This window comes from Gilliamella apis, assembly GCF_002142155.1.
Classification (GTDB): domain Bacteria; phylum Pseudomonadota; class Gammaproteobacteria; order Enterobacterales; family Orbaceae; genus Gilliamella; species Gilliamella apis.
In genome coordinates, this window is sequence record NZ_NASD01000015.1 from 1 (window position 1) to 57,671 (window position 57,671).

Annotated in this window: 49 protein-coding genes and 2 pseudogenes (1 of these 51 running past the window's edge); 29 read left to right on the top strand and 22 right to left on the bottom strand. The window is 36.5% G+C overall.

Features of this window, described 5'->3' with window-relative positions; all coding sequences use genetic code 11:
- The 3 genes from B6C84_RS07830 to nusG all read left to right on the top strand — a co-directional run.
- Positions 1-140 (top strand): EF-Tu C-terminal domain-related protein (locus tag B6C84_RS07830; protein WP_086320474.1); only part of this gene is annotated, 140 nt, incomplete at its 5' end.
- Between the two features lie 134 nt (positions 141-274).
- Complete coding sequence (gene secE, locus B6C84_RS07835; RefSeq protein ID WP_065577660.1) at positions 275-676, top strand: preprotein translocase subunit SecE; 402 nt, start codon at positions 275-277, stop codon at positions 674-676.
- Between the two features lies 1 nt (position 677).
- Positions 678-1,223 (top strand): transcription termination/antitermination protein NusG, encoded by a 546-nt coding sequence (gene nusG, locus B6C84_RS07840; RefSeq protein ID WP_034900847.1) that lies wholly within the window; start codon positions 678-680, stop codon positions 1,221-1,223.
- Between the two features lie 84 nt (positions 1,224-1,307).
- Here nusG and B6C84_RS07845 read toward each other — a convergent pair whose 3' ends face one another.
- Positions 1,308-3,230, bottom strand: coding sequence for an ABC transporter ATP-binding protein (locus B6C84_RS07845; protein WP_086320473.1), 1,923 nt, complete (start codon positions 3,228-3,230; stop codon positions 1,308-1,310).
- A gap of 90 nt (positions 3,231-3,320) precedes the next feature.
- Here B6C84_RS07845 and B6C84_RS07850 point away from each other — a divergent pair, with 90 nt between their 5' ends.
- Positions 3,321-4,481: a sugar diacid recognition domain-containing protein gene (locus B6C84_RS07850; protein WP_034900912.1), complete on the top strand. Its 1,161-nt coding sequence runs from the start codon at positions 3,321-3,323 to the stop codon at positions 4,479-4,481.
- Positions 4,482-4,567: 86 nt separating this feature from the next.
- Here B6C84_RS07850 and garD read toward each other — a convergent pair whose 3' ends face one another.
- Entirely contained in the window at positions 4,568-6,106 is a 1,539-nt protein-coding gene (gene garD, locus B6C84_RS07855; protein ID WP_086320477.1) for a galactarate dehydratase, read from the bottom strand.
- Between the two features lie 456 nt (positions 6,107-6,562).
- Here garD and B6C84_RS07860 point away from each other — a divergent pair, with 456 nt between their 5' ends.
- The 6 genes from B6C84_RS07860 to B6C84_RS07885 all read left to right on the top strand — a co-directional run bounded on the left by B6C84_RS07860 (position 6,563) and on the right by B6C84_RS07885 (position 13,595).
- Entirely contained in the window at positions 6,563-7,894 is a 1,332-nt protein-coding gene (locus B6C84_RS07860; protein ID WP_034900846.1) for an MFS transporter, read from the top strand.
- 39 nt (positions 7,895-7,933) lie between these two features.
- Positions 7,934-9,271 (top strand): enolase C-terminal domain-like protein, encoded by a 1,338-nt coding sequence (locus tag B6C84_RS07865; protein WP_065577657.1) that lies wholly within the window; start codon positions 7,934-7,936, stop codon positions 9,269-9,271.
- A 42-nt stretch (positions 9,272-9,313) separates the two neighbouring features.
- Positions 9,314-10,648: a glucarate dehydratase gene (gene gudD, locus B6C84_RS07870; RefSeq protein WP_034900842.1), complete on the top strand. Its 1,335-nt coding sequence runs from the start codon at positions 9,314-9,316 to the stop codon at positions 10,646-10,648.
- Between the two features lie 47 nt (positions 10,649-10,695).
- Positions 10,696-11,466, top strand: coding sequence for a 2-dehydro-3-deoxyglucarate aldolase (gene garL / locus B6C84_RS07875; protein ID WP_034900840.1), 771 nt, complete (start codon positions 10,696-10,698; stop codon positions 11,464-11,466).
- A 36-nt stretch (positions 11,467-11,502) separates the two neighbouring features.
- Entirely contained in the window at positions 11,503-12,384 is an 882-nt protein-coding gene (garR, locus tag B6C84_RS07880) for a 2-hydroxy-3-oxopropionate reductase (protein ID WP_034900830.1), read from the top strand.
- Positions 12,385-12,446: 62 nt separating this feature from the next.
- Complete coding sequence (locus B6C84_RS07885) at positions 12,447-13,595, top strand: glycerate kinase (RefSeq protein ID WP_086320471.1); 1,149 nt, start codon at positions 12,447-12,449, stop codon at positions 13,593-13,595.
- A 48-nt stretch (positions 13,596-13,643) separates the two neighbouring features.
- Here the strand turns inward: B6C84_RS07885 and B6C84_RS07890 are convergent, their stop codons facing one another.
- A complete protein-coding gene (locus tag B6C84_RS07890) occupies positions 13,644-15,647 on the bottom strand; it encodes an OPT family oligopeptide transporter (protein ID WP_086320470.1) in 2,004 nt (667 codons plus the stop codon).
- A gap of 226 nt (positions 15,648-15,873) precedes the next feature.
- On the opposite strand from B6C84_RS07890, the gene mazG reads away from it, so the two are divergent.
- Both mazG and B6C84_RS07900 read left to right on the top strand, forming a co-directional pair.
- On the top strand, positions 15,874-16,671 hold the full coding sequence (gene mazG, locus B6C84_RS07895) for a nucleoside triphosphate pyrophosphohydrolase (RefSeq protein ID WP_086320469.1): 798 nt from the start codon (positions 15,874-15,876) through the stop codon (positions 16,669-16,671).
- Positions 16,664-17,104 carry a hypothetical protein gene (locus B6C84_RS07900; protein ID WP_034900816.1) on the top strand — a complete coding sequence of 147 codons (441 nt, stop codon included), beginning with the start codon at positions 16,664-16,666 and terminating at the stop codon, positions 17,102-17,104. Before mazG ends, B6C84_RS07900 begins: the two co-directional genes overlap by 8 nt.
- Before the next feature lie 79 nt (positions 17,105-17,183).
- Here the strand turns inward: B6C84_RS07900 and B6C84_RS07905 are convergent, their stop codons facing one another.
- Together B6C84_RS07905 and gltB are read right to left on the bottom strand one after the other, a co-directional pair.
- Complete coding sequence (locus B6C84_RS07905; RefSeq protein WP_086320468.1) at positions 17,184-18,596, bottom strand: FAD-dependent oxidoreductase; 1,413 nt, start codon at positions 18,594-18,596, stop codon at positions 17,184-17,186.
- 14 nt (positions 18,597-18,610) lie between these two features.
- A complete protein-coding gene (gene gltB, locus B6C84_RS07910) occupies positions 18,611-23,068 on the bottom strand; it encodes a glutamate synthase large subunit (RefSeq protein ID WP_086320467.1) in 4,458 nt (1,485 codons plus the stop codon).
- 395 nt (positions 23,069-23,463) lie between these two features.
- Between gltB and B6C84_RS07915 the strand changes: the two genes are divergently transcribed.
- Positions 23,464-24,651, top strand: coding sequence for a BaiN/RdsA family NAD(P)/FAD-dependent oxidoreductase (locus B6C84_RS07915; RefSeq protein WP_086353788.1), 1,188 nt, complete (start codon positions 23,464-23,466; stop codon positions 24,649-24,651).
- Here the strand turns inward: B6C84_RS07915 and B6C84_RS07920 are convergent, their stop codons facing one another.
- Positions 24,652-26,073, bottom strand: coding sequence for a sigma-54 interaction domain-containing protein (locus tag B6C84_RS07920; protein ID WP_165755131.1), 1,422 nt, complete (start codon positions 26,071-26,073; stop codon positions 24,652-24,654).
- A gap of 258 nt (positions 26,074-26,331) precedes the next feature.
- On the opposite strand from B6C84_RS07920, the gene dokD reads away from it, so the two are divergent.
- The 4 genes from dokD to B6C84_RS07940 are packed head-to-tail and all read left to right on the top strand — an operon-like array spanning position 26,332 to position 31,780.
- Positions 26,332-27,729 (top strand): ornithine/lysine decarboxylase DokD, encoded by a 1,398-nt coding sequence (gene dokD / locus B6C84_RS07925; RefSeq protein ID WP_034900801.1) that lies wholly within the window; start codon positions 26,332-26,334, stop codon positions 27,727-27,729.
- 55 nt (positions 27,730-27,784) lie between these two features.
- Positions 27,785-29,197, top strand: coding sequence for an APC family permease (locus tag B6C84_RS07930; RefSeq protein WP_086353790.1), 1,413 nt, complete (start codon positions 27,785-27,787; stop codon positions 29,195-29,197).
- Positions 29,198-29,215: 18 nt separating this feature from the next.
- Complete coding sequence (locus tag B6C84_RS07935; protein WP_065651534.1) at positions 29,216-30,322, top strand: alanine/ornithine racemase family PLP-dependent enzyme; 1,107 nt, start codon at positions 29,216-29,218, stop codon at positions 30,320-30,322.
- A gap of 54 nt (positions 30,323-30,376) precedes the next feature.
- The gene (locus tag B6C84_RS07940; protein WP_217332094.1) at positions 30,377-31,780 is read left to right on the top strand and encodes an amino acid permease; all 1,404 of its coding nucleotides are present in this window, start codon (positions 30,377-30,379) and stop codon (positions 31,778-31,780) included.
- A gap of 116 nt (positions 31,781-31,896) precedes the next feature.
- On the opposite strand, the gene B6C84_RS07945 is transcribed toward B6C84_RS07940, so the two are convergent.
- The 13 genes and pseudogenes from B6C84_RS07945 to aas form a co-directional block, all read right to left on the bottom strand.
- On the bottom strand, positions 31,897-32,502 hold the full coding sequence (locus B6C84_RS07945; protein ID WP_086320475.1) for a MarC family protein: 606 nt from the start codon (positions 32,500-32,502) through the stop codon (positions 31,897-31,899).
- A gap of 154 nt (positions 32,503-32,656) precedes the next feature.
- Positions 32,657-33,007: a 50S ribosomal protein L19 gene (gene rplS, locus B6C84_RS07950; RefSeq protein WP_034900792.1), complete on the bottom strand. Its 351-nt coding sequence runs from the start codon at positions 33,005-33,007 to the stop codon at positions 32,657-32,659.
- A 31-nt stretch (positions 33,008-33,038) separates the two neighbouring features.
- Positions 33,039-33,791 carry a tRNA (guanosine(37)-N1)-methyltransferase TrmD gene (trmD, locus tag B6C84_RS07955; RefSeq protein ID WP_065577644.1) on the bottom strand — a complete coding sequence of 251 codons (753 nt, stop codon included), beginning with the start codon at positions 33,789-33,791 and terminating at the stop codon, positions 33,039-33,041.
- A 16-nt stretch (positions 33,792-33,807) separates the two neighbouring features.
- Positions 33,808-34,335: a ribosome maturation factor RimM gene (gene rimM / locus B6C84_RS07960; protein WP_244893521.1), complete on the bottom strand. Its 528-nt coding sequence runs from the start codon at positions 34,333-34,335 to the stop codon at positions 33,808-33,810.
- A 22-nt stretch (positions 34,336-34,357) separates the two neighbouring features.
- The gene (rpsP, locus tag B6C84_RS07965) at positions 34,358-34,606 is read right to left on the bottom strand and encodes a 30S ribosomal protein S16 (RefSeq protein WP_034900786.1); all 249 of its coding nucleotides are present in this window, start codon (positions 34,604-34,606) and stop codon (positions 34,358-34,360) included.
- Positions 34,607-34,880: 274 nt separating this feature from the next.
- Positions 34,881-35,249 carry a DUF956 family protein gene (locus B6C84_RS07970; RefSeq protein ID WP_065651529.1) on the bottom strand — a complete coding sequence of 123 codons (369 nt, stop codon included), beginning with the start codon at positions 35,247-35,249 and terminating at the stop codon, positions 34,881-34,883.
- Between the two features lie 149 nt (positions 35,250-35,398).
- Positions 35,399-36,310: a PTS system mannose/fructose/sorbose family transporter subunit IID gene (locus tag B6C84_RS07975; RefSeq protein ID WP_065651528.1), complete on the bottom strand. Its 912-nt coding sequence runs from the start codon at positions 36,308-36,310 to the stop codon at positions 35,399-35,401.
- A 16-nt stretch (positions 36,311-36,326) separates the two neighbouring features.
- Positions 36,327-37,127: a PTS mannose/fructose/sorbose transporter subunit IIC gene (locus B6C84_RS07980; RefSeq protein ID WP_065577640.1), complete on the bottom strand. Its 801-nt coding sequence runs from the start codon at positions 37,125-37,127 to the stop codon at positions 36,327-36,329.
- A gap of 21 nt (positions 37,128-37,148) precedes the next feature.
- Positions 37,149-37,688: pseudogene (locus B6C84_RS11825) on the bottom strand (PTS sugar transporter subunit IIB); the annotation flags it as partial.
- Positions 37,689-37,756: 68 nt separating this feature from the next.
- Positions 37,757-38,120: pseudogene (locus B6C84_RS11830) on the bottom strand (PTS sugar transporter subunit IIA); the annotation flags it as partial.
- A gap of 223 nt (positions 38,121-38,343) precedes the next feature.
- Positions 38,344-39,243 (bottom strand): N-acetylmuramic acid 6-phosphate etherase, encoded by a 900-nt coding sequence (murQ, locus tag B6C84_RS07990; protein ID WP_086320461.1) that lies wholly within the window; start codon positions 39,241-39,243, stop codon positions 38,344-38,346.
- Positions 39,230-40,417, bottom strand: a complete 1,188-nt coding sequence (gene lplT / locus B6C84_RS07995; protein WP_086353791.1) for a lysophospholipid transporter LplT — start codon at positions 40,415-40,417, stop codon at positions 39,230-39,232. The genes murQ and lplT overlap by 14 nt, the downstream gene beginning before the upstream one ends.
- A 15-nt stretch (positions 40,418-40,432) precedes the next feature.
- Complete coding sequence (gene aas / locus B6C84_RS08000; RefSeq protein ID WP_065577636.1) at positions 40,433-42,580, bottom strand: bifunctional acyl-ACP--phospholipid O-acyltransferase/long-chain-fatty-acid--ACP ligase; 2,148 nt, start codon at positions 42,578-42,580, stop codon at positions 40,433-40,435.
- Positions 42,581-42,780: 200 nt separating this feature from the next.
- On the opposite strand from aas, the gene B6C84_RS08005 reads away from it, so the two are divergent.
- Complete coding sequence (locus tag B6C84_RS08005; RefSeq protein WP_086353792.1) at positions 42,781-43,755, top strand: ornithine cyclodeaminase family protein; 975 nt, start codon at positions 42,781-42,783, stop codon at positions 43,753-43,755.
- Positions 43,756-44,005: 250 nt separating this feature from the next.
- Here the strand turns inward: B6C84_RS08005 and gpsA are convergent, their stop codons facing one another.
- The 3 genes from gpsA to B6C84_RS08020 are packed head-to-tail and all read right to left on the bottom strand — an operon-like array spanning position 44,006 to position 46,010.
- Positions 44,006-45,019 carry an NAD(P)H-dependent glycerol-3-phosphate dehydrogenase gene (gpsA, locus tag B6C84_RS08010; RefSeq protein ID WP_034900767.1) on the bottom strand — a complete coding sequence of 338 codons (1,014 nt, stop codon included), beginning with the start codon at positions 45,017-45,019 and terminating at the stop codon, positions 44,006-44,008.
- Positions 45,020-45,061: 42 nt separating this feature from the next.
- Positions 45,062-45,544, bottom strand: a complete 483-nt coding sequence (secB, locus tag B6C84_RS08015; protein ID WP_086320457.1) for a protein-export chaperone SecB — start codon at positions 45,542-45,544, stop codon at positions 45,062-45,064.
- 25 nt (positions 45,545-45,569) lie between these two features.
- Positions 45,570-46,010 (bottom strand): rhodanese-like domain-containing protein, encoded by a 441-nt coding sequence (locus B6C84_RS08020; protein ID WP_065651523.1) that lies wholly within the window; start codon positions 46,008-46,010, stop codon positions 45,570-45,572.
- Positions 46,011-46,140: 130 nt separating this feature from the next.
- Here B6C84_RS08020 and B6C84_RS11575 point away from each other — a divergent pair, with 130 nt between their 5' ends.
- From B6C84_RS11575 to fruK, 11 genes are all read left to right on the top strand, one after another.
- Positions 46,141-46,317 carry a hypothetical protein gene (locus tag B6C84_RS11575; protein ID WP_165601679.1) on the top strand — a complete coding sequence of 59 codons (177 nt, stop codon included), beginning with the start codon at positions 46,141-46,143 and terminating at the stop codon, positions 46,315-46,317.
- A gap of 588 nt (positions 46,318-46,905) precedes the next feature.
- Positions 46,906-48,315 (top strand): glutamate--ammonia ligase, encoded by a 1,410-nt coding sequence (gene glnA / locus B6C84_RS08025; protein WP_086353793.1) that lies wholly within the window; start codon positions 46,906-46,908, stop codon positions 48,313-48,315.
- 74 nt (positions 48,316-48,389) lie between these two features.
- Entirely contained in the window at positions 48,390-49,439 is a 1,050-nt protein-coding gene (gene glnL, locus B6C84_RS08030; protein ID WP_086353794.1) for a nitrogen regulation protein NR(II), read from the top strand.
- A gap of 5 nt (positions 49,440-49,444) precedes the next feature.
- Positions 49,445-50,890 carry a nitrogen regulation protein NR(I) gene (gene glnG / locus B6C84_RS08035; protein WP_086353795.1) on the top strand — a complete coding sequence of 482 codons (1,446 nt, stop codon included), beginning with the start codon at positions 49,445-49,447 and terminating at the stop codon, positions 50,888-50,890.
- A 201-nt stretch (positions 50,891-51,091) separates the two neighbouring features.
- Positions 51,092-52,048, top strand: a complete 957-nt coding sequence (locus B6C84_RS08040) for a siderophore ABC transporter substrate-binding protein (protein WP_217331984.1) — start codon at positions 51,092-51,094, stop codon at positions 52,046-52,048.
- Between the two features lie 9 nt (positions 52,049-52,057).
- Entirely contained in the window at positions 52,058-53,017 is a 960-nt protein-coding gene (locus tag B6C84_RS08045; protein ID WP_086353796.1) for an ABC transporter permease, read from the top strand.
- The gene (locus B6C84_RS08050; protein WP_034900751.1) at positions 53,007-53,978 is read left to right on the top strand and encodes an iron chelate uptake ABC transporter family permease subunit; all 972 of its coding nucleotides are present in this window, start codon (positions 53,007-53,009) and stop codon (positions 53,976-53,978) included. Before B6C84_RS08045 ends, B6C84_RS08050 begins: the two co-directional genes overlap by 11 nt.
- Positions 53,975-54,730, top strand: a complete 756-nt coding sequence (locus B6C84_RS08055) for an iron ABC transporter ATP-binding protein (protein ID WP_086353797.1) — start codon at positions 53,975-53,977, stop codon at positions 54,728-54,730. The genes B6C84_RS08050 and B6C84_RS08055 overlap by 4 nt, the downstream gene beginning before the upstream one ends.
- A 158-nt stretch (positions 54,731-54,888) precedes the next feature.
- On the top strand, positions 54,889-55,917 hold the full coding sequence (gene cra, locus B6C84_RS08060; protein WP_034900747.1) for a catabolite repressor/activator: 1,029 nt from the start codon (positions 54,889-54,891) through the stop codon (positions 55,915-55,917).
- 200 nt (positions 55,918-56,117) lie between these two features.
- Positions 56,118-57,320 carry a fused PTS fructose transporter subunit IIA/HPr protein gene (gene fruB / locus B6C84_RS08065; RefSeq protein ID WP_086353798.1) on the top strand — a complete coding sequence of 401 codons (1,203 nt, stop codon included), beginning with the start codon at positions 56,118-56,120 and terminating at the stop codon, positions 57,318-57,320.
- A 2-nt stretch (positions 57,321-57,322) separates the two neighbouring features.
- A protein-coding gene (gene fruK / locus B6C84_RS08070; protein WP_086353799.1) for a 1-phosphofructokinase crosses the window boundary here: on the top strand, positions 57,323-57,671 show its 5' portion. 587 nt of this gene lie beyond the right edge of the window; 349 of the gene's 936 nt are visible here — the first part of the coding sequence; the start codon lies at positions 57,323-57,325; the stop codon falls past the right edge of the window.

Genomic DNA, 57,671 nt, shown 5'->3' on the forward strand with positions numbered 1-57,671 from the left:
AAATGGTAATGCCAGGTGATAACATCAAAATGACAGTATCATTAATTCACCCAATCGCAATGGCAGACGGTTTACGTTTCGCTATCCGTGAAGGTGGTCGTACTGTTGGTGCTGGTGTTGTTGCTAAGGTTATTAAATAATTTCAGTAATCGCGATCATAGAAAGGGTATCTTTTGATACCCTTTCTTACCTAGTCTGTTTAGCAAAATGTTTTTAGAGAAAGAGCATTTTGGAAAATGGATAATATTATAAATAACATAATCATAGGTTTTATATGCTAGTAAGTAACGAGAGTCAAGATACAAGCACTGTTCTAGACAAATTTAAATGGGTTTTGGTTCTAGTATTAATTGCGTTAATTGTTTGGGGAAATTCTTATTTCTCTGTACCTAATGATATATATCAACCAAATGCGATCGTTCGAATTATTGCAGTTGTTGTGGTTTCGCTTTTAACCTTATTTATTGCATTTACAACCACTAAAGGAAAATCGTTTATAACATTTCTGCAAGAATCACGAAAAGAACTAAGAAAAGTTGTATGGCCTACTCGTAAAGAAACTGTACAAACAACCTTATTAATCGCTGTTATTACCGTTATTGTTGGTACTGCGCTTTGGGGAATGGATTCTTTGTTCCGTTCAATCATCTTTTATCTAACTTCAATAGGGCGTTAATATGAGTGAAACACAACAAAAACGCTGGTATGTGATCCAAGCTTATTCTGGCTATGAAGCACGTGTTGCACAATCATTACGTGAATATATTAAATTACATAATATGGAAGATTCTTTTGGCGAAGTTTTAGTACCAACCGAAGAAGTTGTAGAAATGAAAAGTGGACAGCGCCGTAAAAGCGAACGTAAATTTTTCCCAGGTTATGTTTTAGTTGAAATGACGATGAACGATGCAACTTGGCATTTAGTTAAAAGTGTACCAAGAACAATGGGATTCATTGGTGGGACATCAGATAGACCAGCGCCAATTAGCCAACGTGAAGTTGATGCAATTATGAATCGTCTTCAACAAGTTGGTGATAAACCACGTCCGAAAACCTTATTTGAACCAGGTGAACTTGTTCGGGTTAACGAAGGTCCATTTGCTGACTTTAATGGTGTAGTTGAAGAAGTGGATTATGAAAAAAGCCGCTTAAAAGTATCGGTTTCTATTTTTGGTCGTTCTACTCCAGTTGAACTTGATTTTAGCCAAGTAGAAAAAAGTTAATCTATTTGTCATCTAATTAAAAAAATCACAGCTATATGCTGTGATTTTTTGTTTTTAGGTATTTAAATTTTATTAAATTGATGGTTAACTTCTCTCGAACTCTTCCAATTGCTGTTGTAGCTCTAACCATTTTGATTCTGATTCATCTAATTCAGCCTTTAAATTACTTTGATTAAGTAATAATTGCGTTAATTCTGATTTTTTATCAGTTTCATAAATTGATGAATCAGCTAATTGCTCTTCAATGACTTTTAACTGATCATTTAAACGAGCAATAGTTTGTTCTTCTTTATGTAACTGTTTTTTCAATGGTTGTATTTGTGCTCTGGCTTCTGCATCTTTTCGTTTCTGTTCTTTACGTTCTTGTGCAGAAACTTTAGGCAACACTTCTTTTTTTACTGGTTTATCTTTTTCTTGCGGTTGATTTTCCGCCTTTTGTTCATCGGTCAACCATTTATGATAGTCATCAAGATCACCATTAAAAGGTTCAACTTTATGATCATGAACTAAGTAAAACTCATCAGTGGTTGAACGTAATAAATGCCTATCATGCGATACCACAACTAATGCACCTTCAAAATCGATTAATGCTTCAGTCAATGCTTGTCGCATATCTAAATCTAAGTGGTTTGTTGGCTCATCGAGTAACAGTAGATTTGGTTTTTGCCAAACAATTAACGCTAAAACTAATCGAGCCTTTTCGCCACCAGAAAATGTTTTTACTGGCTCACTAACTTTATCACCATGAAAATCAAATCCTCCCAAATAATTACGTAATTCTTGTTCGGTATTCTTTGGTTCTGCAAGTTGTTTTAAATGCCATAAAGCTGATTCATCAGCCCGTAAGTATTCTAATTGGTGTTGCGCAAAATAGCCTAATTGTACCCCTTTAGCTAAACTAATCAGCCCTTGCATCGGTGGTAATTCGCCAGCTAGCAGTTTAATCAGTGTTGATTTACCAGCACCGTTACGACCTAACAAACCGATACGTGAGCCAGGTACTAAATTAAGTTTAATCTGCTCTAAAACAACTTTATCACCATACCCTGCAACGATATTTTCCATGGTTAATAAAGGACTAGGTAAGAATTCTGGTCGTCTAAATTTAAAATGAAAAGGATTGTCAACATGAGCTGGGGCAATCAATTCCATTCTTTCTAACATTTTTATTCGACTTTGAGCCTGTTTTGCTTTGGTTGCTTTAGCCCTAAAACGATCGATATAGCTTTGCAAATGAGCAACTTTAAGTTGCTGACTTTCATACATGGATTGTTGTTGCGCCAGTTTTGCCGAGCGCTGTGTCTCAAATGATGAATAGTTACCGGTGTATTCAAATAATTTCTTCTGTTCAATATGAATGATTTTATTAACCAATGGATCTAAGAAATCACGGTCATGAGAGATTAAAATAAGTGTACCTTGATAATTACTTAACCATTTTTCTAACCACATCACTGCGTCTAAATCAAGATGGTTAGTTGGTTCATCAAGAAGCAGTAAATCAGAACGACACATTAACGCTTGTGCTAGATTAAGTCGCATACGCCAACCACCAGAGTAGGATTTAACCGGTAGCGTTAATTGTTCATTAGAAAAACCTAAACCATGCAATAATGTTGCCGCTCGAGAGCGGATAGTCCAAGCATCAATGTTATCAAGTTTTTCATGAATAAGCGCAATTTGCTCACCGTTATTTTTTTCGTAAGCAATCTCTAAATCTTGCTCTAATTTTCGAAACTCTCGATCACCATCAATAACATATTCGATAGCCGCTGTATCTAATGCTGGAGTTTCTTGGTTTACCCATGCTAATTGCCATTGGGCAGGAATAGAAACACTGCCAGCATCTGTTTGAATTTCACCTTTAATTAAAGAAAAAAGTGTGGACTTACCACAGCCATTTTTACCGACTAATCCAACTTTCTGTTTAGGATTTATTGTTGCAGAGGCATTATCTAAAAGTAGATTAATACCTCTACGAATTTGGATAGAATCAAACACTATCATGACGAAGTCACCTATGATTCAATATAAAATGTGTTATGCTAACAAAAAATAAAGCGTATGCAAAATGATAATAGGAAATTTAACATGGTAATGAATTCTTATTGCCTAACCCCTAAAATTGCTCAACAGATTGTTGACAGAACCATGAAAATTATTGATTGTAATATCAATGTAATGAATGGGGATGGTTGTATTATTGGTAGTGGTGATTTAGAACGTATTGGAGAATTACATGAAGGTGCAATACTGGCTATATCTCAAAAAAGAACTGTTTCAATTGATGGCACAATGGTTAAACGTCTGAAAGGCGTTAAACCGGGTATCAATTTACCATTAAAACTTAATGATCGTATCGTTGGCGTTATTGGTTTAACTGGTGAACCATCCGATATAAGGCAATTTGGTGAATTGGTTTGTATGTCAGCAGAAATGATGATGGAACAAACCCAATTATTACAAGAATTATCTTATGATAATCGTTTAAAAGAAGAATTGATTCTTACTCTAATTGAAAAAGAAGTCTTGCCTGAAAGTATGGTGCAATGGGTTAAACGATTAGATATTAATTTACAGTTACCGCGAGTAGTATGCATGATTGAAGTCGATAGTGGCCAATTAGGCATTGATACTGCTATGAGCGAATTACAACATCTACAAAATCAAATACAACATGTTAGCCAACATAATTTAGTTGCCATTAAATCTATTACTGAGTTAGTTATTTTAATTCCTGCTTTAAATCGTTATGGTCGATGGGATTTACTAGAGCACAAAAAGAAATTAGAACAATTAGTGATTACCATCAAAGATTCCACTCATTTAGATATTCGAATTTCATTAGGTAATTATTTTGAACAACATCCTTATCCATTAGTTAAATCTTATCAAACCGCTAAAACAACTATGTTAATTGGTAAGCAAAGAATGCCGAATATCCGTAATTATTATTACCAAGAACTTATTCTTCCCGTTTTATTACATGGTTTAAGTTATGATTGGCAAGCTGAAGAATTATTATTACCTTTGAAAAAATTAAGGATGGGTGATAATAATGGTGTACTGCAAAAAACATTGCAAACATGGTTTAAGAATAATGTACAAAATGGTGATACGGCCAATGAGCTGTTTATTCATCGTAATACATTAGAATATCGATTAAATAAAATTGCTAATTTGACTGGTTTAAATCTAGCCAAATTTGACGATCGATTATTATTATATATTGGATTACAGTTGGACAGAAACGAATAAATTCTAAATACACTTTTTATTTTTTAATAATTAAGGTGTATTTAGAATCGCAATTAATAATATATTTATATGTAATTTATTGTTTTTTAGGTAACTGGTGCCGGATTAAAAATAGCTAGTGGATTGTATAATTTCCAATGATCTGACCATGGTTGTTTGCGCCCACTAGCCACATCTAGGATTAAATGGAAAAGTCGCCAACCGATATCCTCAATAGTTGCTTCGCCTAAAGCAATATCTCCAGCACTAATATCAATAAGGTCGAACCATTGTTCTGCGACAATATTACGGCTAGACATTTTAATGACAGGTACCATCGCTAATCCATATGGTGTTCCACGGCCAGTAGTGAAAACTTGCAATGTGATACCTGATGCAACTTGTTGAGCACCACAAACAAAATCACTAGCCGGCGTTGCAGCAAAAATCAGACCTTTTTTGGTAGGTCTTTGACCAGGAGATAACACTTCAACAATCGGACTTGTGCCTGATTTTGCAATAGATCCCATTGCTTTTTCAACTATGTTATTTAAGCCACCCTTCTTATTGCCTGGTGTAGTATTGGCGCTACGATCAACTTTTCCGGCAGCAAGATATTCATCGTACCATTGCATTTCTCGAATTAGTGCTTTACCGACTTCTTCATCAGCTGCTCTTGGCGTCAGCAAATGAATACCATCACGAACTTCGGTTACTTCAGAAAACATAACTGTTGCTCCACATCTTACTAATAAGTCAGAAGCAAAGCCAACTGATGGATTAGAGGTAACACCTGAGAATGCATCACTACCACCACATTGCATTCCGACGATTAATTCTGATGCAGGCACTGTTTCACGTTTGCGTTGATTTAGACGTTGTAAGTGTTTTTCTGCCACACGCAAAATATGGTCAACCATGGCTTTAAATCCATGTTCATCTTGTAAAGTAACAAGGTCATCATCTTCTAATTTTATCGGAATGGTATCGTGAGTACCTTTAAGTAGTCTCTCTGGTTGTAACTTTTCACATCCTAAACTGATGACCATAATTTCGCCTCCGAAATTAGGATTCTTAGCTAAATTATGAATAGAACGAATTGGTACAATAGCTGCTGGAGCGTCAATGGCTACACCACAACCATATAAATGGATCAGTGGCACGACGCCATCTACATTAGGATATTTTGGTAATAAATCACGTTCAATGATTTTGGCAACATATTCAACAACGCCCGAAACACAATTAACACTCATGGTAATACCAAGTATATTCCTAGTGCCTACCGAACCATCTTTGTTGCGGTAACCTTCAAAAGTATAACCTTCTAAAGGTGGTAACGGATCCGTTTTTTTCGTTGCTATTTCTAATTCATGCAATTCTGGTGCAGTAGGCATCAGTGTTACAGCTTCATTTATCCAGCTACCTTGTTTAATGTCTTTTTTAGCGTAACCAATGGTTTCACCATAACGTACTATAGCTTGTCCTTGGTTGATATCATTTAATGCAACTTTATGCCCTTGAGGTACATCTTCAATTAATTGTAGTCCATTGTCAAAAATTGTACCTTTGGGTAATCCATTATTATTGACAACAATCGCAACATTATCAATTTCTTTAATTTTGATAAAGAGCGGCTTGTTAATTTGCTTCTCCATTACTCAACTCCCATTATGCTAATTAATTTTTTATATATTAATTAATAGCAAATTAAATTTTATAACATTTCTCATAATTTCTTCGTTATATCTTAAATCCGAATAAAATAAATAGCATTGTGCATATTCACAATTATAAGTTCATAAATTAGCTAAATATCATAAAAATACCCATAAAAGTCGCTTTGTATCACAAAATTTTGTAGTTTTATTAAATTTTTGTGAAGAACGTAACATTAATTTATGTATTTGCATATAAATAAATGTAATTTGCACTTATTTTTTGTGCTTTTACCCAATGAATTTTTATGATGAACCCCCCATACTTATTTACTATTAGTGGATTATCTTAGAAACGTAAAAAAGTCTATTTATTTTCTACTTCAGCTATACCTTTTATATTTAATAATTAAATTTAGGAAATTATAAGTTTAGGAGCTAAACATGGAAATAAACAAAACCAAACAAAAAAGGACTAACGCCAGATGGATGACGGTCGTTTTTTTATTTATAGTCACAGCGATTAACTACGGCGACCGAGCAACATTAGGTATAGCTGGAAAAGCAATGTCGGGGGAATTAGGATTTGATGCAGCAGCCATGGGATGGGTGATGTCATCATTTGGTATTGCTTATGTAATAGGACAATTACCAGGAGGATGGTTACTAGATAGATTCGGTTCTAAACGAGTTTATTTTTTAAGTATTCTATTTTGGTCTATTTTTACTCTATTACAAGGGACTGTACACTTCTTTATTGGTGCTTGGGCACTAATTATGCTTTTTACCTTCCGTTTTTTAATGGGGCTTGCCGAAGCACCTTCATTCCCTGGAAACAGCCGTATTACCGCCGCATGGTTTCCAGCTAAAGAAAGAGCAACAGCAGTAGCCATTTTTAACTCTGCACAATATTTTGCAACCGTTATTTTTGCACCAATTATGGGTTGGTTGACTCATGAGTATGGTTGGCAATCAGTATTCTTCTTTATGGGTGGATTGGGTATTTTTGTCAGTGCTGTTACTTTGTTTGTTATTCGCAATCCAAAAGATCATCCTTTAGCTAATCAAGCAGAAGTTGATTATATCGTTGAAGGTGGTGCTTTAGTTGATATGGATCAGAAAAAAGACAATGGTAAACAAGAAGGTCCAAAATTAGGTTATTTATGGCAATTATTGACCAATAGAATGTTGCTTGGTGTTTATTTAGGTCAATATTGTATCAACTGTTTAACATTCTTCTTTATTACTTGGTTCCCTATTTATTTGGCAACACAGCGTGGAATGAATATTAAAGAAGTAGGCTTTGCTGCTGCAGTTCCTGCTATTTGTGGCTTTATTGGTGGAATTAGTGGTGGGGTTATTTCTGATTTCATTATGCGCAAAACCAATTCTTTATCAATAGCCCGTAAAACACCAATCATTTTAGGTATGCTATTCTCAATGACTATGATTATGTGTAATTACGTTGATTCAATTGGTCTAGTTATTTTATTTATGTCGATGGCTTTCTTCGGCAAAGGTGTTGGTGCGTTAGGTTGGGCAGTAATGGCAGATACAGCACCAAAAGAGATGAGTGGTCTAGCTGGTGGTTTATTCAATATGTTTGGTAATGCATCAAGTATCATTTCTCCAATTATTATTGGTTATATTGTAGCATGGACAGGGCGCTTTGAATGGGCATTAGTATTTGTTGCCGGTCATGCGTTTGTTGCTGCTTTCAGTTATTTAGTTCTTGTTGGTCCAATTAAACGAATGGAATTAAAGAAAAAGGATTAAATAATAACAAAACAAATTTATGAAATGGAGAATCGTAGTATGAATACTCAATCAGTGCCAATTATTACTTCGATGCAAGTTATACCTGTTGCAGGTTATGACAGTATGTTAATGAACATTGGTGGTGCTCACGGTCCATACTTTACCCGTAATATTGTTATATTAACAGATAATGCTGGTCATGTTGGTGTTGGTGAGGCTCCTGGTGGTTCAACAATTGAAAATGCATTGAAGGAAGCTTGTGCACATGTTGAAGGTAGACCTATTTCGATTCTTAACCGTATCGTAAATGATATGCATCAAGGCTATTTAGATTCTGATTATGATACTTTTGGTAAAGGTGCATGGACATTTGAACTACGAGTTAATGCTGTAGCAGCTTTGGAATCAGCACTGTTAGATTTAATGGGGCAATTTTTAAATGTGCCTGTGGCTGAATTATTGGGTGGTGGCAAACAAAGAGATGAAGTAACTGTTTTAGGCTATTTGTTTTATATTGGTGATGATAAGAAAACTGATCTACCTTATGACCAGCCACTCAAAAATGGTCATGAATGGTACAACATTCGACGCCGCGAAGCGATGACAGTTCAGTCGGTAATAGAATTAGCTGAAGTAGCAAAAGATCGCTATGGTTTTAAAGATTTCAAAATGAAAGGTGGTGTATTAGCTGGTGAAAAAGAGATTGAAACGGTCACTGAGCTAAAAAAACGTTTTTCAGATGCTCGAATTACTTTAGATCCTAATGGCGGTTGGTTATTGGAAGATGCTATACGATTATGTAAAGGGCTTAACCATGTCCTGACCTATGCCGAAGACCCTTGTGGTGCGGAAAATGGTTATTCGGGACGTGAAGTAATGGCTGAGTTTCGTCGTGCCACAGGTCTACCAACAGCAACGAATATGGTTGCAACTAACTGGCGAGAAATGTGTCATTCTATTATGTTACAAGCCGTTGATATACCTTTAGCAGATCCGCATTTTTGGACTTTAACTGGTGCAAGTCGGGTTGCTCAGCTTTGTCATGAATGGGGATTAACTTGGGGTTGCCATTCTAACAATCATTTTGATATCTCATTAGCGATGTTTAGTCATGTTGGTGCATCGGCACCAGGCAATCCAACTGCACTTGATACTCATTGGATATGGCAGGAAGGACAGGCCAGATTGACTAAAAATCCATTAGAAATAAGTAATGGCAAAATTAAACTGCATGATAAACCGGGATTAGGCATTGAATTAGATATGCAACAAATTATGAATGCTCATGAATTACATAAAAAATTAGCAAATGGTGCACGTAATGATGCTATTGCAATGCAGTATTTAATACCTGGTTGGCAGTTTGATCGTAAACGACCTTGCATGGTTCGTTAAAACAGAATTAGAGAAATACAAGAAATTTAAGAGGTTAATATTATGAGTTTATCAACGCCAATTATAACGGAAATGAATGTTTATCCTGTCGCTGGATATGACAGTATGCTACTTAATTTAAGTGGTGCACATTCACCGTATTTTACTCGAAATATTGTTATCCTAAAAGATAACTCAGGCAACATTGGTGTCGGCGAAGTACCGTGCGTCGGAACGGTTACTAAAACATTAGAAGATGCTAAATCATTAGTTGTTGGTCAATCTATTGGCCAATATAAAAATGTGATGAATCGAGTGCGTCTTCAATTTGCTGATCGTGATGTTGGTGGTCGAGGCAATCAGACATTTGATCAACGCTCAACAATTCACGTTGTTACTGCGATTGAAGCGGCAATGTTAGATCTACTTGGTAAACATTTAGGCGTTACCGTGGCATCATTACTTGGCGATGGTCAACAACGTGATGAAGTGGAAATGTTAGGATACTTATTTTATGTCGGTGATCGCAACAAAACAGATTTACCTTATCAAAGTCAAAATGATGAAAAATGTGATTGGTATCGCCTACGACATGAAGAAGCACTAACGCCTGAAAAAATTGCCCAATTGGCTGAAGCTACTTATGAAAAATATGGTTTCCGCGATTTCAAATTAAAAGGCGGTGTTTTATCAGCAGAAGATGAAGCAGAAGCAGTAATAGCAATTAAAAAGAAATTCCCAGATGCTCGAGTAACACTTGACCCTAACGGAGGATGGTTATTAGAGGAAGCGATTCGCATTGGTAAATATTTGAAAAATACTTTGGCTTATGCAGAGGATCCTTGTGGTGCTGAACAAGGTTATTCAGGGCGAGAAGTCATGGCTGAATTTCGTCGAGCCACGGGTTTACCGACTGCTACCAATATGATTGCAACCGATTGGCGTCAAATGGGACATACATTATCGTTACAATCTGTTGATATTCCATTAGCTGATCCACATTTTTGGACCATGAATGGCTCAGTTCGTGTTGCACAAATGTGCCATGAATTTGGTTTAACATGGGGTTCACATTCTAATAACCATTTTGATATCTCTTTAGCTATGTTCACACACGTAGGTGCAGCAGCACCAGGCAATCCAACTGCACTGGATACTCATTGGATTTGGCAGGAAGGTAACCAACGTTTAACGAAAGAACCATTACAAATTATTAATGGTAAAATTAAGGTTCCTGAAAAACCAGGATTAGGCATTGAAATTGATATGGATCAAGTAATGAAAGCTCATGAGTTATTTAAGAAAATGGGTCTTGGTAACCGGAATGATGCAATGGCCATGCAATATTTAATTCCTGGCTGGCAGTTTGATAATAAAAAACCATGTTTGGTTAGATAATTGAACTATTATTATCAAAAATAACTCGAGAATTTAAAAGGTAAATTATGAAAAAAATAACCTGCCACAACCAATTTAAGCAAGATATGTTAGAGCGTAAAAAACTTATTGGTTGTTGGGCTGCTTTAGGAAATCCAATTTCAACAGAAATACTTGGTTTAGCTGGTTTTGATTGGTTGTTGCTAGATGGTGAGCATGCGATTAATGATGTTACCACGTTTGTACCGCAATTGATGGCATTAAAAGATAGTAGTAGTGCACCAATAGTTCGTCCTGCTTGGAATGATCAAGTTTTAATTAAGCGATTACTTGATATTGGGTTTTATAATTTCTTAATCCCATATGTAGAAACAGTAGAACAAGCCAAATCAGCAGTAGCTTATACCCGCTATCCACCTGAGGGGGTAAGAGGAGTTTCTGTTTCTCATCGTAGTAATGGCTTTGGCACTATTACTGATTATTTTACTAAAATTAATCAAAATATTTGTGTTGTGGTACAAATTGAAACTCAACAAGCAGTTAATAATGTTGAAGCAATAACTGCAGTTGATGGTATTGATGGTATTTTTGTTGGACCGAGTGATCTCTCTGCTTCATTAGGCCATTTTGGTAATCCTAAGCACCCTGAAGTGCAAGCAGCGATAAAACATGTTTTTGATGTTGCTAAAGCACAAGGTAAAGCATGCGGTATTTTGGCACCAATAGAAGCTGATGTTCATCATTATATTGATATGGGGGCAACATTCGTTGCTGTAGGTAATGATCTAGGTTTATTAAGAAGTTCAACCCAAGCGCTAGCAGATAAGTTTTTAAAGTAACGAATACTATTTTAGTCGTAAAAAAAGGAGAGTAAAATGAAAATTGGTTTTATTGGTTTAGGTATTATGGGTAAACCGATGAGCAAAAACCTGTTAAAAGCAGGTTATTCATTAGTCGTTTGTGATAAAAATCAATCTGCAGTGGATGAAGTAGTAGCTGCAGGGGCACAAAGTGCCGTAAATGCTAAAGAAGTTGCTAAACTTTGTGATGTGATTATTACCATGTTACCAAATTCACCACATGTAAAAGAGGTTGTATTAGGTGAAGATGGGATAATTGATGGTGCTAAATCTGGTACTACGATTATTGATATGAGTTCAATTGCACCATTGGCAAGCCGTGAAATTCATGATGAAGTCGTTAAAAAAGGATTGGCAATGTTAGATGCGCCAGTGAGTGGCGGTGAACCTAAAGCGATTGATGGTACTTTATCGGTCATGGTAGGTGGTGATAAAGCTATCTTTGATAAACATTATGACATAATGAAAGCCATGGCTGGTTCAGTGGTTTACACTGGTGAAATTGGTGCTGGTAATGTAACTAAATTAGCAAATCAAGTTATTGTTGCTTTGAACATTGCGGCTATGTCAGAAGCATTAGTTTTAGCAACTAAAGCTGGCGTAAATCCAGAGTTAGTTTATCAAGCAATTCGTGGTGGATTAGCTGGAAGTACTGTACTAGATGCTAAAGCACCAATGGTTTTAAATCGTAATTTTAAACCTGGTTTCAGAATTGATTTACATATCAAAGATTTACAAAATGCTTTAGATACTTCGCATGGTGTTGGAACATCATTACCATTAACTGCATCTGTAATGGAAATGATGCAAGCCCTAAAAACTGATGGTCTGGGTGATTGTGATCATAGTGCATTAGCACGTTACTATGAATCTTTAGCAAAAATAGAAATTAAATAATTAAGGTTAAGATTGAGTATGGCGACATACTCAATACTTTGACTAATTGCATAAGGATAAATATGAAAATTGTCATTGCTCCTGATTCTTTTAAAGAAAGCCTAAGTGCGATTGAGGTTGCTAATATAATTAAAAATGGATTTTTAAACGTATACCCAAAGGCTGAATACTTTTTGATTCCAGTTGCTGATGGTGGTGAAGGTACTGTTGATGCAATGGTTGATGCATTAAATGGAAATAAAATCACAGTATCGATTACTGACCCATTAGGTGAAAAAGGTTTGGCTTTTTATGGTATTTCAGGAGATGGACAAACAGCGGTAATTGAAATGGCCGCAGCAAGTGGTCTTGAAAGAGTTCCTGTTACTAAGCGAGATGCGAAAATTACGACCTCATATGGTACTGGAGAATTAATCAAAGATGCACTAGATAAAGGTTGTAAAAAATTTATTATTGGCATTGGCGGGAGTGCTACCAATGACGGGGGCGCTGGCATGTTACAGGCTCTAGGTGTCAAGCTTCTTGATAAAGCCGGTAACCAAATTGGTTATGGTGGAGCTTCATTAAGCGAGCTTGATAAAATTGATATTAGTGAAATTGACCACAGAATTAAATTCTGTGATTTCGAAGTTGCTTGTGATGTTACTAATCCTTTGACTGGTGCGAATGGTGCTTCATTTATATTTGGTCCGCAAAAAGGCGCGACACAAGATGATGTTCGTTTACTTGATGAAAATCTGAAACATTTTGCTCAAGTAATAAAACGTAGCTTTAATATGGATATTGAATTTACCCCAGGGACGGGAGCTGCTGGTGGAATGGGGGCTGCTTTATTAGCGTTTATGAATGCTAAATTAAGGCCTGGAATTGAAATTATTACTGAAGCACTAAATCTAGATAAGCTTATTTCTAATGCAGATTTAGTTATTACCGGTGAAGGGCGATTAGATTACCAAAGTATCAATGGTAAAGTACCAGTAGGGGTTGCTAATATTGCCAAAAAATACCAAAAACCAGTAATTGCTATTGTTGGTAGTTTGGGTGACAAGGCTGAAACCATTTATCCTTATGGTATTAATGCCATGTTTAGTATTTTAAGTAAAGTTGCGACTTTGTCTGAAGTACTAGAATCAGCAACGGCAAAAGCAAATCTTTATCAAACCTCAATGAATATTGCCTTAACACTTAATTTAGGCCGTAACCTTAAATAGTCATAAATACCCTTTATCAGTATCCTGATAAAGGGCATCATAATCATATTATCGTTTAAGTGCTGACAAAGATCTGCGAATAATAAGACAACAGATCGTAATGAAAACAAATAATCCTAAATATTGAGACATATTGCCTAAGTCAGGGAATATTGCCAGAGGTGCATCTCCACCACCATTAGTGACACTAATGACAATCACAATGGCAAGTATAACACCAACTAAACTTTCACCGACGATTAAACCTGATGCAATTAAGGATGCTTTACGATCTACTTTTTTGAACTCAGTTTCTGGATCTAAATTTAGTTTTTCTGCTTTCACATATGCCTGACGTTTTACTATCCATGATAATAATGAACCGATAAATATAGCCATTGTAATACTTGGTGGTAAGTAAATACCTAGTCCGACAGCTAAAGCAGGTAGACGGAATTTAGTTTTCTTTTTGGCTAAAATTAGGTCAATGATGATAACTGTTGCGCCTACCGCTAAACCTATCAAGATCATTGTCCAATCAAGATTATGTGAGAAAATTCCTTTAGCAATGGTTGTCATCAAAGTTGCTTGAGGTGCAGCCAATACTTGCGTAGGGTCCATATTTGGACGAGGAACCGCACCAGTAAAACCATAAGCGTTATAGAGTATTTCAAGAATAGGGGCAATGACAATTGCACCAACAACACAACCAATCAAAAGTGCTACTTGTTGTCTCCATGGCGTAGCATGAACTAAATAACCTGTTTTCAAATCTTGTAAATTATCATTTGAAATACATGCAATTGATAACACAACACTAGTTGTGAATAGGGCTAATGCAGTGATAAAGTCAGTTCCTTCAACTGAGGATAGCATACCATGTGTTTCACTTAAGCCAAGCAATATTAGTGAAATAGCTATAGCAGCAACAATGGCAATACCTGATATAGGACTGGCTGAAGAACCAACTAAACCAGCCATATAACCACAGGCAGCGGCAACTAAAAATCCCATAATAAATGCAAATAAAACAGCACAAATTACTAGTAACCAAGCAATACCAGTTGATAAACCACTATCAGAAATAAAAGAGTAAAATGTTGCAACTAAGATAATTAACATGCCAGCCATAATCATAAAAATAGTTTTTGGTGACAAGTCTCTATCTGTTCGATCAATATCGTTTACAGAAATATCTGAGCGAAGTGTTTTTAACGATGTTTTTAAACCTTCAATAACTGGTTTGATTAAAGTCAGTAATGTCCAGACTGCGGCAATTGCTATGGTACCTGCACCGATAAAACGAATATCTGTGGCCCACAATCCCATTGCAATTTTAGATAGAGGTTGGGATGTATCATAATCAGTAAGGGCACTTAGGATAGGAATACCAAATCCCCAAGCTATAATTGTTCCGATTAATACCGCAATTCCTGAAATAATACCAATTAGATAGCCAGCACTTAGTAATGCTAATGAAAATCCCATTGGGATCTGAAATATTGATTTACCACCAGTAAACCAATAAGCAGTGCTATCAGATAATAAACGAAATCCATTAGTAAATAAGCTCACTGTAGAGGCAATAATACCGCCAAATACAATATCTTTTAATCCATCATTTGCTTCTTTATCGTTAGTTTTCGAACCGGCTTTTAATATTTCAGCAGCAGCGACACCTTCTGGATAAGGTAAATCACTTTTCACTACCATAACATGACGTAATGGAATAGAAAATAATACCCCTAACATGCCGCCAGCAGCACAAACTGAAAAGGTTAGCCAGAAAGGAAAATTACTCCAATATCCCATCATTAATAAACCAGGCATAACGAAAATAACAGATGATAAAGTTCCAGCTGCGGAGGCTTGAGTTTGCACCATATTATTTTCTAAAATTGTCGATCCTGAAAATAATCGTAAAATAGCCATGGAAATGACTGCGGCAGGAATGGCTGATGAAAAAGTTAATCCGACTTTCAAGCCTAAATAGACATTGGAGGCTGTAAAGACGATAGTAATTAAAGCACCAAGAATGGTACCGCGTAGTGTAAGTTCTCGTAAATTATTCATACTACCTATATATTAAAGTTAAATTGATAGCCTGTTATTATATACTTAATTATGTTTTATCTGCCATTAATTCTACAATTAAGTTCATATTTTGCCCATTTTTCTTGATTTATTTGCTGTAAGTTATTTTTATTCTTAAACAATAAAATTTGTATATTAAAGATTAGTCACAGCGTAATTATGCTATGCTGGTTATATTCTTAATCATTAACCAATTGTGAGAAAAATGTTAAGTGAATTAAAACGATTACAGGATATTACTAAAAAGTTACGTAACCCTATTGATGGCTGTGAATGGGACAACAAACAAACTTTTGACTCGTTAAAATCCTATACTTTAGAAGAGACTTATGAAGTCTTAGATGCAATTGATAAACAAGATATGGTTGAACTTAAAAGTGAACTGGGTGATCTACTGTTTCAGATTGTTTTTTATGCGGATTTAGCAAGTGAACAAGGTTTTTTTAATTTTGATGATATTTGTCGTACTGTCGCTGATAAGCTGGTCAGTCGTCATCCGCATATTTTTTCAAATAATACGAGTAAACCAAATTGGGAACAGCTTAAACAACAAGAACGTGATAAGCGGGAGCAATATTCGCTATTAGATGATATTCCCAATGCTATTCCGGCATTAATGAAGGCTGAAAAAATCCAAAAACGTTGTGCGTCAGTTGGATTTGATTGGACTGAACTACAACCAGTCATAGCTAAAGTTAAAGAAGAACTTAATGAAGTTGAACAAGAATTAGCACAATCGACTATTGATCAATCAAAAGTTGAGGAAGAAATCGGCGACCTATTGTTTGCTACCGTCAATTTAGCAAGACATCTAAAAGTTAAATCGGAGTTAAGCTTACAAAATGCTAACAACAAGTTTATTAGGCGTTTTAAACAGGTTGAATTATTACTAAAGCAAAAAAATCGCAATTTAGTTGATGCAACACTTGAAGAAATGGAAGATGCATGGCAAATTGTCAAGCAAACAGAAAAATCATCTAGCGAAGTAAATAAAAATGACTGAACAAAAAAATGAATTATATCAAGAAATAGAGGCTTGGTCTCAAAATGCTATTTTACATAGCCCAACTTGGAGTATTAATCAATTGGATTACTCTGAAAAGAGTATTACTGTTGTTGAAATGATTATTGGTGAAATGGCAGATAAAAGCTTTGGTCTTCCTGAAGAACAACTCAATATGATATCACAAGAATATGGCTGTTATTTGTTATTAACTGCACATAAATTATATGGCGGTCAGTTCTATTGGAATCAAGAATTTGAACAACCAATGTTAATTTGCTGTGAGCCCGATGCCACTATTGCGTTATTAACATGGAATAAAGTAAAAGGACGTTTATTGGGTGATAAAACCGATCATATTGCTTATTTTTTGGATGAATTTGGTAAAGCTACTTTTCAACCAGAAAAAGGCACTCAACGTGTCTATTTATAAAAAGTGACTTATATTATCATAAATAAACCCGCCATAAATTAGCGGGTTTAAATGTTGAATTGGAATTCAAGCGTCGTTTTTAAACTTCTAAGTAATCCAAGATTCCTTCAGCAGCTTTACGGCCTTCACTTATTGCCGTAACGACTAAATCAGAACCACGCACAGCATCTCCGCCAGCAAAGATTTTAGCATTCGAAGTTTGATAACCTTTGCTTTCTGGGGCAATTATTCGTCCTCTATCGTCAAAATCAACCCCATGTTCAGCTAACCACGGCATTGCATGCGGTTTAAAGCCAAATGCCATTACCACCGCATCCGCCGGTAACACAAATTCTGAGCCTTCAATAATCACTGGTGAGCGACGACCTTTCGCATCGGGTTCGCCAAGCTCTGTTCTTACCATTTTTACGCCAGTAACATGCCCTACATTGTTAATTTCAATACTCAGCGGTTGTACATTGAATTGGAACTGCACGCCTTCTTCTTTGGCATTTTTAACTTCACGTTTAGAACCAGGCATATTGGCTTCATCACGGCGATATGCACACGTCACCTCAGTAGCACCTTGACGGATAGACGTTCTTACGCAGTCCATGGCTGTATCACCACCGCCTAATACCACGACACGTTTATTTTTCATATCTACATAAGGCGCATCGTCAGTTTGTTGGTGCTGCATAATATGTTTAGTATTAGCAATTAAAAATGGTAATGCATCATAGACACCATCAGCATCTTCATTTTCAAGCCCGGCACGCATTGATTGATAAGTACCAGCACCGACAAAAATAGCATCAAATTCACTGATAAGATCAGCTAATTGTACGGTTTTGCCGACTTCAGTATTTAGACGGAATTCAATCCCCATTTCGGTAAAGATGCGTCTACGATTAATTAAGACTTCTTTGTCTAATTTGAAGGCAGGGATACCGAAAGTTAATAAACCGCCAATTTCTGGATGGCGATCGAAAACGACTGGTGTAATACCATTACGAACTAATACATCAGCACAAGCAAGACCAGCCGGACCAGCGCCGATTATTGCGACTCTTAAGCCTGTTTTTTCAACATTAGATAAATTTGGTTTCCAGCCCATTTTGAACGCTTCATCAGTAATATAACGTTCAATATTACCAATGGTTACGGCACCAAATTCAGCATTTAAGGTACAAGATCCTTCACACAGACGATCTTGTGGACAAACTCGACCACATACCTCAGGTAAACTATTAGTTTGATGAGATAACTCAACCGCTTCTAAAATTTTACCTTCAGTAACTAATTTTAACCAATTTGGAATGTAATTGTGGACTGGACAACGCCATTCACAATAAGGGTTACCACAAGCAAGGCAACGATCTGCCTGTGCTTGAGATTGCGAAGCTGAAAAGCCTTCATAAATTTCTACAAATTCAATTTTACGAATGTTTAGCGATTTTTTAGGCGGATCGACACGTTGTAAATCGATAAACTGATAAACATTTTGACTCATATCGTGTTTTCTCCTTACTGTGCCTGAACACGTAGTTCAGCTGCTGACCGACTACGGTGACCTAATAATGCTTTAACATCGCTAGATTTTGGTTTAACTAATACAAATTGTTTAGCAAAATCTTCCCAATTAGCTAATATTTCTTCAGCCCAAGATGAGTGAGTTAGTTGTGCGTGCTCCATAATTAAACCACGTAGATGCTCTTCATGAATTGAATAGTCAGCAACATCTAACATTTCGACCAACTCTTTATTGATTCGCTTATGTAAATCACCATCAGTATCTAAAATATAAGCAAAACCACCGGTCATACCTGCACCAAAGTTAACGCCTGTTTTACCTAACACACAGACAATACCGCCAGTCATATATTCACAGCCATTATCACCAATGCCTTCAACCACACTTATAGCGCCTGAGTTACGCACTGCAAAACGTTCACCTGCTCGGCCAGCAGCAAATAATTTACCTCCAGTGGCACCATACAAACAGGTATTACCAGCAATGGTCGCTTCATGGCTTAAAAATGCCGAACCTTGTGGTGGACGAATGACAATACGACCTCCAGCCATACCTTTACCAACATAGTCGTTGGCATCGCCAGTAAGCGTTAAATCAACACCGCCTGCATTCCATACACCAAAGCTTTGTCCGGCAGTACCGTTGAAATTCAATGAAATAGGGGATGTGACTAAGCCTTGATCGCCATATTTTTTAGCAATATAACCAGATAAAGTTGTACCAACAGAACGATCAGTATTTTGAATGTCAAAGTAGAAACTTTTACTTTGACGATTATCCACTGCTTGTTGTGCTTGGGTTATAATCTCTTTATTCAGCACACCTTTATCAAATGGTTTATTGTCTTCAATACAGTGAACCGGTTTACCTTCTATTGGGGTTGCCGTTTCAAGCAAGCTTGATAAATCCAATTTCTGTTGTTTTGCAGTAATGCCATCAAGTTCAAGAAGTAAATCAGTACGACCGATCAAATCAACGATTCGACTAACGCCTAGTTCTGCCATAACTTCACGAGTATTACGAGCAATAAAACGGAAATAGTTCATCGCTTTTTCTGGTAGACCGTGATAATGCTCACTACGTAACTTCTCATCTTGAGTGGCAACACCGGTTGCACAGTTATTAAGATGACAAATACGGAGATATTTACAACCCAATGCCACCATTGGTCCAGTACCAAAACCAAAGCTTTCAGCACCTAAAATTGCCGCTTTAACAATATCGGCACCGGTTTTTAAGCCACCATCTACTTGCAAACGTATTTTATGGCGTAAACCATTAGCGACCAATGATTGTTGGGTTTCAACCAGACCAAGTTCCCAAGGAGAGCCAGCATATTTAACCGATGTTAATGGGCTGGCACCGGTACCGCCGTCATAACCTGAAATGGTGATTAAATCGGCATAGGCTTTGGCAACACCGGTTGCGATAGTACCTACTCCTGGTTCGGACACTAACTTAACCGAAATCATTGCAGTTGGATTAATCTGTTTCAGGTCAAAAATCAATTGCGCTAAGTCTTCAATTGAATAAATATCATGATGCGGTGGTGGTGAAATTAGTGTCACACCCGGTACAGAAAAACGTAATTTTGCAATATAAGGTGTTACTTTATCACCTGGTAATTGACCACCTTCACCTGGTTTTGCACCTTGAGCAACTTTGATTTGAATCACGTCAGCACTCATTAAGTAACCCGGTGTTACACCAAATCGGCCGGAAGCCACTTGTTTGATACGTGATACTTTGATGGTGTTATAACGGGCAGGATCTTCACCGCCTTCACCAGAATTAGAAAAACCACCTAAGGTGTTCATGGCTTCGGCTAATGATTCATGCGCTTCTGGACTTAATGCACCAATTGACATAGCTGCCGAGTCAAATCGTTTAAATAATGACTCTTCTGGTTCCACCTTATCAAGTGCGATAGCTGCGTTTTCAGGTGGATTAAGTTTTAATAGATCTCGCAAGGTTGCAGCTGGTCGATTATTTACGATATCTACATAGCGCTTATAATCTTCATAATTACCATTATTTACCGCTTTTTGTAGTGATTGTACTACATCAGGATTGTAAGCATGGTATTCACCACCATGCACAAATTTCAACAATCCACCTTGTTCTAATGGTTTACGCCGTAGCCATGCTTTCTTAGAAAGATTGAACTGATCTTGAGCAAAATCATCAAAATTGGCACCACTAATACGGCTAGTTACCCCTTGGAAGCAGAGTTCAACCACTTCTTCATTTAGACCTACTGCCTCAAATAGTTTAGAACAGCGGTAAGAAGCAACAGTTGAAATGCCCATTTTGGACATGATTTTGTATAAGCCTTTATTAATACCATTGCGATAATTAAGAATTGCTTCTCGATAAGACTTATTCACAGTGCCATTATCTACCATTTGAGCTAGGGTTTCATAGGCTAAATATGGATAGATTGCTGTTGCACCAAAGCCAAGTAACACGGCGAATTGATGCGGATCTCGACAACTTGCGGTTTCAACAATGATATTGGCATCACAGCGCAAGTTCTTTTCAACTAAACGTTGTTGTACGGCACCGACCGCCATTGGCGCAGGGATCGGTAAACGATCAGGGGCAATATTTCTATCGGATAAAATTAGTAATACTGTTCCTGCACGGACTTTTGCTTCAGCATCACCACATAACTGTTCAATTGCGTCACGTAAACTACCGTCAATCTCATATGTGATATCAAGCGTTTCTGATTTGTAATAACGTGATTCTAAAGTAGTTAATTGTTTAAAATCCGAATGAACCAATACTGGATATTTAAATGCCACCCGATGTGCCTGACCTTCAGCTTCGGCAAACACATTCATTTCACGCCCAATGCTGGTTGAAAGCGACATAACGTGTGCTTCACGCAATGGATCGATAGGTGGGTTAGTTACTTGAGCAAATTTTTGTCGGAAGTAATCATAAATTAAGCGCGGACGGCTAGATAACACGGCAAACGGTGTATCATCGCCCATTGAGCCGGTTGCTTCTTGGCCGTTTTCACCCAAAACTCGAATACATTGGTCGAGCTCTTCGGCACTATAACCAAATTGTTTTTGGTAAGTAGCGAGTAAAGTGTCGTCATAATCACGAGAGCCGATATCATCATCTGGAAGATCTTCAAATGGGATCAGACGTTTCACATTTTTAGCCATCCATTCTTTATATGGATGACGTTTTTGGAGATCATTATCGGTTTCTGAAGATTGTAAAATGCGACCTTCTTCAGTATCAATTACCAGTAATTCACCCGGACCCACTCGCCCTTTGCTGACGACTTCATCGGGTTGATAGTCCCAAATACCGATTTCTGAAGCACAAGTGATGAGTTTATCTGTAGTAATAACATAACGAGCAGGACGTAAACCATTACGGTCTAAGTTACAGGCAGCATAACGACCATCTGACATAACAATACCAGCAGGCCCGTCCCATGGTTCCATATGCATAGAGTTAAAATCAAAGAAAGCACGCAGATCTTCATTCATATCAGGGTTGTTTTGCCATGCAGGTGGTACCAATAGACGCATAGCACGGACAATATCCATACCGCCGACTAAAAATAGTTCCAACATATTATCTAGCGAGCTTGAATCAGAACCGGTGACATTAACAAATGGTGCCGCATCTTGTAGATCTGGAATCAATGGTGTTTTAAATTTGTAAGATCGCGCTTTTGCCCATTGGCGATTCCCCTCAATAGTATTAATTTCACCATTATGGGCTAAATGTCTAAATGGTTGCGCCAGTGGCCAACGCGGTACAGTATTGGTTGAGAAACGTTGATGGAATAAACAGATTGCGGTTTCCATACGAATATCAGCCAAATCTAAATAGAATCGAGGTAAATCCTTCGGCATACATAAGCCTTTATAGATATTAACCTGATTTGAAAAACTACAGACATAAAACGTATCATCTTGCACTCGTTTTTCAATACGACGGCGAACCATATATAGACGGCGTTCTAAATCAATCTTGGTCCAGCCAGCAGGTGCATTGACAAATACTTGTTCAATTCTTGGTAGTGATGAGAGTGCGATTTCACCCAGAACACTTTTATCGATTGGCACTTCACGCCAACCTAAAACATACAAGGTTTCTTCTGCTAGCTCTTCTTCAACAATTTTACGGCTAGCTTGAGCTTCGGCTTCATCTTGACTTAAAAATAGCATGCCAACAGCATAATTAGCGGCTAAACGCCAACCTGCGTCCTCGGCGACTAGTCGGAAAAATCGGTCTGGTTTTTGCATTAAAAGACCACAGCCATCACCGGTTTTACCATCCGATAATATAGCACCACGGTGTTGCATGCGAGCAAGTCCGTGAATTGCGGTACGCACCACTTTGTGACTTGGTTGCCCTTCAATGTGAGCAATTAAACCAAATCCGCAGTTATCTTTTTCATGATGCTGGTTATATAACATATCATTGCCTCAAATTCATCGTTATTATTTTTTGTGAAGGTATAGGCATTAATCCCATATTAGGTGTGAAGGTAATTAAAAATAAGTTTTAGGTCAAATAAATATTATTTATAAGTCAATATTTTAATCACTTAACCCATGTATATTAATGAAGCTTATATCTTATATTAACCAATTGTTTTTATTGGTTTTAATTTTTTTTTAAGATTAATGCCCTTCAATTTAAAAATTTTTTCATAATAAGAATTAATATCTGATTAAAAAAAGTTTGAGGAAAGGGGTTTTTTAGCCATAAAAATTGACTATATTTGCTGATTTTTTCCAAAATCAGGGAGTTATAATCACCAGATTTATGCTGTTATAATAGATTATCGATTATTGCTTATAGATGAAATATGCAAACTAAAATTACAATTATAGGTGCTGGAGCTGCAGGGCTTTTTTGTGCTGGTCTGTTGGGACAACAAGGTCATGATGTTACTGTTATTGATAACGGCAAAAAATTAGGCCGTAAAATCTTAATGTCTGGTGGTGGTAAATGTAATTTTACCAATCTTAATGTCGAAGCTACCCATTATATTTCTCAAAATCGCCACTTTTGTAAATCTGCTTTAAAACGGTTTAGCCAATGGGATTTTATCCAACTGGTTAATCAATATGGTATTGCCTATCATGAAAAAGATCATGGTCAACTATTTTGTGATAATTCAGCGCAAGATATTATCGATATGTTGGTCAAAGAGTGTCAAAAAGGGCAAGTTAAATTTATGTTAAAAACACAACTTGAAGATGTTGATGCAGAACAACAAGGATTTAAGTTATCTACTTCACAGGGTTGTGTTTATACCGATAAATTAATTGTGGCAACGGGTGGACAATCTATGCCTGCACTCGGTATGACCGCTATTGGTTATAAAATTGCTGAAAAATTTTCTATCCCAGTGGTATCTGTAAAAGCAGGGCTAGTGCCGTTTACCTTACATAAACCTTTGTTAGCTGTATTATCGACGTTAGCAGGAATTGCGTTACCAGTTGAAGTATCGAATGAACGCATTAGTTTTAAAGAGAATCTATTATTTACCCATCGAGGATTATCTGGACCAGCTATTTTACAAATCTCCAGTTATTGGCAAGCAGGAGAAGCCATTATGATCAATTTATTGCCTGACTTTAACTTTGAGGATGATTTTAAACCTCTGTTAGATAATAATCGTAATCAAAGTCTTAAAAATTGTTTAGCCCAAATATTACCTAAGCGGTTAATTGAAGCGTTAATGCAACTAAATTTGATTGTTGATTCAACTGTTAAACAGTTAACTCCTACTCAGCAACAAGCGCTGTATCAAACATTAACAACATGGAATGTAATACCAAATGGAACGGAAGGTTATCGCACCGCAGAAGTAACTTTAGGCGGAGTGAGTTGCGATGCGTTATCTTCAAAAACCATGGCCGCACAAAAACAACCTAATCTTTATTTTATTGGTGAGGTTGTTGATGTAGCTGGTTGGCTTGGTGGTTATAATTTCCAATGGGCTTGGAGCAGCGCATTTGCCTGCGCCCAAGCCTTGAGTCAAGTATAATCAACTATCAATAACACCCATTTGGATATGATATTTTTTCACTTTATATTGTAATGTCGTTCGTGAGATATTGAGTAATTTTGCCGCAGTAATAATTTTACCATTGGCTTGATTTAATGCATCAATGATAAGTTGCTTTTCATAGTTTTCAACTTGTTCAGTTAGATTGCCGGTTATCTCTTTAATATTTGGCTTTTCAAGCTTAGCTTCTTCTTGTGAAGAAGGGCTTGGAAGGTCAAATAACTCGTCATCAAGAACAATTTGTTGTAATTCTCCTGGCTCATTTTGTAAAACCATACTACGGACGATAGCATTCTCTAGCATTCGTACATTACCTGGCCATGGAGCTGACATTAATTGCTGCAATGCATGTTCACTGATGCCGCTGATCACCATATTGACATCAGTTTTATGTTTATCGATAAAATATCGTGCCAATACAGGGATATCTTCTTGTCTTTCCCGTAAGGCTGGAAGTTTGATTAAGCCAACATTTAATCGATAAAATAAGTCACTGCGCATTTTACCGCTTTTTAACAATTCCGCTGGAGACTCATTCATCGCCGCTACAATTCGTACATCAGCATATTTCTCTTTATTTCCACCTAAAGACCAATAGGTTTTTTCTTGCAAGAAGCGTAATAGTTTACTTTGCATTTCAAGAGGCATAGCGTTGAGTTCATCAAGAAATAAAGTTCCGCCATTGGCCAGTTCAAGATAACCTTGACGATTTTCAGCGCCGGTAAAGGCCCCTTTGACTGTCCCAAATAAGGTACTTTCAATCAAGGTGGTTGGTAAAGCACTACAGTTAAGTGAAATAAACGCCTTGTCACGGCGATGGCTAGTTTGATGAATTAATCTGGCAAATAGCTCTTTACCCGTACCTGTTTCACCAACAATTAATACCGGTACATCATTGCTGCCAAGAATATTGGTTTGATCGATAACTTCTTGCATTTTGTTCGACGCAAAAACAATTTCCGGTAGTGGTTGCTCTTTATTCTGATATAATTTTCTATTCAGGCGAAAAACCTGATCTTGCAGTTGTCTTACATTTGATAAATTACGACCTATTTCAACAGCGCCGATGATCGCTTTTTCATGATTATAAAGCGGTACTGTTGTGTGTTGATAATCAACTAATTTACCTACATGATTATAGTAAGTTTGATAAGTATCTTGATACTCCTTACCATGTAAAGCTTGTAGCATAGTACTATCTTCTTTTTTCAAATTAGGGTAAACTTTAAGCATTGGTTTACCGATGGCTTGCTCTATTGAATAACCATCAAGTTCTGCGCTTTCCTGATTGTAATAAATATATTTACCTTCTTTATCAATAATGGCCATTGGCTGATGTATTAGATCAAAAAAATGTTTAAATATTTCCAATGCTTGTAATAATTCAGGATCAATTATCATGATTCTAAAGCCTTTTAAAAATTGGATTATTGTTAAGTATAGCTAGCGTTGATTTAAATATCTTTCAAGTATTACTAAAGATAGTGACAAATTTTCGTCAGAAAAACATATTTCTTACTAAATGACTAGTATTTTATTTGTAATTATTTCGTTAAGATATTGATTATTTGTGTTTTTATAAGTTGGCACGTTGATTGCATTGTAAGTGAGTAATCTTTTTTACTTACCTTTTTTATGTACTAATTAACTGGAGGTCATATGTCCGACACAATTATGTCAAATTATAACAAATTACGTACCGATCTAATAACAAAAGATCGTCGTTTTAGTGCTCAAAACGGCAAACTTTGTTTTGATGGTGTGAATTTGGAAGAATTAGCAAAGAAATATCCAACACCTTTCTATGTATTTTCTGAAAAAGAAATCGATCGTAATATTCAGGAAATCAAAGATTCGTTCAAAGCTCATCCAAATACTAAGATTTTCTATGCGTCAAAAACCTGTTCAGTAATGGGTGTTCTTAAAGCGATTAAAGATGCAGGTATCTATGCAGAAGCGAACTCAATGTTTGAAGTGCGTAAATGTTTAGAAATTGGTTTTCCAGGTAGTCAAATTGTTTTCAACGGTGTGGTTAAAAAACCGGTTGATTTAGAATTTGCCATCCAAAACGATCTTTACATCATCAACGTTGATAGCTTATATGAATTAGATATCATCGATGAAATTTCACGTCGCTTAAAGAAAGTAGCCAATGTTTGTGTGCGTGTTGAACCAAATGTTCCATCAGCAACTCACGCAGAATTAGTTACTGCTTACCACGCTAAATCAGGTATCGATTTAGAACAAGCTGAAGAAACTTGTCGTCGTATTCTTGAAATGCCTTATGTGCATTTACGTGGTTTACATATGCACGTGGGTGACCAAGTGCCAGAAGCAGAACCATTTGCTAAAGCAACCAAAGTATTAGTTGATGAATCACGCCGTTTAGAAGAAGTTTTAGGCATTAAATTTGATTTAATCAACGTCGGTGGTGGTATTCCTGTTCCTTATAAATACGATGATGAAAATGGTAATCCATTACAAGACAACATGTATGCCGGTATTACCGCACAAGATTTCGCTGATGCGGTAATTAGTGAAGTTCACAAATGGCGTACAGACGTTGAAATCTGTATCGAACCAGGTCGTAAAGTTACCGGTTCAGCAGGTGTGCTTTTAACTGAAGTTGCTTGTGAAAAACGTAAAACTAACTACGATTTAGACGGTAACATTGAAGAACATGTTGAATGGAAATTTGTTGATGCTGGTTATAGTGTATTATCTGACAGCCAACACTTTGATTGGTTCTTCTATGTTTATGATGCGTCAAAAATTACTGAACAACATGATGAGTACATTAAATTAGCTGGTCCATTATGTGATGGTGGTGATTATTTCCACGTTGGTGTTAAAGGTGAAGAATTCTTATTACCTAAAGACACACAAATTGGCGATATCATTGCTTTCCTTGATGCTGGTGCTTATACCATCGAAAGTCAAACGGTTTATAACAATCGCCCACGTACAGCTGTTGTTATGATCGATAAAGAAGGCAAAGACCGATTGATTCGCCGTGAAGACACTTACGAGGATATGGTTGGATACGACGTGTATTAATCATGAGCTATCTGGGGCACTTAGTGCTCCAGATATTATAATGTGAGGTTATTTTATGAGTGATTCTAAAGATTCAAGTTTACTTGGTATTAAAGACATTGTGTTTATGAATGTTATTGCCATACTAAGTTTACGTCAAATTCCTAATGTTGCTCCTTATGGAGCGTCAGCAATGGTGCTTTGGCTACTTGCTGCATTTTGTCTGTTTTTCCCATTAGCTATGGTTTGTGGTGAACTTTCTACTGGTTGGCCAAAAGATGGTGGGATATTTGTTTGGGTAAAAGAAGCGTTTGGTAAACGAATTGGCTGGATAGTAGTCGTTTGTTTCCTATTTTCATGCGTGCTTTTCTTCCCACTTATGTTGCAATTTGGCTTTACGGCAATTGGTTACATGTTTAGTCCTGAATTAGCACAGAATCAGGTGTTTATTGGTGTTGGCTCCATGGTGGTATTTTGGATCTTAACATTAATGAATATCAAAGGGATGAAATGGACTAAAATCATTAACAGTGTTAGTGCATGGTTAGGGGTATTTATTCCTGCTGCTATTATCGTGTTATTAGCTATTGTCTGGTTAATGACAGGTCACCCAATGGCAACTGATTATAGTCATGTTAGTGATTGGATTCCAGATTTAAGTAGCTGGGATACTATTGTATTTTTATCAAGCATGATGTTCGCTTTTGCTGGACTTGAAGTGGCACCAATGATTGCTGGTCGTACTCGTGATCCACAACGTGACTTCCCTAAAGCAATGGCAGTATCTGCAATTGTTATTGTCGGTATCTATATGATTGGTACTTGGGCAATTAATACTTTATTACCTGCTGCTGATACTGATATTGTTGCCGGTGTAATGCAAGCGATGGAAGCTGCCGCTCAAGAGTTACATATGCCTTGGTTATTACCTGTAATGGCAATCTGTTTATTCTTTGGTGCATTGGGTCAAATTAACTCATGGTTAGTTGGTCCTATCTATATGTTACAAGAAGCATCAAAAGAAGATAATTTACTTGGCGAACGTATTGGTCGTTTACATCCGGTATATCAAACACCAGCATTTGCTTTAGTTATCCAAGCAATCATTGTAACGGTACTTTGTTTCTCAACATTCGTATCACCAAGTATTGCTGCTGCATATTGGATGTTAACTGCATTAACAACCATTTGTTACTTTATCCCTTATTTAGTGATGTTTATTGCTTACTATCGCTTACGTATTACTCAACCAGATGTACCACGTAGCTTTAAGATCCCAGGTAAAGTATTACCAATTGTTTTACCAGGTTTAGGATTCTTATCTACATTATTTGCGGTGATCTTAGTGTTTATTCCACCAGCACAAATCGATATGGGTGGATATGTTGAGTACATCGCGAAAATTGTTGGTGGTGCAGTGCTTGCAATTGTGTTAGCTGAATGGATATACCATCGCGCACAAAAACGTAATCGCTTGCAACAACAATAAGATATAGAGGAGTAATTTATGTACAAACCTATATTAGAAATTGATTTAGGTAAATTAAAAGACAATGCTCGTGTTGAAAAAGAGCTATTAGCTAAACACGGTATTGAAGTGATGGCTGTAAATAAAGTTTTTGATGGTTGCGTTGAAACTGCCAAAGCAGTTCTTGATGGCGGTATTGATGTTATTGCTGAATCAAGAACCTACAATTTGAAGAAACTTAAAGATGCTTTAAATTGTAAAACTTGTTTACTACGTAGTCCTTGTTTAAGCGAGATCAGCGAAGTAGTGAAATATGCTGATATTAGCTTGAACAGTGAAAAACAAGTTATTCAAGCACTTTCTGATGAAGCGGTAAAACAGCAAAAAGTCCATCAAGTCCTATTAATGGTTGATATGGGGGATTTACGCGAAGGGATTTGGTTTGAACATCTAGACGATATTATCGAAACGGTCAAACTGATCCTTTCTTTACCCGGTGTTGAGCTTTATGGGCTTGGTACTAACTTTAACTGCTATGGAACTGTGCTACCGACAGTGAAAAATGGTGTAGATTTTTTACACATAGCACGCAAAGTAGAAGAAGCTTGTAATATCAAGATCAAATATCTATCTGCTGGTAACTGTACAAGTTACCATCTACTTGATAAAGGGATCTGGCCAGAAGGGCTTAATCACATCCGTATTGGTGGTTTACATGAGTTTGGTATTGAGTATGTGGATATGAAATATCTTGATGAGTTTCATCACTCAAATAAACCTGTCGAGAAAGCTTGTAGTGACATGTATAAATTATATGCACAAGTTATCGAACTTAATAGTAAACCTACCGTGCCTGTTGGTGAATTAGGTGTTGATGCCTTTTTGAACAGCAAAACTTTTGTTGATCACGGTACTCGTAAACGAGCTTTGCTTGCTTTTGGTCGTCAAGATGTGCCTTCGGAAAGCTGTGTACCGGTTAATGATAACATTACGGTATTAGGTCAAACGAGTGATCATACTATCGTTGATATTGAAGATGTTTCTGAAACATTGAGAGTTGGCGATATGATCGTTTTTGAGCTTGATTACACAGCTCTGCTTATGGCTTGCCAAACCAACGGCGTAGAAAAACGATTTGTTTATTAATATATAACTGCTGCTGGGCAACCAGCAGCTATTATTGATTACTAGGCGGTTTACATGGCAACATCAGAACCTCAAGAAAGTCCTTATCCCAGTACTTTAAAGAAAAACTTAAAGAATCGTCATTTATTGATGATTTCCTTAGGTGGTTCAATTGGTACCGGATTATTTATTGGTATTGCAGCGCCACTTAGCACGGTTGGGCCTTTAGGGACCATTATCGCGTATCTACTTGCCGGCAGTATTATGCTGTCAACCATGCTTTGCTTAGGTGAACTTTCTTGTGCATTCCCTCATGCAGGGTCTTTCCAGCATTATGCATTAATGTTTATTCCACATCCTATCTGGAGTTATACTATTGGCTGGTTATATTGGTTAAGCTGGGTACTATCTATGGCTGCTGACTTAACAGCGGCGTCTATGATTGCTCATCAAGTTTTTTCCTCTATTCCTATCTACATTCTTAGTCTAATTATTCTAACTGTTATCACTTGTGTTCATTTAACCTCTGTTCGTGCTTTTGGTGAAAGTGAATACTGGTTTTCAACGATTAAAGTATTAGCTATTATTGCGTTTATTGCAGTTGGTATATATCTACTTTATCAACAATATAATCAAACGCATGAGTTACCTACCTTTAAAACCGATCAAGGTTGGTTCCCTAATGGCTTTTTATCCATCTTTGTTTGTATGACTATTGTGACTTATTCATTTCAGGGGGTGGAATTAATTGGTAGTGCCGCCGGTGAAGCGCAATCACCTCAAACGGTATTACCGAAAATTATCACCGGTGTGGCGTTTCGGATAATTTTGTTTTATGTGTTAGCGATTGCCGTGTTAGCACTGATTTATCCTTATGGTACAACACATGATGAAATTAGCCCATTTGTTTGGGTATTTAATAAAGCGGGAATTAACTTTGCTTCTTATGCGATGCTGTTTGTTATCTTTTGTGCGGCGATTTCGGCTGCTAATTCGGCGGTTTATGCCAGTTCGCGAATGTTATGGTCGATGGCTCAGGATAATTTAGCGCCAAAATCTTTTTCAAAAGTGAATAAACGTGGCGTGCCAACCAAAGGAATATTATTTATTGCTATTATTGCTTTAGTTTCGCTATTTTCCAAGTATATCGCAGCTGAAAAATTATACCTCTATTTAGTAGCAAGTACCGGACAAGTTGGCTGTTTTGCTTGGATTATTATTGCTTGGTGTCAGTATCAATTTCGCAAAGGAGTAAATGAAGGTAAATACAGTAAAGATATGATTAAATTTAAATCCCCACTATTTCCTTGGTTAGCGATGATCTCTATTACCGTTAACATTATTATTATTGTTGGCGTCTGGTTTGGTGAGTCAGGGCATTTTATTTTATTATCAGAAGTGCTTTTAATTTTTGTTATCTTAGTTTCATACTACTTTTTTAAAAAACGAAAAGTTAAGTTGGATAACCAAATAGATTAATCATATTCATTATATATGTAATCACCTAATGATTAATTATCGGTGATTACATACAATCAAATATTAATATTTGCTGACAATACGCAAATTCTATTTCTAACCTATTGTTAGCCAAATTATTTTAAGAATGCACAGACACCTGTAAATACCACTTGCGCTGCTATAGCTGATATTAATAATCCGGTTAGTTTTGATAGAATAGCAATACCGGTATTTTTTAATACTTTAGCAATGCTTTTGGCACATAGTAACATGGCGTAAATACCACTCGAGGCAATCAATAACGAAAGCGCGCCAATCAGATTTTGCATAATACCAACTGAACTCGTTCCCATAACAATGATAGTACCGATGGATGCCGGCCCCATACATAGCGGTATTGCTAATGGCACGACACTAATATCATCATCGTCACTATGAATTTTATTTTTTTCCGGTGAATCATTCATTAAAGCAACAGCGGTAATAAACAGTAATGCTCCCGAGCCAATTCTAAACGCATCGAGTGTAAAACCGAATACACTAAACATGGCATTACCAAAAAAGAATAGCACAATACCAATAATGAACACCGCACACGATGTTTTAAGTGCCGTTTTACGGCGTTGTGCTTCATCATACTGCTTAGTGCCACTTAAAAATGCACTTAGCACAGCTGGTGGCGTCATCAATGCAAATAACTTGGTTGTGGTGGCAAGAATCTCAACAAGATAGTTGTCCATAGTGTTACCTTTTTTTATCACTGGATGTTGCTTGAAATGTGTCAACGATTGTTGGCGGGAATGAACTATAATACCCATAAAAACGGTCACCATAAAGGTGACCTTTTTAATTGGATATATTTTAATTAGTTTATTAAATATGAACCAATTGGAATTAGTTAAGGCGCTCTTTGATACGAGCAGCTTTACCACGAAGTTCGCGTAAGTAGTAAAGTTTAGCTTGACGTACTTGACCACGACGTTTCACAGTAATTGAATCAACAATTGGTGAGTGAGTTTGGAATACTCGTTCAACACCTTCGCCATTCGAAATTTTACGTACTGTAAATGCAGAATGTAAACCACGATTACGAATAGCTATAACTACACCTTCATATGCTTGAAGACGTTTTTTGTTACCTTCAACAACCCATACTTTAACTTCTACCGTATCACCCGGGCGAAAAGACGGGATGTCTTTCTTCATTTGTTCTTGTTCTAATTGCTGAATAATTGCATTTTTCATAATTTTGTCTCTTACTAGTTATACTGAAATATTATTGGCTCGGTTTATCACGATATTCCTGTTGGAATTCAGCGAGTAAACGTTGCTCTTCATCAGTCAGAGCTAGATTTTCAAGAAGATCTTCTCTTCTCAACCAAGTTCGTCCTAGTGATTGTTTTAATCGCCAACGACGAATCGCTTCATGGTGACCAGACATTAATACATCGGGCACCGCCATTCCATCTAACACCTCTGGACGAGTATAGTGAGGGCAATCAAGTAAACCGTTAGCAAAAGAGTCTTCTTCTGCTGATGATTCATGATTTAATACACCCGGAATAAATCTGGCTAATGCATCAATCATTGTCATCGCCGGTAATTCACCGCCACTTAACACGTAATCCCCAATTGACCATTCTTCATCAATTTCGGTTTGGATAACGCGTTCATCTATACCTTCGTATCGTCCACAAATCAAAATCAATTTTTGATATTGTGACAACTCGCAAACTCCCTGTTGGTTTAATTTGCGCCCTTGTGGGGAAAGATAGATTACTTTAGTATCTTCACCTGCTACAGCTTTGGCTGCATGAATCGCATCTCTAAGTGGTTGTACCATCATTAACATGCCGGGACCACCACCATAAGGTCTATCGTCGACAGTCTTATGCTTATCATGCGCAAAATCGCGCGGGTTCCAATAATCTACTGTTAACAGCCCATTTTTAACGGCTCGACCAGTTACGCCATAACAGGTAATAGCTTGGAACATTTCGGGAAAAAGGCTAATTACGCCAATCCACATATTCTTACCTTACCAATTAAAATGCAGGATCCCAATCGACCACAATCATTTTTGTTGTTAAATCAACTTGTTTAATAAATTGTTCTTCAACAAAAGGGATTAAACGTTCTGTTGCTCCAAATGCATCTTTTAGATTTGCTTTAACAACCAATACATCATTAGAACCGGTTTCCATTAAATCAGTTACCTGACCTAAGTCATAACCATTAACTGTTTTTACTCGACAGCCAATCAAATCTTTCCAATAAAAATCACCTTGATTTAGTTCAGGCAATTTCTCAGCATCAACAAATACTTCAGCATTCGTTAACGCATTAGCTTGGTCGCGATCATCAACGCCTTTGAGTTTAACAATCATGTCCTGATTATGCGGTTTAAAGCTCTCAACGACTACTTCTTGCCATTTACCAGCACGCTGGATATACCAAGGTTTGTAATCAAAAATACTATCTGGAAATTCTGTAAACGAAAAAATCCTGAGCCATCCACGAATGCCGTAGCTTGAACCAAGTTTACCCACAACAATTAGATTCTCAGTATTCATCATCACAGTTACTATTACTTAATTAAGCAGCTTTTTGTGCTTGTTTGATCAATGCATTAACACGATCAGAAACAGTTGCACCTAAACCAACCCAATGATTTACGCGATCAAGATCTAAACGTAATTCTTCTGCTTTACCTTGTGCAATTGGATTAAAAAAGCCAACGCGCTCAATAAAACGACCATCACGTGGGTTACGGCTATCAGTGACAACTACTTGATAAAAAGGGCGCTTTTTAGAGCCACCACGAGCTAAACGAATAGTTACCATAACATCCTCTTAAATTAAAAAATAATCTTTCTTTTGCCCAACATGGACAAAATCAAAGCCACAGAATTATACTCTTTCTAGCAAAAAGTGCAATGATTGATTGAGTGTGAAAAAGCTTGGTGGATTCGGTTATTGGCAAGTTTTGTTATGAATGAATATAAATTAATCTTTTAACCAATTTATATTATAGATAATAAGCTTAAGCTATGTTGGTTAATTAGCTGAATTATAATATTGCGATAGTTAGCCTTTTAAATAGCTGTTTGCCCAATAATTAAGACTTTTTACGCTTAAATGCGCGAATTAAAATATCAAAAAAACCTAATGATTTAACCATTCTCTGACCATCAACATATACTCGGATAGCTCTTAATACTTGTTTGGGATCTTTAGATGCAAAGGCAAATGTACCATCTTTTTTGGTTTGTATAGAGTAACGTGATATCCATCTTCCTTTAAAAAATACCGATGCGATGACATAATCGACTTCTTCCCAAGGTATTTGAATATATTTGCGGGGATCTCGCTGATGATAAAATTCGAAAGCTTTATCGCCAATCATAATATGACCGTATTCTGAAAGTCCTGAAAAAGCAGTCGCTTTTACGGTTAAATCTATTTTGCTATTTAATGACTGAACCATTTAGTTGTTTGTATCCCTTATGCAAATTTGAGTTACTCATTACACCCTTTTTCGATTATTTTGAAAAAGGGTGATTAATGTTTGAGGAAAGCGACAATTTTTGCTTTAAAAAGTGCTCTCCTCAATTTTTTTAGTCAAAACGATTATTTCTATAAAAGACCAACAACGTGACCAATAATACCGACTAAAAATAGTCCAAGAATAATTAAAATTGGCGATACTTTTTTACGAAGTAACCACATACATAAGAAAGTTAATAATAATGGCACCAGTCCAGGTATTAACTGATCTAAGTTATTTTGTAAGGTGGTGACTTTTTCTTGGTTAAGCGCTAATCCACTTTGCATTTGAATCAATGCTTGGTGAATACCTTCGGCACCAGCTGGAAGGGAATTCCAATCGATAAATGCACCATTATCTAATTTAACTGTCGATACAATTGGTTGGAATTTTATTGAAACCCATCTTTGCACTAATGCTGCTAGTACAAACATCCCCAAGATAGATGCACCTTTGGTGATTTTTTGTAGCAAACCACCACCTAAATTATCGGTAATTTTTGAACCAGTACGGTACCCGAATTCTTGGGTAAACCACATAAAGCTCCAACGAATAATATTCCAAAATAAGAAGAATAAAATTGGTCCTAAAATGTTACCGCTTAGGGCGAGTGATGCACCAAGTGCGCCGAGCATCGGACGAACAGTAAACCAGAACACCGGATCACCTACACCGGCTAAAGGTCCCATCATTCCCACTTTTACCCCTTGAATTGCAACATCATCAACCGGTGCACCATTAGCTCGTTCTTCTTCTAAGGCTAGAGTTACACCTAGTACTGGTGATGCTAAATAAGGGTGAGTATTAAAAAATTCTAAATGGCGTTTCAAAGCTGCTGAACGATCTTCTTTTGTGGTATATAATTTTTTGATAGCGGGAATCATTGAATAGGCCCAACCACCATTTTGCATACGTTCATAATTCCAAGAACCTTGGAGGAAAGTTGAACGCCAAGCTACCGCTAAACGGTCTTTTTTGCTTAATTGAATTCGATCTGTCATGTTCTTCTCCAAGTTCCTAGTAATCATTCAAAATATCATCAAGTGGATCGCCTTTACTTCCACCGTTTGATGAATTGCCACGTTCAGAAAGGTTTATATAAATCAGTGCTAAAGCGATACCTAAGGCACCGAGTGCAATTAAAGTTAATTGTGATATCGCGGCAACGACAAAACCGATAATGAAAAATGGCCAAACTTCACGGTTTGCCATCATATTGATTACCATAGCATAACCAACGGCAACAACCATTCCACCACCAATAGCCATACCCGTTGTTAACCATTCAGGCATTGCGTTTAACGCTTCTTTGACGGCTTCAGCAGGAATAAATAATAATGCAGCAGCTGGAATAGCAATACGTAGACCTTGTAAACAAACACCTAACATTTGTAGCCATTCTATTTTGCGAATATTACCTTCTTCAGCCGCAGCATCCATTAAGTGTACTAAAGGTACGGCAATTGTTCGCACAATCATAGTTAAAAATAGGCCAGCAACAGCAAGTGGAATGGCGACGGCAATCGCAGTTGATACACCTGCAACACCTTGACCACCAAGCACTAAGATAATCGATGAAGCTACAGCAGCAAGAGCTGCATCGGGTGCTACTGCTGCACCAATATTCGCCCAACCTAATGCAATCATCTGTAATGATCCACCAAGTACGACGCCTGCTTCTAGATTACCTGTTACCAGACCAATTAACGAACAAGCAACCAATGGTTGGTGGAATTGGAATTGATCCAAAATACCTTCCATCCCGGCTAAAAAAGCAATAACTATCACTAGAATGATAGCAACAATTGATAAAGTCATAATAATAACCCCTTAATTAAACTAATTTTGTTCAGCTAATTCTTGTTTCGCTTTTTTTAATAATTCATCCATATTATCGTTTGAATCATTAGGTACTTTGCGAACATCAAATTTCACATTTTTCGCTTTCAATTTTTCGAATGCGTCAACATCTTGAGCGCTCATTGATAACACTTTGTTGACCATTACTTTGCCAACTGAATGTGCCATTGAACCCACATTTAATGTTTCAATATCGACACCACCGTCTAAAGCTCGCAGTACATCTTCAGGGTTTTCGAACAGTAATAAGGCTTTGGTATTGCCAAAACGCGGATCATGGGCAACTTGAATAATCTTTTTAATTGGCACGACATTAGCTTTAACACCAGGAGGAGCCGCCTCTTCAATTAGTTTTTTCCGTAATTCATCTTTGGCTACTGAATCAGAAACCACGATAATCCGGTTAGGATTAGTTGCTTTAGTCCAAGACGTTGCCACCTGACCATGTAATAAGCGCGAATCAACACGAGCTAATACTATTTTCAACTTACCATCACCTAACACAGTACCTTCTGGGATAGTATTTGATTGTTGGTTGTTTACTTGTGGTTTAGCCGCAATTTCAACAGTTGTTCGAATTCCTTCTTGACCTGACTCTATAATTGCTGCAGCCACTTGTTTGGCACTATCCATGGATAAACGTGATGAATAGGCTTCGATCAGCATGGGAAGGTTCAAGCCAGCAACGATAGCCCAATTTGGGTGTTCGCCACAGAGTGTATTGGCTTGATTAAATGGCGTTCCACCCCATAAATCAACTAAAAACAGTACTTCGTTTTGGTTATCGAAAGTAGCTATTGCTGCTAGCATCCGTTCTTTTAAACTATCTGGACTATCACTTGGGTGCAAGGTAACGGCTTTAACGTTTTCTTGCTCGCCAAATATCATCGTCCCTGATTGTAAAATACCTTCAGCAAACTCACCATGAGTTGCTAGGATAATTCCAACCATAACGTACCTCCTAGGTTTCTATATTATTGCTAATATAAAGTTAATAAAATAAAGCAAAGTAATTTTATTTTAGTTAACAAAATAAGCTATTACCTTGATCTGTATCAAAGATTAATAACAATAATTGTCAACTGATTAAATAATCTTCATTTAACTAACATATAAAGATTATGCCATGCTTTCTAAGACTACTGTTCAATAAGAGAATAAATTAGGTATTATTTTATACTAATGCTTTACGAATGAAGCCATTATTTTGTTCTAGTTTTGTTTTTGCTTGCTGAGCGGTTAGTCCGGCAAGAATCATTAAAATAGCTGTTTTACAATGTTGATTACATTGATTTAACGTTGTTATAGCTGTATCTCGGTTGCAATCAGTGGCTTGCATAACAATTGATATTTGCCTTTCAACAAGCTTAGCATTAGTGGCTTCAACATCAACCATTAAATTACCATAAACTTTGCCGATTTTAATCATACTGGCAGTTGTTAACATATTGAGGATCATCTTTTGTGCAGTGCCGGCTTTCATTCTTGATGAACCGGTAATGACTTCGGCTCCGACAATAGGGGTAATGGCAATATTAGCCAAACTAATCATTGGTGCATTAGGATTGCAACATAAACTTACCACTGTAGCGCCAAGTGATTTTGCATATTGCATGCCACCAATAACATAAGGTGTGCGCCCACTAGCCGCGATACCAACTAAGATATCTTTAGCACTAAAATTAATGTGTTTTAGATCATTAATCGCCAATTCAGGTGAATCTTCTGCGTTTTCTACCGCTTTAAATATGGCAGGGTGCCCGCCAGCAATTAATCCAACCACTTGCTCAGGTGATGTTCCGTAAGTAGGAGGGCACTCACTGGCATCTAAAATTCCTAACCTCCCCGAGGTGCCGGCACCAAGGTAAATTAAGCGACCATGATTTAGGAAAGCATGGCTGATTGCATCAACTGCAATAGCTATATTGGCTAGCTGTTTTTCGACTGCGATTGCTACTCGTTTATCTTCATTATTAATAATTTGCAGAATTTCAAGTGTCGATGCGCAGTCAATATTTTCACTAACACTATTACGATTTTCGGTGACCATAGCCGATAGATTAATGTTTGGCATGTGATTTTAATCCTAACCATACAAACGCGATAAGAATAGCAAATAGCATACCAAAACCGACGCCAATTGTAATGACTGATAATCCACCAGCGACAGCTAAAGTATAAGCACTAAGCATAATCATCATTGCACTATACTCACTTAAGTTCTGTATCGAAATAACACTACCTGCACCGATAAGCTCTTTACCTATTTTTTGAATTGACGCATTTAGTGGAACTAAAAAATAACCGCCTAATGCACCAATCACAACTAATAATATATAAGAACTAATCATATTACTTTGTAGCGTGAATGCGATAACCGCCAATCCCATTAATATTCCTGCTGGAATACAGCGAAAGGTATTGGATATTGAAACCGTCGCACTAGCAAGCCCTGCGCCAACAACAATACCTATTGCCACAACCGCATTTAGATTAGTTGGCGTTGAATTGTCGGTAATACCTAAAACAATTGGTACCCAGCTGATTAATAAGAAACGCAGAGTAATGCCGGCTCCCCAAAATAGGCTAGTGCCGAGTAAAGTATAAAGTGCTTGTTTATTGTTGAAGATGATTTTAAAGGTTTTAGCAAAATCTTTTATCATACTCATAAACTTCCACTCAATATCTTGTCGAGCAGCAGGTAGTTTGGGGATAAAAATATTTGCTATCATCGCCAGCCCATACATAACAACACAAGTAAGCAACGCTAATGTAATATCTAAATCAGCAATATGGCCACCCGCAAGTGAACCAAGTAAAATAGCTGCAATGGTTGACGCTTCTATTAAGCCATTCGCTTTAACTAAATTATCGCCAGAAGTAAGTTCTCCTAAAATACCATATTTTGCTGGTGAGTAACCGGCAGCGCCAACACCGACTAAAAAATAGCCTAAAAATGGATTGATATTTAAGCAGATAATCGCTGCGCCTATTAATTTTACTCCATTTGCAATCATCATCGCTTTGCCTTTCGATATACTGTCAGCAAATTGACCAACAAAAGGTGAAAGAAGGATAAAAGGAATTACAAAACCGATTTGCAATGCCGATTGGCTCCATTCTGGATAATGGAGCTGCTTAATAAAAGCAAGGATAGCAAAAAAAATGGCATTGTCAGCGAAGGCTGAAAAAAACTGAGCTAGCATGGTCGCAGCCATGCCAACTGATAACAATGGTTGTTTAGACATATCGAATCCTTGCTGTTATTGATTCTCATCGGCCATTTTGCGTAAGGTAATAAAATCGATTTTACCTGTACCCAATAATGGTAACTCTTTAACAACACGAATATCTCGAGGGATCGCTAATGCCGGGATACCTAAATCCTGCGCTGCTTGATTCAGCTGTTCCCTAGTTAATTTAGTCGAGGTTGTAAATAGCACAATAGCCTCTCCTTTGGCTGCATCGGCTTTTACTGTTGCGCCATGCATGGCATCAACATCGACCTTTTTAGCTAAAGCTTCAACACTTTCAAGTGAGACCATTTCGCCAGCAATTTTTGCAAAACGTTTTAATCGTCCTTTGATAGTTAAAAATTCATCTTTATCAATCGCAACGATATCACCGGTATCATACCAACCTTTATCCACATTACCGTTTTCATCAATAGCAACTGGTTCTTCAAGTACCCCTGGTTTTTCAACCCGTAAGTACCCCTTCATTACGTTAGGTCCTTTAAGTTGTAGCTCTCCGCCATTGCTAATGCCTGGAACAGGTATTAATCTTGACTCCATGCCCGGTAATAAACGACCAACAGTACCAGCTTTAAATGCCATCGGTACATTAAGAGCAACAACTGGTGCACATTCGGTTACACCATAACCTTCTAAGATTCGAATACCGTATTTATCTTTCCATTGTTCACGCACCGCATCAGAAAGTTTTTCAGCACCAGCGACTACGTAGCGTAAACGCATAAAATCGTATGGATGTGCATAACGGGCGTAGTTGGCTAAAAATGTTGGTGTTCCAAATAACACCGTACAGTTTTGGTCATAAATGATTTCCGGTACCATACGATAATGTAATGGGTTTGGATATAAAAACGTACGACTGCCAGAGAACAACGGTAAAAATAAGCCTGCGGTGATGCCAAAAGCGTGAAAAAGAGGTAACGCCGACATAAAACGGTCTGCAGGCGTTGGATCGATAACAGTACGAATTTGTTCGACATTAGCCAATAAACTGCCATGGCTATGCACAACTCCTTTCGGATTGCCTTCTGAGCCGGAAGTAAATAGGACTAATGCCTCGTCTTGACTTGATTGTCGTCGTTTAACTAATCGAGGAATGTATTGATGTACAGCAACGTATAGTTTATCAAAAAAGTTCAAACTGCTACGCAAATCTTCAAGGAAATACCAATTTACATCGTTAATTTCTTCTAATAGGTGATCAAGCTTCCCTTTTTTAATAAATTTACGTGAAGTAATAATGGTTTTTATTTCAGCTGCAGTAATTGCACAGGTTAATCCTTTAGTACCAGCCGTGTAGTTGAGCATTGCTGGAATACGATTTTTAACTGATAAACCAAAAATAGTGGCAACAGTAATTGTTGCATTAGGTAGTAATAGGCCAACTCGTTCTTTCGGTTTGGTAATTTTAGAAATAATACAACTTACACCGATGATCTGCTTAAGTAAGTTTCGATAGGAGGCTTCATGAGTGGTAGGGTCTTGAACCATTCGTGATTTTACGCCATAACGAACTTGAGCTTCGAGTAGAGCCTCAAAAAGGGTTAATTTAGGGCGACTTGCCATTCTGGCATTCATCATAATTTGATGTAATTTTTCACCAGCAATATATCTTCGATCACTTGCTTTTGCTGCGTCAGGCATTGGGATTGATTTTGGTTCCAATACATGAATAGTAATTTTTGGAAATAGACGACGTTTAAATAGGCCTTTTAAGCGACTGGTTAAGGTAAATTCGGCTCCTTCTATCCAAACAGGTACAATGGTCGCCTGAGAACGTGCCGCAACAAATGCCGCACCGTCATAAATCTTCATTAATGATCCGGTTATGGTAATTCGACCTTCCGGAAAAATAACAATTGGTCGGCCTTTTTCAATTTCACGGACCAATTTTTTTATTGCCATAGGACTTAATGGATCCATTGGCACAAAATCGACATAGCGTTTGGCTAAACGAACTAGCCAGTGATTAATATATCCTGCGTAGATAGCAAATACTGGTTTTACTGGTAAAAATACGCCGATTAAAACGCCATCTAGGAAGGAAACATGATTAGGGGTGATAAGAAGTCTGTCTTGTTTTAGGTTATCAAGATTACCTTGAATCTTGACATGGAATAAAATCTTTAAAAAAAATTTTAATATTTTAAATAACATTTGATTTCTCAATTTCCGTGCAAAATTGCACTCTGTCATAATAGTGAAAATAATTACAATATACAAGAAGCTAAATTTCAATTGAATTTAATTTAAATTAAACAATTTGTTATGCGAATTCTTCTAGTTTGAAATATTAATTAATAGACAATAAATAGTAAAAAAGTAAAATAAAAGTTAAATAACTGTAAGGAATGAAAATGTTAGTTTTAACAGCTCAAGATATCCAACAATTTTATACCATGAAAGATGCTGTAGCAGCAGATAAGCAAGCATTAAAAATTTATACTCAAGGTAATAGTGAAGTGCCTTTACGTATTAATTTTGATATGCAAAAAGGACAATGCCTAGTTATGCCTGCCCATATTAAAGAAAACGATGTTGTTGGTTTAAAGATTGTTTCGGTTTTTCCTGATAATCCTAAATTGGGCAAACCATCAGTTCCGGCACAAGTGTTTATGATCGATCCTCAAACGGGCGAAGTTTGTGCGATATTAGATGGAACCTTTGTTACGCAATTGCGAACCGGTGCGGTACAAGGCGCTGCCACGGATTTATTAGCTAAAAAAGATGCTAAACGAGCAGTATTAATTGGTACTGGTGGGCAAGCAGCGGCACAATTAGAAGCTATGTTAACGGTACGGCAGTTAACCGATGTAGCTATTTATGGACTTGATGCCAAAAAAGGCAAGCAGTTTACTGAAGAGATGAAACAACGCTTCGCCCATTTTTCGGCTAACCTCTATTTTTCACAAGATTTGGATGAAGATATTCGCCATGCTGATATTATTACTTCAGTGACTACATCAAAAGAAGTGACTTTCAATGGTGAGCTAGTTAAACCCGGAACTCATATCAATGGTGTAGGTGCTTACACACCTGAAATGCACGAAATCCCAAGTAATATAGTGGCAAAAGCAGATATTCGTGTACTTGATACTAAAGATGGTGTATTTGCTGAAGCTGGTGATATTATCGACCCAATTAATCAAAATTTGGTCACAAAACAAGATTTTTATGAATTGGGAGATTTAGTTATCGATCCGCAAAAATGTCGTCATAACGATCAGCAAATCACGTTATTTAAAACAGTGGGAACGGCAGTTTTAGATGTCTATGTCGGTTATGATATTTATCAGAAAGCTAAACAAAAGGGTATTGGAACTACTATCTAATAATTGTTTTTAACTCCAAATCATCCCTTAACCAAAAATTTGAGGAAAGGGATTTTTAATGTCTAAAATTGGCATTAATAGTGCTTCTTATGAATATTAATAAGAAGTTAGTTCTATAAAATCAAAAATTATAGGAAAGGTTTTTTTAGCGCTTAAAATTGTCGTTAATGGTATTACTTATTAACATCAACAATAGATTAGCCATAAACAATAAAATAATGCGAGGTAAGGGCGGTTCTAAGATCGAAACTTAGCTTTTTAGCTCCTCTTTTTGTGAGCGACCCAGTAATGACATGGCTGCCTGTTTTGGATCTTTATGTTCATAAAGTACTTTATAGATTTGTTCAGTAATAGGCATATCGACATGATATTTTTGTGCTAATGACCAAACTTCTTTGGTATTTCTACAGCCTTCAACCACTTGAGCAATGATCTCTTGTGCTTCTTGAATTGATTTGTTTTGACCAAGTAAAATACCAAAACGACGATTGCGAGATTGATTATCGGTACATGTCAGCACCAAATCCCCTAATCCTGCCATCCCCATAAAAGTGGCGGGATCGGCACCAAGTGCTTCGCCTAATCGCATCATTTCAGCCAATCCTCGAGTGATTAATGCTGTTCTGGCATTAGCACCAAAACCAAGCCCATCCGACAATCCAGCACCAATGGCGATCACATTTTTGACTGCTCCGCCAAGTTGAACACCGATAAAATCTTTGCTGCTGTAGACTCGAAACGATTTACTACAGTGGAATAAATTTTGTAGTTCTGTTAAAAATTGTTCATCAGTTGACGCAACAGTAACTGCAGTGGGTAAACCAGATGCCACTTCTTTAGCAAATGTAGGACCTGAAATAACCGCTAATGGAATTTTGTCACCTAAAACTTCGCGTGCAACATCTTGTAATAATCGTCCAGTATCAACTTCAAGCCCTTTTGTTGCCCAAACAATTTTACTATCCTTTCTTAACAATGGTTTTATTTGTTTAAGAATACTACCAAACGCATGGCTAGGTACAACAATAAGTAAAATTGGTGCAGCAGCAACAGCAGTGGCTAAATCAGCTTCAATTTGCAGTTGCTCAGGGAAAGGGATATCAGGCAAAAATTGCCTATTTTGTCTATCATGCTGCAAAATAGCCATCTTATCTGGGTTATGCCCCCACAATAAGGTTTCATGGCCATTACGTGCTAGTAATATTGCTAGCGAGGTTCCATAAGAACCGGCGCCAATTACAGTCACTGCAGCATCTTTACTCATATATAATCCAATAGACTCGATTAATCAACCAAACAATTACAATTATTGTAAGGTTTCAGTTGCACTATTTTGCGCTTGTTGTTCTTGTTGTTGTAAATAGTTAATGAACAATGCTTCAAAATTTACTGGCTCTAAATTAAGCTGTGGGAATGTTCCTTTATTCACTAGGCTTGAAATAACTTCACGCGCATAAGGGAATAAAATATTTGGACAATAAGCACCAACACAATGTTGAATTTGTGCATCATCAAAACCAATAAGCGAGAAAATTCCTGATTGAGTAACTTCACAAATATACACAACTTCTTCTTGCTGTTTTACCGTTACGGTAACACGTAAAGAAACTTCATGCACTTCATCACTTAATGCTTGTGATGCTGAATTTAGCTCTAAATTCATTTCTGGTTGCCACTGCTTAGTAAAAATTTCAGGGACATTATTGGTTTCAAAAGAAACATCTTTAGTGTAAATACGTTGAATTGCAAATTGTGTTTCTGGTTGTTGTGTATTGTTTTGTTCTGTCATGATAAAACCTTATTTTAAAATTATATTATTTTCTAACCAATGGTAAGTTTTCGCCGTTCCAACCAGCAATACCATCTTTTAATGTAAATACATGTAAAAAACCTTGTTTGACTAATACTTCACCAATACCTGCTGATGTTAAGCCATTTTCATCAATCACAATAATGATGTTTTCTTTAAATTTTTCAATAGTTTTCGCACTAGCATTTTTAATATCAACGGGTAGAATGTTGTGTGATTCAGTAATATGCCCTTTTTTGAAGCTATCTGCTGAACGAATATCAACAATAACCGCATTTTGTTTATTGATCATATTAATTGCTTGCGCGTTATTAATTATTTTCACTTTTGACAATTTAATTTTTACGGTTAATACAATGATTGCAACAAATAACACAATCCAACCTAATGAAAGTAAATGATGATTTTTGACAAAAGGTATAATTTCGAGCGTAACAAAGTCCATACTTTTATGATTACCTAATTTATTAAAAATAAGATAAGATTATAACGATATTGTCTACTGAAATACAGATCTAAAGGGAGAAATCTTATTTTATGCTAATAAGAACTAAAGAATCCTAAGAAGAGAATTAATGTTATTCAGACGATTTATCTTACTGGCATTGCTTTTAGTTACTGTAATCTTGTCTGTTTTAGCCGAACCAAATAATTATGCTACAAATAAAACCGTAAACTTAGATCAAAACATGCAAATAACAGGTGAACCATTATTGTTTGACCTAAATTTAACCTGTCGAGAATTTTTCTAGAAATTGATACCAATGCACCTGATTATTTTCAATATTATGATTGTCCAATACAAGATGAAGGTCAAACATGTTCAATAACTGTAATTTATAAAATCGACGATAAATATCCTAAGTGAACCCATTAATACTTGATAAAAACTATGGGGATGGGGGAACTGAAATATTCATGCTGTTATTGGCATCAATAAAATCCAGTAATGATCGCTAATTCAAAAGATAGTTTATTATATGAAGCGTCGTTTTTTTAAATGAAACATTTAAACGTGATGGGGATGAAATGATTTTTTATTTAATCATAATCGGTTTTCGAAGATTCGATATATAACTTAGTTAAGAAGCATCGCCAATTAACTACTTTGTCATGGAGCAAAATTGTGGCATAAATGGTTTATGTGACATTTTGGTGCATTATTTTGGTGCTTTATGCATTATTATGGTGCATTAATGCTTTTTCTGCTATTATTTAATCACTAAAAACCGTCTAAAATGGTTAATGAAAAACTGGCATCATATTTGCATATAATTTAATAAATAGGCAAAATGCCTTTAAACTGAACAATTATTATATGTCCTCAATGGAGAAGCTACATGTCTACACAAAAAGTTTTAACGCTAATAAAAGAAAACGATGTTAAGTTTGTTGATTTACGTTTTACTGATACTAAAGGTAAAGAACAACACGTTACCATTCCTGTTAGTCAAATCGACGCTGATTTTTTTGAAGATGGTAAAATGTTTGATGGCTCTTCCATTGCTGGTTGGAAAGGCATTAACGAATCAGATATGGTGTTAATGCCAGATGCATCAAGCGCAGTGATTGATCCATTTTTTGAAGATGTAACATTAAATATTCGTTGTGACGTTTTAGAGCCAGCGACATTACAAGGTTATGACCGTGACCCTCGCTCAATTGCTAAACGCGCTGAAGAGTTTTTAAAATCATCAGGTATTGCTGATACGGTTATTTTTGGACCAGAACCGGAATTCTTCTTATTTGATGATGTGCGTTTTGGCTCACCAATGTCTGGTAGTTTTGTACATATTGATGATATCGAAGCTGCTTGGAACTCAGGTACTAAATACGAAGAAGGTAATAAAGGTCACCGTCCTGGTGTTAAAGGTGGTTATTTCCCACTTCCTCCGGTTGACTCGTCACAAGATATCCGTTCTGAAATGTGTTTAATCATGGAACAACTTGGTTTAGTGGTTGAAGCTCATCACCATGAAGTTGCAACTGCAGGCCAAAATGAGATTGCTTGTCGTTTCAATACATTAACTAAAAAAGCTGACGAAGTTCAAATCTATAAATATGTTGTCCAAAATGTTGCTCATGCTTATGGTAAAACTGCGACATTTATGCCTAAACCAATGTTTGGTGATAACGGCTCTGGTATGCACTGTCACCAATCGCTTGCTAAAGATGGCGTAAACCTTTTTGCTGGTGATAAATATGCTGGCCTTTCTGAAATGGCGTTATTCTATATCGGTGGTATTATCAAACATGCTAAAGCGATTAATGCTTTTGCGAACCCAGCGACTAACTCTTATAAACGTTTAGTACCAGGTTATGAAGCACCAGTTATGCTTGCCTATTCTGCGCGTAACCGTTCTGCATCAATTCGTATTCCAGTGGTTACTAGCCCTAAAGCGCGTCGTATTGAAGTTCGCTTCCCAGATCCAGCAGGTAACCCATACTTATCATTTGCTGCGCAATTAATGGCTGGTTTAGATGGTATTATCAATAAGATTCATCCGGGTGATGCGATGGATAAAAACTTATACGACTTACCACCAGAAGAGTCTAAATTAATTCCACAAGTTGCTGGTTCACTTGAAGAAGCTCTTGATGCATTAGATGCGGATCGTGAATTCTTAACTCGTGGTAATGTATTTACTAATGACACCATTGATGCTTATATTGACTTAAAACGTCAAGATGTTGATCGTGTTCGTATGACACCACATCCGGTTGAATTTGAACTCTACTACAGTCTATAAGTCATTATTGTATTACTTAAAGCTTTAACCACCGCTGAAGGGCGGTGGTATCTAATGAGAACGGAGAGCCAACGATGACATTTGATAATGAATCTGATGCAAATCTTGTTCTCGACTCAATGATTACCAATATTTTATTACTTGATAAAAAACTCAATATTCTTTATGCCAATACCGCTGCACAACAGTTACTTGCTCAAAGTTCGAAAAAAATATTAGATAGTTATTTTCCCGACCTATTAGGTTATTTTTCCCTCGATATTGAATTGATGCAAAATGCATTAGAGCAGAATCAAGGTTTTACCGATAGCGAAGTTAATTTAGTCATAAACAATGAATTACATATTTTATCGTTAACTGCACAATTGCTGGCTAATGGCCATGTGCTAATCGAAATGGCACCATTAAATAGTCATAAAAAGTTGAGTCAAGAACAATTACAGCAAGCTCAACAAAATGCTGCCCGTGAATTAGTGCGTGGACTTGCTCATGAAATTAAAAATCCACTTGGTGGGCTAAGAGGAGCGGCGCAATTATTGTCACGAGAACTACCTAACAATGAGTTGCAAGATTATACAAAAATTATCATTGAACAGGCAGATAGGTTAAGAAATTTAGTTGATAGGTTATTAGGCCCTCAAGAGCGGTTACAACAGAAACAACAGAATATACATCAAGCGATCGAACGGATCTATGCGCTTTTATGTTTAGAAAAACCGCTAAATGTTGAAATAATCCGCGATTATGATCCTAGTTTGCCTGAATTCACTCATGATTCAGAACAGATTGAACAAGTGGTTTTAAATATTGTGCGTAATGCCTTACAAGCAATTGATTCAAAATCTGGTTGTATTAAGATTAGAACTAGAACTGCATTTCAAGTCACCTTGCATGGTCAACGTTACCGACTTTGTGCGCGTATCGATATTGAAGATAATGGCCCTGGAGTTCCAGTGCATATTCAAGATACATTATTTTATCCAATGGTTAGTGGTTATGAAGGCGGTACCGGCATTGGTTTGTCTATTGCCCATAATATTATTGACCAGCATAATGGTAAGATTGAATTTAATAGTTGGCCAGGTCATACTGAGTTTTCTATCTATTTACCAATCAAACAATGAGGTTAATGACAATGAATGTTTGGATTGTTGATGATGATAGTTCAATTAGATGGGTTTTAGAAAAAGCGCTTACTAACGCTCATTTTAACTGCATTAGTTTTTCAAGTGGTCAAGAAGTGATTGATGCTTTAGTTAATCATCCACAGAAGCCAGCAGTATTATTATCCGATATTAAAATGCCGGGTATTGATGGGTTATCTTTGCTTAATTATATTAAAGAGCAAATGCCTAATTTACCGGTGATTATTATGACTGCTCATTCAGACCTTGATGCTGCAGTGAATGCTTATCAAAAGGGAGCTTATGATTATATTCCTAAACCTTTTGATGTCGATGAAGTAATTCAGTTGGTTGAGCGGGCTATTTTACAAAGTCAAAGTAATAAACCTAATAGTTCCTCTACCAGCAAAGCTTCTACGGGTATTATTGGTGAAGCACCCGCCATGCAGGAGGTGTTTCGTATTATTGGACGACTCTCTAAATCATCTATCAGCGTACTTATTAATGGTGAATCAGGAACGGGTAAGGAGTTAGTGGCTAAAGCTTTGCATACTCATAGTCCACGCTCACAGTCACCATTTATTGCCTTAAATATGGCTGCTATTCCTAACGATCTGATTGAATCGGAACTATTTGGGCATGAAAAAGGTGCATTTACTGGTGCCGCTCAAATAAGGCATGGTCGATTCGAACAAGCTAACGGTGGAACGCTTTTTTTAGATGAAATTGGTGATATGCCATTGGATGTGCAAACTCGGTTATTAAGAGTTCTTGCTGATGGTCAATTTTATCGGATAGGTGGTTATTCACCTGTAAAAGTTGATGTACGTATAATTGCCGCTACGCATCAAGATTTACAAGCTAGAGTAAGGGAAGGTAAATTTAGAGAAGATTTGTTCCATCGGCTAAATGTGATTCGTATTTTATTGCCACCATTACGTGATAGAGCGCAAGATATACCTAAATTAGCTGAACATTTTTTACGTACCACCGCCAAAGAATTAGGTGTTGAAAGTAAAGTGCTAAGCCCTGATGCTCTTAATCTTTTATGTCTGTTCAATTGGCCGGGCAATGTAAGGCAATTAGAAAATGTTTGTCGTTGGGTAACAGTAATGTCATCCAATAATGAAGTTTATGTGCAAGATTTACCTCCAGAACTATTACAATTATCGGCTTCTGATGCCCCAACTAATTATGAGGTTATTAAAAATGTAACCAATCAGATATTACCAGAAACCGATTGGAAAAAACTGTTAGAACTGTGGGCTAAACAAGCCTTATTAGCTGGTAAAACCGGAATTTTGACGCAAACAGTGAGTGATGTTGAAAAAATTTTATTAAAGTGTGCACTTAATTTTACTCGTGGACATAAGCAAGATGCAGCGAATCTGCTTGGCTGGGGGAGAAATACTTTAACAAGAAAACTCAAAGAATTATCAGATGATAATTGATTATGATAGCATGCCGATTTTTTCGGCAATAAGTCATAATGTTATTATCTAATGTTTTTACCAATTTATTTATTATTATTTTACTGTTTGCTTAAAGTTCATTGAACACTTATTTATTTTTAGTTACAATCGAATGCAAATGATAATTATTCTATTTATCATCCATTCGCTTTTGGACTAAGCTAATAACTAGGAGTTACAATGTATTCATCTATCAAAGTTAAATTTTTAGTATTACTAGCCGCTTTATTTGTATTAGCTGGCTGTGACGATAAAAAACAAGAAGCACCAGTAGCTAATAAAACTATAGCTGTTGAACATGCTCAAGGTAAAACAGATGTTCCTGAAAACCCGAAAAAAGTGGTAGTTTATAACACAGCGACACTGGATATTATTGATGCATTAAATATTCCTGTAACCGGTGTTCCACAATCGGATGTACATTTCCCAGAATTCTTATCAAAGTATGCTGATAAAGCTTATACCAATGTTGGTACTTTATTTGAACCAAATTATGAAGTGTTAAGTTCATTACAACCTGATGTGATTATCGCAGGTGGCCGTGCCAATGATGTTTATAAAAAATTAAGTGATATTGCACCAACTATTTCGCTTGATATTGATCCTAATAATTTTGTAGCTAGCTTAACCGAGCGTACTGAACAGTTAGGCGATATTTTTGCTAAACAAGCAGAAGCTAAAAAATTAATTGCTGATTTTAACCAAAAAATTGAAACACTAAAACCTAAAACAGATACAGCAGGAACTGCCTTAGTGATTATGGTTAATGGTGGTAAAATGTCTGCTTATGGCCCTAAATCACGTTTTGGCTTTATCTTTGATGTATTAGGTTTCAAACCTGCAACAACTTTCCAAGAAGCTGGACGTCATGGTAATGCAGTGACTTCTGAATTTGTGTTAAGTGTTAATCCACAATGGTTATTTGTGTTAGATAGAGACAATGCAATTGGTAATAAAGAAGCTCAATCAGCACAACAAGTTCTAAATAACGAATTAATCCAAAAAACTGATGCATGGCAACAAAATCATATTGTTTATTTAGATTCAACTTCAATGTATATCTCTGGTGGTATTCAAACTTATAGTCAATTAATCGACCAAATAAGTGATGTTTTACAAAAAACATCAGCCAACTAATCATAAGTTATGACAAAAACGGTTTATTTTATTGCAGGCATTTCTCTTTTAATAGCAATGGCTGCATTAAGTCTGTTTATTGGTGCTGGGCATGTGACGTTGGCCGATCTTTGGTCTGATAGTAATATGCGACAAATCTTTCTTGTTAGTCGTGTTCCTAGAACGGTAGCATTACTATTAGCCGGTAGCGCTATGAGTGTTGCTGGCTTAATTATGCAATTACTTACGCAAAATCGGTTTGTTGAACCTTCATTAGTGGGGACAACCCAGTCTGCAAGTCTTGGGCTATTAGTCATGATGGTATTTGCTCCTGGTGCAACGGTAATGACGAAAATGGTGGTGGCAAGTTTATTTGCAATGGCTGGCACGATGTTGTTTATGTTTATCTCACGTAAAATCATCTTTAAATCTGCCTTAATGGTACCGCTTATTGGGATTATGCTTGGCGCAGTAATCAGTGCAATTTGTACTTTTTTTGCCATGTATTTTGATTTATTACAATCACTAGGTGGTTGGGAATCAGGTGATTTTTCTGGCATTTTGCAAGGTCGCTATGAACTATTGTGGTTAGTTGGTGGTATTACCTTACTTGCCTGTTGGAGTGCCGATCGTTTTACTGTCGCTGGATTAGGGCGGGACTTTTCTGTTAATGTCGGACTTAATTATAATAGAGTAATGCTAACAGGTCTGATTGTCATTGCACTTATTGGTGGGATTGTTGTGGTGGTGGTAGGGGTACTGCCATTTTTGGGTTTAATCGTTCCTAATATTGTGAGTTTATTGTTTGGCGATAATGTTCGTAAAACTATTCCGTGGATTTGTCTACTAGGTAGTGGTCTGGTTTTACTCTGTGATATTATTGGACGAGTTATTCGCTATCCCTTCGAAATTCCAGTTAGTGTAATCCTTGGTGTAGTTGGTGCTGTTATATTTTTAGTATTGTTGAGTAAAAAACGTCATGCTGGTTAATCAAAAACGCTTTATTTCAAGTCGAAATACTGTACTGATATTACTGGGTATTGCGCTATTTTGTGTCATTTTTTTCATGACATTCAATTTAAAAGGCAATATTAGTTATATATTGACTCATCGTACTTGGATTGTTTTAACGATGATTTTAGTGGCTTTTTCTGCTGCAACGTCGACTTTGCTTTTTCAGACTGTTACTAATAATCGAATTTTAACACCTTCAATAATGGGATTTGAATCTTTGTTTGTATTGATTCAAACATTGGTAATATTTTTTATTGATGCACAAGGTATTCCTTATATTGGTATTGTGGGTAAATTTATTTTCGAATCATTATTATTAATTTTATTTTCTCTATTTTTGTATCGAGGATTATTTACCAAACTTAAACAAAATCTTCATTTGGTTTTATTAATTGGTATTATTTTAGGTACACTATTTCGTAGTTTCTCCAATTTATTACAACGATTAATGACGCCAACGGAATTCGCTGTTTTGCAAAGCCGTATTTTTGCCACATTTACCCGAGCCGAGCCTGTCTTAATCGTGTTTTCATTAATCATTGCCTCAATTATTGGTCTGTTTTTATGGCGAATGCGCTTTCGATTTGATGTATTAGCATTAGGACGTGATAATGCTATTAATCTTGGGGTCGATTATCAGAAAAGTGTCACTATCATTCTATTACTCGTTTCGGTATTAGTCTCAATATCAACCGCGTTAGTTGGGCCATTCACATTCCTAGGTCTACTTATTGCTAATTTAGCTTATAGTATTAGTGGCTCTAGCCAGCATCGTTTTTTATTACCAACTGCGTTTTTATTAGGCGTGATTTTTCTTGTTGGTGGACAGATGTTTTTAGAGCGGGTCCTAAATATGGTGGGCGCATTATCGATAGTAATTGAGTTTATTGGTGGTTCATTGTTTATCTTCTTATTATTGAAAAAGGTTCCGATGTGATAGAAATTGATAATATTAGTAAAAAGTATCAAACCATACCTGTATTAAAAAATGTGAAAGCAATCATACCTCAAGGTGGTATTACGGCGATCATTGGTCCAAATGGTGCAGGCAAATCAACCTTATTATCAATTATTAGCCGTCTATTACTTGCCGATGAGGGACAAGTAAAAGTTCATAATATGGATGTGGTTAATACGCCTAGTGATAAACTTGCAACCTATTTATCTGTGTTAAGACAAGAGAACCGTTTTACCAGTCGATTGACCGTTTTTGAGTTGGTTGGATTTGGCCGTTATCCTTATTCTAAAGGGCGATTAAATAAAGATGATTTAGTCTATATTAATCGTGCCCTAGAATTTTTAAATTTAACTGAATATAAAGATAGATTTTTAGATGAACTTTCAGGCGGGCAACGGCAGCGTGCTTATGTGGCAATGGTACTTTGTCAGGATACTGAATATGTATTGCTAGATGAACCATTAAACAATCTTGATATGAAACATGCGGTTGCTATGATGAAACAGCTAAGACGAGCTGCCAATGAACTGGGGAAAACTATTGTGATTGTTATTCATGATATTAACTTTGCTTCAGTCTATTCCGATTATATTTTAGCGATGAAAGATGGCCAACTGGTTTATCAAGGCAGTCCTAAACAAATTATGGATTCAAAGATATTAGAGGAAATTTTTGATACACCAGTCAAAATAGAAAATATTCATAATCAAAATATTGCTATTTATTATTAGTATCTAAATTTTTTAACAACAAGGATTTAGAAAATAACTAAATCCTTTTTTATTTCTAACGTTTAATTATTTAATTTATTTATAAATAATATAACTTTTGTTTACATTTAATTTATGTTCAGGTTAAATAACAAGTAGTTTTTTTTTGAGATTAAGTCATGAAATTAGAGCAGATTGCATTGTTAGCTGGCGTATCAAGAACCACAGCGAGTTATGTGGTTAACGGTAAAGCCAAACAATATCGGGTTAGTGATAAAACCATTGCAAAAGTGATGGCGGTGGTAAATGAGTACAATTATCAACCCAACGCAGTAGCTGCAGGTTTAAGAGCAGGTAAAACTCGCACAATTGGTATCATTATTCCTGATTTCGAAAATATCAGTTATAATCGAATTGCTAGCTATTTAGAGCAATTAGTAAAAAAAGAAGGTTATCAATTATTACTCTCTTGTTCTGAAGATGATCCGAAAATTGAAAAAGAGTGTGTTCTGCATTTAAAACAGCGACGAGTTGATGCGTTGGTGATATCTTCGTCATTTGTTGCTGAACCAGATTATGCCTTTTATGATGGTTGGCAAAATAGTGATATCCCTCTGTTCGCATTAGATAGAATATTATCTGTATCAGAGTTTAGGAATGTTGTTGGTGCTGATAAAGAAGATTCAGAAATGCTAGCCAAAGCATTTGATCAGTTAGTTAATGGCACAGTAGTTTATATTGGTGCCTTACCCAATCTATCCGTTAGCCAGCAGCGTATGGAAGGCTTTAAGGAAATTGCATCAAATAGTAACAATAAAGTTGATTTTTTATGTGCAAATAATTATAGTCGTCGTGATGCTGAGGCTACCTTTAGTCAATGGTTAGAATATAATGATTTACCAGATGGTATCTTTTCTACTTCTTTTTCTTTATTACAAGGCACAATTGATGCAATTTTGAAAAAGTTTGATCATCTGCCAGAAAATCTAACTATTGCAACTTTTGGTGATAATGAGTTACTTAATTTCTTACCTTGTAAAATAATTGCGTTATCACAAGATCATAAAGCGATATCAGAAATAACCATTAAACTATTATTTGATAGTTTACATAATAAAAGCTATCAGCCAGGAACCACAGTTATTCCTCGACGCTTAATTTATCGAGGTAGCCTGAGTCGAAAAAGTATTGCTAAAAAATCAATTTAAGCCGTCATAACGACCGCTATTTTCTCAAAAAAACGATCTAGATCACACTTTAGGAATTAATAGATATAATTTACTTGATAATTAACAAGTTTATATTCATTATTGCTGAAACGATTCAATATTATTCAATAACGAACGATTGTGGGATTGCTGAGTTGTTTTTAGTTGACCCAACATTATAACCCAGAGGTATTTATTTTATGTTTCATTTAGTTAAAGAAGATATTCATTTAAATGAACAAGCAACCAATAAAACTGAAGCAATTAAGAAAATTGCAGCTGCATTAACTAATGCTGGTTTTGTCGGAGAAGGATATGTTGATGGTATGCTTGAACGTGAAAGTCAAGCAGCAACTTATTTAGGTATTGGTATTGCTATACCTCATGGTACGCCTAAAACTCGTCATCTAGTTAAAAAAACCGGTGTGCAAGTTTTCTGTTTCCCAGAAGGTGTAGAATGGGGTGATGATGGTGAAAAAGCCTATCTTGCCATCGGTATTGCGGCAAGTTCAGATGAACACTTAGAATTACTTCGTCAATTAACTCACGTACTTGGTGCTGATGGTGTTGAAGAAAGAATTAAGAATATTCAATCAGCCGATGAAGCTCTCGCTATTTTAACTGGCAAAGAGAGTTTAGAAGATAGTCAATTTGTTATTAATGAATCTTCATTATTATTAAATATTCAAGCTGACAGTTTAGCTACTTTACAAGCTTTAAATGCATCACGATTAAAACAACAAAATGCTGTTAATGCTAGCTTTATTACTAACGTCCTTGATAATAAACCGAATTATTTGGGTGACGGCGTATGGTTAAATGACAGCCGTGAAGGTAATTTAAAAAATGCAATTGCGATTAGTCGTACAGTAAGTGAGCTAAACCAAGACGGTAAGCCAGTTAAACTTCTGATTACCATTGCAGCGGTTGATGATAATGTTACAGCTATTGTAAATAACATTGCTACCTTAGCTTACAATCAAAAATTAAACTTACTAATCACTGCAAATAGCGATGATTTTAGCAATATTTTATTATCAGGTTCGCAGTCAGTTTCATCACAACAAGCAGAAACTCAATCTACAACGTCAAGTGCTTCATCAGAAAGTGGTGAATCTAATGGTGAGCTAAGCAGAGAATTTGTCATTCCTAATGAAAATGGATTGCATACTCGCCCTGCATCGGTGCTAGTTAAATTAGTAAAAGAGTTCAATAGTAAAGTGACTGTTGCTAATCTCGATGGTAAAAATGAACCAGTTAGTGCAACCAGTTTAATGAAGATTGTTGCATTAGGTGCAAAAAAAGGCAGTCGTTTACAATTCACAGCAGTTGGTGATGATGCTGAACAAGTATTAGATGCAATCGGTAAAGCTATTGAAAGCGGCTTAGGTGAGGGTGCTTAATCATGGCTTATCGTGTTGCAACTATCACTTTAAATCCTGCTTATGATCTATTAGGTTTTTGTCCTAAAGTTGAGTTAGGTGATGTTAATTTAGTGCAAACTAATGCGTTACTGCCAGCTGGTAAAGGTATCAATGTTGCTAAAATTTTATCTGACTTAGGTATTAAATTAACCGTTGGTGGTTTTTTAGGGAAAGAGAATCGTGATGGTTTTAATTTACTGTTTGAATCATTAAATGTTACTGATAAATTCCAAACAGTCGAAGGTCGTACTCGTATTAATGTTAAATTAACCGAAGAAAACAGTGAAGTTACAGATCTTAATTTTTCTGGTTTTACTATTAGCGAGCAAG

Excerpts from the sequence above, each read along its gene's own strand:
- B6C84_RS08050 (WP_034900751.1), top strand. The coding sequence starts at position 53,007 with ATGCTGGTTAATCAAAAACGCTTTATTTCAAGTCGAAATACTGTACTG.
- B6C84_RS07860 (WP_034900846.1), top strand. The coding sequence starts at position 6,563 with ATGGAAATAAACAAAACCAAACAAAAAAGGACTAACGCCAGATGGATG.
- dokD (WP_034900801.1), top strand. The coding sequence starts at position 26,332 with ATGTCCGACACAATTATGTCAAATTATAACAAATTACGTACCGATCTA.
- glnL (WP_086353794.1), top strand. The coding sequence starts at position 48,390 with ATGACATTTGATAATGAATCTGATGCAAATCTTGTTCTCGACTCAATG.
- B6C84_RS11575 (WP_165601679.1), top strand. The coding sequence starts at position 46,141 with ATGTTATTCAGACGATTTATCTTACTGGCATTGCTTTTAGTTACTGTA.
- secE (WP_065577660.1), top strand. The coding sequence starts at position 275 with ATGCTAGTAAGTAACGAGAGTCAAGATACAAGCACTGTTCTAGACAAA.
- B6C84_RS07865 (WP_065577657.1), top strand. The coding sequence starts at position 7,934 with ATGAATACTCAATCAGTGCCAATTATTACTTCGATGCAAGTTATACCT.
- B6C84_RS07905 (WP_086320468.1), bottom strand. The coding sequence starts at position 18,596 with ATGAGTCAAAATGTTTATCAGTTTATCGATTTACAACGTGTCGATCCG.
- gudD (WP_034900842.1), top strand. The coding sequence starts at position 9,314 with ATGAGTTTATCAACGCCAATTATAACGGAAATGAATGTTTATCCTGTC.
- garL (WP_034900840.1), top strand. The coding sequence starts at position 10,696 with ATGAAAAAAATAACCTGCCACAACCAATTTAAGCAAGATATGTTAGAG.
- B6C84_RS07900 (WP_034900816.1), top strand. The coding sequence starts at position 16,664 with ATGACTGAACAAAAAAATGAATTATATCAAGAAATAGAGGCTTGGTCT.
- garR (WP_034900830.1), top strand. The coding sequence starts at position 11,503 with ATGAAAATTGGTTTTATTGGTTTAGGTATTATGGGTAAACCGATGAGC.
- B6C84_RS08040 (WP_217331984.1), top strand. The coding sequence starts at position 51,092 with ATGTATTCATCTATCAAAGTTAAATTTTTAGTATTACTAGCCGCTTTA.
- B6C84_RS07920 (WP_165755131.1), bottom strand. The coding sequence starts at position 26,073 with ATGATAATTGATCCTGAATTATTACAAGCATTGGAAATATTTAAACAT.
- rimM (WP_244893521.1), bottom strand. The coding sequence starts at position 34,335 with ATGAATACTGAGAATCTAATTGTTGTGGGTAAACTTGGTTCAAGCTAC.
- trmD (WP_065577644.1), bottom strand. The coding sequence starts at position 33,791 with ATGTGGATTGGCGTAATTAGCCTTTTTCCCGAAATGTTCCAAGCTATT.
- B6C84_RS07970 (WP_065651529.1), bottom strand. The coding sequence starts at position 35,249 with ATGGTTCAGTCATTAAATAGCAAAATAGATTTAACCGTAAAAGCGACT.
- glnA (WP_086353793.1), top strand. The coding sequence starts at position 46,906 with ATGTCTACACAAAAAGTTTTAACGCTAATAAAAGAAAACGATGTTAAG.
- nusG (WP_034900847.1), top strand. The coding sequence starts at position 678 with ATGAGTGAAACACAACAAAAACGCTGGTATGTGATCCAAGCTTATTCT.
- mazG (WP_086320469.1), top strand. The coding sequence starts at position 15,874 with ATGTTAAGTGAATTAAAACGATTACAGGATATTACTAAAAAGTTACGT.
- lplT (WP_086353791.1), bottom strand. The coding sequence starts at position 40,417 with ATGTCTAAACAACCATTGTTATCAGTTGGCATGGCTGCGACCATGCTA.
- murQ (WP_086320461.1), bottom strand. The coding sequence starts at position 39,243 with ATGCCAAACATTAATCTATCGGCTATGGTCACCGAAAATCGTAATAGT.
- secB (WP_086320457.1), bottom strand. The coding sequence starts at position 45,544 with ATGACAGAACAAAACAATACACAACAACCAGAAACACAATTTGCAATT.
- B6C84_RS08020 (WP_065651523.1), bottom strand. The coding sequence starts at position 46,010 with ATGGACTTTGTTACGCTCGAAATTATACCTTTTGTCAAAAATCATCAT.
- B6C84_RS08005 (WP_086353792.1), top strand. The coding sequence starts at position 42,781 with ATGTTAGTTTTAACAGCTCAAGATATCCAACAATTTTATACCATGAAA.
- B6C84_RS07850 (WP_034900912.1), top strand. The coding sequence starts at position 3,321 with ATGAATTCTTATTGCCTAACCCCTAAAATTGCTCAACAGATTGTTGAC.
- B6C84_RS07845 (WP_086320473.1), bottom strand. The coding sequence starts at position 3,230 with ATGATAGTGTTTGATTCTATCCAAATTCGTAGAGGTATTAATCTACTT.
- B6C84_RS07945 (WP_086320475.1), bottom strand. The coding sequence starts at position 32,502 with ATGGACAACTATCTTGTTGAGATTCTTGCCACCACAACCAAGTTATTT.
- B6C84_RS07885 (WP_086320471.1), top strand. The coding sequence starts at position 12,447 with ATGAAAATTGTCATTGCTCCTGATTCTTTTAAAGAAAGCCTAAGTGCG.
- B6C84_RS07935 (WP_065651534.1), top strand. The coding sequence starts at position 29,216 with ATGTACAAACCTATATTAGAAATTGATTTAGGTAAATTAAAAGACAAT.
- B6C84_RS07890 (WP_086320470.1), bottom strand. The coding sequence starts at position 15,647 with ATGAATAATTTACGAGAACTTACACTACGCGGTACCATTCTTGGTGCT.
- B6C84_RS07915 (WP_086353788.1), top strand. The coding sequence starts at position 23,464 with ATGCAAACTAAAATTACAATTATAGGTGCTGGAGCTGCAGGGCTTTTT.
- B6C84_RS07980 (WP_065577640.1), bottom strand. The coding sequence starts at position 37,127 with ATGACTTTATCAATTGTTGCTATCATTCTAGTGATAGTTATTGCTTTT.
- gltB (WP_086320467.1), bottom strand. The coding sequence starts at position 23,068 with ATGTTATATAACCAGCATCATGAAAAAGATAACTGCGGATTTGGTTTA.
- B6C84_RS08045 (WP_086353796.1), top strand. The coding sequence starts at position 52,058 with ATGACAAAAACGGTTTATTTTATTGCAGGCATTTCTCTTTTAATAGCA.
- glnG (WP_086353795.1), top strand. The coding sequence starts at position 49,445 with ATGACAATGAATGTTTGGATTGTTGATGATGATAGTTCAATTAGATGG.
- B6C84_RS07975 (WP_065651528.1), bottom strand. The coding sequence starts at position 36,310 with ATGACAGATCGAATTCAATTAAGCAAAAAAGACCGTTTAGCGGTAGCT.
- cra (WP_034900747.1), top strand. The coding sequence starts at position 54,889 with ATGAAATTAGAGCAGATTGCATTGTTAGCTGGCGTATCAAGAACCACA.
- B6C84_RS07930 (WP_086353790.1), top strand. The coding sequence starts at position 27,785 with ATGAGTGATTCTAAAGATTCAAGTTTACTTGGTATTAAAGACATTGTG.
- fruB (WP_086353798.1), top strand. The coding sequence starts at position 56,118 with ATGTTTCATTTAGTTAAAGAAGATATTCATTTAAATGAACAAGCAACC.
- aas (WP_065577636.1), bottom strand. The coding sequence starts at position 42,580 with ATGTTATTTAAAATATTAAAATTTTTTTTAAAGATTTTATTCCATGTC.
- rpsP (WP_034900786.1), bottom strand. The coding sequence starts at position 34,606 with ATGGTAACTATTCGTTTAGCTCGTGGTGGCTCTAAAAAGCGCCCTTTT.
- B6C84_RS07940 (WP_217332094.1), top strand. The coding sequence starts at position 30,377 with ATGGCAACATCAGAACCTCAAGAAAGTCCTTATCCCAGTACTTTAAAG.
- rplS (WP_034900792.1), bottom strand. The coding sequence starts at position 33,007 with ATGAAAAATGCAATTATTCAGCAATTAGAACAAGAACAAATGAAGAAA.
- gpsA (WP_034900767.1), bottom strand. The coding sequence starts at position 45,019 with ATGAGTAAAGATGCTGCAGTGACTGTAATTGGCGCCGGTTCTTATGGA.